Consider the following 55,469-nt stretch of genomic DNA (forward strand, 5'->3'; position numbering starts at 1 on the left):
TGATGAAACGTGCGGCTTCGGTGTCTGGCGTCAGGGACGGGTCGTTGAACAGGCCGTCGGCCAGTTCGCCGAGGCCGGCTTCCAGGGCGATCTGGCCCTTGGTGCGGCGCTTTTGCTTGTAGGGCAGGTACAAGTCTTCGAGGCGGGTCTTGGTGTCGGCGAGCTTGATGTCGCGCTCGAGTTGTGGGGTCAGCTTGCCTTGCTCTTCGATGCTGGCGAGGATGCTGATGCGCCGTTCGTCGAGTTCTCGCAGGTAGCGCAGACGCTCTTCCAGATGACGCAGCTGGATGTCATCGAGGCTGCCGGTCACTTCTTTCCGGTAACGGGCGATGAAGGGAACGGTAGAGCCTTCATCGAGTAGCGCGACGGCCGCTTCGACCTGTTGTGGGCGTACACCGAGTTCCTCGGCGATGCGGCTGTTGATGCTGTCCATAAAACCACCTGACAAATTGTGAAAGCAGGCTCGCAGGCGCAGAATTAAAGGCTCTGCGAGTCTGGTTGAGCGGCCTGGCCTGCGCCGCTGCCTGGATCAAAGGGCACCCCATTGACCCGTGAAATCGAACATTTACTGCGGGCGGCAGGGAAATAAATAGCGCCTGCCTGTAGTACCTGTCTGATGTTGCCTGACACAAAAGGCCGCGCATTATAACCAGCGTTCGGCCGTTCGGGGGCATCGCAGGCTGGAGTGGTAATGACCGGTTTGCTGGCGGTGGAGGAAAAATCTGCTAACAATGCACTCGGTGCGTATAACGACAGCTACGCCATAATGCGCGCCGAGATCAAAGGAGCATCTAATGAGCAGCACTGCAAACACTGCTGAAGGCGAAAAAATTCTTATTGTTGACGACGATCCGGGGCTCAGCAGCCTGCTGGAACGCTTTTTCGTCAGCAAGGGCTACCGCGCCCGCGCCGTTCCGAACACCGAGCAAATGGATCGCCTGCTGGCGCGCGAAGTGTTCAACCTGGTTGTCCTCGACCTGATGTTGCCCGGCGAAGACGGCTTGACCGCTTGTCGTCGCTTGCGCACGGCGAACAATCAGATTCCCATCATCATGCTGACTGCCAAGGGCGATGAGCTGAGCCGCATCAAGGGCCTGGAACTGGGCGCCGACGATTACCTGGCCAAGCCGTTCAACCCGGACGAACTGATGGCCCGCGTCAAAGCGGTCCTGCGTCGTCAGTCGACACCTGTACCGGGTGCGCCGGGTAGCGAAGACGAAAGCGTGACCTTTGGTGATTACGTACTGTCGCTGGCGACCCGCGAACTCAAGCGCGGTGACGAAGTGCACATGCTCACCACCGGTGAGTTTGCGGTCCTCAAGGCATTGGTCATGAACGCGCGTCAGCCTCTGACCCGTGACAAACTGATGAACCTGGCCCGTGGTCGCGAGTGGGATGCCCTGGAGCGTTCCATCGATGTACAGATATCCCGTCTGCGCCGGATGATTGAACCCGACCCGTCCAAGCCGCGTTACATCCAGACAGTCTGGGGCGTGGGCTATGTGTTCGTTCCGGATGGCGCCGCCACCAAGTGATCGGTGATTTGCAGGAGCGGGTCTTGCGGGCGATATTGTCCGCAGACTCGCGATCTGCAATATGCGAGCATCGCTCGTTCCTGCCAGTGTGTAGCGGCTATCCATGAAAACCCCCGTTTGGTTCCCCCAGAGCTTTTTCTCCCGCACCCTTTGGCTGGTGTTGATCGTCGTCCTGTTTTCCAAGGCGCTGACCCTGGTTTATCTGTTGATGAACGAAGACGTGCTGGTGGACCGTCAATACAGTCACGGCGTCGCCCTGACGCTGCGCGCCTATTGGGCCGCCGATGAAGAAAACCGCACGAAGATCGCCGATGCGGCCACGCTGATCCGGGTGGTGGGGGCTGGTGTGCCGGAAGGTGAACACCATTGGCCGTACAGCGAAATCTACCAGCGGCAGATGCAGGCCGAGCTGGGGGCCGACACCGAGGTCCGGTTACGCATGCACTCACCGCCAGCGCTGTGGGTCCGTGCGCCAAGCCTGGGTGATGGATGGCTGAAAGTGCCGCTGTACCCGCATCCCTTGCGTGGGCAGAAAATCTGGAACGTGCTCGGCTGGTTCCTCGCCATCGGCTTGCTGTCCACCGCGTCGGCATGGATCTTCGTCAGCCAGCTCAATCAACCGTTGAAACGTCTGGTGTATGCCGCAAGGCAACTCGGCCAGGGGCGCAGCGTGCGTCTACCTATCAGCGATACGCCCAGCGAAATGACCGAGGTGTATCGCGCCTTCAACCAGATGGCCGAGGACGTCGAGCAGGCCGGTCGCGAACGTGAGCTGATGCTGGCCGGTGTGTCCCACGACTTGCGGACTCCATTGACCCGATTGCGCCTGTCTTTGGAGTTGATGGGGGATCGCACCGATCTTACCGACGACATGGTGCGCGACATCGAAGACATGGACGCGATCCTCGATCAGTTCCTGGCGTTCATCCGCGATGGCCGTGACGAATCGGTGGAAGAGGTTGACCTCAGCGACTTGGTTCGCGAAGTTGCTGCACCGTATAACCAGAACGAAGAAAAGGTACGTCTGCGCCTGGAGCCGATCCAGCCGTTTCCGTTGCGTCGGGTGTCGATGAAACGCCTGTTGAACAACTTGATCGGCAATGCCTTGCATCACGCGGGCAGTGGCGTTGAGGTGGCGGCTTATGTCTCCGGCGATACCAGCGCACCGTATGTGGTGCTGAGTGTCATGGACCGTGGGGCGGGGATTGATCCTTCCGAGCTGGAAGCGATCTTCAATCCATTCACCCGCGGGGATCGTGCCCGGGGTGGCAAGGGGACTGGTTTAGGGCTGGCGATCGTGAAGCGGATTGCTTCGATGCATGGCGGGAATGTCGAGCTGCGCAATCGGTCCGGTGGCGGACTGGAAGCGCGGGTGCGGTTGCCACTGGGGTTGATGTTGCCTCGGGATGCGGTATAGAAGCAGCTTCAAGCTGCAAGCGAAAAGCAAGTCCTGCGTGGGACTGCCGGGTGCTTTTCACTTGCAGCTTGAAGCTTGCCGCTTAAAGCTGCTTTTCTACCCCTTCCCTTTGGTCCGCGTCATATTCGGCCCGCCATTCTTCTCCAGATGCTCGATGATGATCCCTGCCACGTTCTTCCCAGTGGTGGTTTCAATCCCTTCCAGACCCGGTGACGAGTTCACTTCCATCACCAGCGGCCCGTGATTGGAGCGCAGGATATCCACACCCGCCACCGCCAGCCCCATTACCTTCGCCGCACGCAATGCGGTCATGCGTTCTTCGGGGGTGATCTTGATCAGGCTGGCGCTGCCGCCCCGATGCAGGTTGGAGCGGAACTCTCCAGGTTTGGCCTGGCGCTTCATCGCGGCGATCACCTTGTCGCCGACCACGAAGCAGCGAATGTCGGCACCGCCAGCTTCCTTGATGTACTCCTGAACCATGATGTTTTGCTTCAAGCCCATGAACGCTTCGATCACCGACTCTGCCGCCGTTGCCGTTTCACACAGCACCACGCCAATGCCTTGGGTGCCTTCCAATACCTTGATCACCAGCGGAGCACCGTTGACCATGTCGATCAGGTCGGGGATGTCGTCCGGAGAGTGAGCAAACCCGGTCACCGGCAAACCGATCCCGCGGCGTGACAGCAATTGCAACGAGCGCAGTTTGTCCCGCGAACGGGCAATGGCCACGGATTCATTGAGCGGAAACACGCCCATCATTTCAAACTGACGCAATACCGCGCAGCCATAAAACGTTACCGATGCCCCGATCCGGGGGATTACCGCATCGAAACCTTCCAGCGGCTTGCCGCGGTAGTGGATCTGCGGCTTGTGGCTGGCAATGTTCATATAGGCGCGCAGTGTGTCGATCACCACCATTTCATGGCCACGCTCGGTACCGGCTTCAACCAGACGACGAGTGGAATACAGACGCGGGTTCCGCGACAGCACAGCGATCTTCATGCAACACCTGTTGAGGAGGTAGATACCGGGAACACCGGCTTGTCTTGTACGTACTTGATGCCCGGGTTGACCACCAATTGGCCGTGAATCAGGGCTTTTGAACCGAGTAACAGGCGATAACGCATGGATTTGCGGCAGGCGAGCGTGAACTCGACTCGCCAGACCCGATCACCGAGGGCCAGGGTGGTGCTGACCACGTATCGCTTCTGCGCGTGACCGTTGGAGCTTTTAATGGTTTTCATCGTCACCAGCGGTGCTTCACAGCGTCGATGACGTAATTGCACCACCGTGCCCAAGTGTGCGGTGAAGCGCACCCACTGCTCACCATCGCGCTCGAACGGCTCGATGTCGGTGGCATGCAGGCTGGAGGTGCTGGCACCGGTGTCGATTTTTGCCCGCAGGCCCGCGACTCCCAAATCAGGGAGCGCCACCCACTCGCGCAGACCGACAACGGTCAAATGGTCAAATGTCTTCAAAGTTGCTCAACCGGTAGAAACCGCTCGGCCCGCAAGCGACCGAGTTCGCGGTATTCACGCAGAATAATGGTTAAAAGGCGACAGATATCTACGGCCCGGATTTCCAGCCCCCAAGGGAGGTTCTGGAATGCGTGCATTGTAATCCGAGCCGGTGCAATTCTTGGTACGACTGAAACGGTAGTACAGTTCAGCAATATTTCAGAGCGAGGAAATTCCATGGCACAAAAAAATGAAGAGGACGACAAAGTCCGTCTCGATAAATGGTTATGGGCCGCGCGTTTTTACAAAACCCGTGCCTTGGCCAAGGCGGCGATTGAAAGCGGCAAGGTGCATTGCCGGGGCGAACGTTGTAAGCCAGGTAAGGAACCACGAGTAGGTGACGAATTCGTGATCCGCACCGGTTTCGAAGAACGTACGGTCGTGGTTCAAGCGTTGTCCATTGTTCGCCGTGGCGCGCCGGAGGCTCAGACGCTGTATGCCGAAACCGAGGCCAGCATCGCCAAGCGCGAAAACGCCGCTGCCCAGCGCAAGGCGGGTGCGCTGGGGATGACCACCGATGGCAAACCGAGCAAGAAACAGCGACGGGATTTGTTCAAGTTTCGCGGCAATAGTAGTGGCGACTAGCCTGATCAGGGCCTTTGACTGCGGCGGACTTGCAATTGGCTGGATGAGTAACCATATCGGGACATTCCCCGACGGTACAACGTGCTGATAAATAGCCACTCGTCGAAAATCACTACAACATCCGACTCCTTGGGCCATAAAGAGGGCCAATGGCGTCAGAGGCTTTGAACCCCAATTTTGATCAATTCAGATACCAGACCTATGACCGACCTACCGGATAACGACTTCACCCAACGCTTCATCTTCGATGACAGCGACACCCGTGGCGAGCTGGTCTCGTTGGAGCTCAGCTACGCCGAAGTCCTGGCCAAACACGCCTACCCGGAACCGGTCGCACAACTGCTCGGCGAACTGATGGCCGCCGCCTCGCTGCTGGTTGGCGCGCTGAAATTCGATGGTTTGCTGATTCTGCAGGCCCGTTCCGACGGCCCGATCCCGCTGCTGATGATCGAGTGCTCCAGCGAGCGCGACATCCGCGGCCTGGCCCGTTACGAGGCCGACCAGATCGCCCCCGACGCGACGCTCGCCGACCTGATGCCCAACGGCGTTCTGGCGCTGACGGTCGACCCGACCCATGGTCAGCGTTATCAGGGCATCGTCGACCTCGACGGCGAAACCCTGTCCGAGTGCTTCACTAATTACTTCGTCATGTCCCAACAGGTCGGCACCCGCTTCTGGCTGTACGCCGATGGCCGTCGCGCCCGTGGCCTGCTGCTTCAGCAACTGCCCGCCGACCGCTTGAAAGACGAAGAAGAACGCGCCGCCAGCTGGCAGCACATCACCGCGCTGGGCAGTACCCTGACCGCCGATGAACTGCTGAGCCTGGACAACGAAACCGTACTCCATCGCCTCTACCATGAAGAGCAGGTGCGTCTGTTCGATGTGCAGAAACTGCGTTTCCGTTGCAGCTGTTCGCGCGAACGTTCGGCCAATGCTCTGGTCAGTCTGGGTAAAGAAGATGCACAAAATCTGGTGGTCGAGCACGGTGGCAACATCGAGATCGATTGCCAGTTCTGCAACCAGCGTTACCTGTTCGATGCTGCCGATATCGCCCAATTATTCGCCGGTGCGGGCGTCGAGACGCCGTCAGATACCCGTCACTAAAACGGTTCAGCGCAGGTAAATTCACTGGTTAGTGCCGGAATTACGCCGTAACGACGGGAGGGCCCTACTTTTTTTGGGCGTTTCTGGCATAATCCGGCCCACTTTTTCTCGCGGTAGTAGTGCACGACTTTCTACTACAAAACGTTTGGAGCACTCGGCCACTGGCCGATGGGGAACCTCATGACGCAAGCCAATAACGCCGTGTACACCGATCTGAGTGTTGATGATCTGGTTAAAGAAGCCCTGAATCGCGGTGAAGGCGAGCTTGCCGATACCGGCGCGCTGGTTGTTCGTACCGGTCACCGTACCGGCCGTTCGCCAGTCGACCGTTTCATCGTTGAAGAGCCGACCACTCAGGCCGCTATCGCCTGGGGCCCGATCAACCGCAAGTTCCCGGCCGACAAGTTCGATGCCCTGTGGGACCGCGTTGAGGCGTTCAACAATGCGCAAGAGCATTTCGTTTCCCACGTTCATGTAGGTGCGTCCGCCGACCACTACCTGGCCGTAAAAATGACCACGCAGACTGCCTGGCAGAACCTGTTCGGTCGTTGCCTGTTCATCAACCCGGCCCAGTACAACCCGGCTGGCCGTGATGAGTGGCAGGTGCTCAACGTTGCCAACTTCGAATGCGTTCCAGAGCGTGACGGCACCAACTCCGATGGTTGCGTGATCCTCAACTTCGCACAGAAGAAAGTGCTGATCGCTGGCATGCGCTACGCCGGTGAAATGAAGAAAGCCATGTTCTCGGTGCAAAACTTCCTGCTGCCGGCCGCTGACGTGCTGCCAATGCACTGCGCTGCCAACATCGGTGAAGCGGGCGACGTGACCCTGTTCTTCGGTCTGTCCGGCACCGGTAAAACCACCCTGTCCGCCGACGAAAGCCGTTACCTGATCGGTGACGACGAGCACGGTTGGGGTGAGGGCGTGGTGTTCAACATCGAAGGAGGTTGCTATGCCAAGTGCATCGACTTGTCCGAGAAGAACGAGCCGGTTATCTGGAAAGCCATCAAGCACGGCGCAGTCCTGGAAAACGTCGTTATCGATGACGCCAAGCACGCCGACTACGACGACGTCAGCCTGACCCAGAACAGCCGCGCAGCCTATCCGCTTGAGCACGTTGCCAAGCGTTCCGAGAAGAACCTCGGTGGCGAGCCAAACGCTGTGATCTTCCTGACCTGCGACCTGACCGGCGTACTGCCGCCTGTGTCGATCCTCAGCGAAGAACAAGCGGCCTACCACTTCCTGTCCGGCTACACCGCACTGGTGGGTTCGACCGAAATGGGTTCCGGCAGCGGCATCAAGTCGACCTTCTCCACCTGCTTCGGCGCACCGTTCTTCCCGCGTCCGGCTGGCGAATACGCAGAGCTGCTGATCAAACGCATCCGCGGCTTCGGCTCCAAGGTCTACCTGGTCAACACCGGCTGGACCGGTGGTGGCTACGGCGTTGGCAAGCGCTTCAACATCCCGACTACCCGTGCGGTGATCGCAGCGATCCAGAGCGGCGCCTTGATCGGTGCTGAAACCGAACACCTCGACACCATCAACCTCGACGTGCCATTGGCTGTGCCGGGCGTTGAAACTGGCCTGTTGAACCCACGTAACACCTGGGCTGACAAGGCTGCTTATGATGAATCTGCCAAGGCGCTGGCCGGTTTGTTCGTTGAGAACTTCAAGAAGTTCGAAGTGAGCGACGCGATCAAGGCTGCTGGGCCGAAGTTGTAAGCGTTGGTTTGATGTAATGAAAAAGCCGCCCGAAGAGGCGGCTTTTTTGTGGGCGTTCGATTTACACACGCCACGTGCACAACTGCCAATATTCCAGCTGAAAACGCGCTAAACGACCAGAATAATGGCACTTATGGGGTTGGCTAGATGCCTTCCAGTTTCTGTGTGTCCCATCGTTGCATCTTGATCGCTTGGTAGAGCATGTCGATGGTCAGCGGGACTTTGTCGCCGCGACCTTTGGCACGGCGCTTGAGGGATACGTCAAAGCCCTCAGGATGAAAGTAGCGATAGGCGTCGTAGTCCACGAAGTCGATCCCGAACTGCTCTTCCAGTGCTTCCATCAAATGCTGTGCATCGGCACCGTCACAACCCAGGTCGAAGTTGATCGAGGTGGTGAGGCTGATGGTTTTGCGTTCGGGCAGGCCGAGCTCTTCATGCAGCAACTGCATGAGCAGGTGCATTGTGTGGTCGTCGGGGAAGTTGGGGGCGAGGTTCATTGCAGGGGTGTCAGTTTGGGCTTGGATGGATCTTATAATTCACCAAGCTTGGGGGGAAGAGCGGGAGCAGATTGTGGCGGAGTGTCTTGTCGGTATTTGGCGAGCGCTTCTTCTCGTGTCAGAAGCGGCCTATCGAGGTCAGCCGGTGAGGTGTCGAATCCTGAGAGATGCAGACTGGCCAAGTAATTTGAGCGACGGACCTTTTCGTAGTGAGCTTGTTTATGTTTGAACGTTAATTCAGTCATCATAATTACCTCGGGCTACGAATGCTTGAATGCTGGGACAGGGGGAATTCAACAGTGCTGCACTGTTCAGCCGGCTAACGCATTCAACACATGGACCGGGTCATTATGTATGGCTTTCAGCAGGGCTTTGGCTGGCCCTGTCGGTTCGCGGCGGCCCTGTTCCCAGTTGCGCAGAGTGCCGAGTTGGACGTCGATCAACGCTGCGAATTTTGCCTGAGTCAGTCCAGTAGCCTTGCGAATCTCTTTGACTTGCAACGCATCCACATGGAATTCGCGGGAAGGCAGACGCTCACCCCGTACGATCTCGTCCATCTGTTGCACGCTTTCCATTAGCTCATCAAAAAACTTGCTCACGGTTATCTCCAGTGTTCGATTACTGCTTTCAATGCTTTGCGTTCATCGGCGGTCAGGTCGTGTTGTTCATTTTTAGGGTAGATCATCAACAGCGCGATCTGCGACGCTGAGACGAAATGGTAGTAAATCACTCGGGCTCCGCCTCGTTTGCCATGGCCCTTGGCCGCGACCCGCATTTTGCGAATTCCGCCTGTTCCTTCGATGATGTCGCCAACCGAAGGGTTCACCACTAATACCTTCTGTAAGGCGCTATAGGCATCGTCATCCATCAGCTCTTTGGCTCGACGGGTGAAGATCGGGGTTTCAACGAAAATCATCGGTAATGTACGCCACTGGCTTACTTTAGGGCAACGCTGATCTGACTTGAAATGCCTTTCATGTGATCAGCCACGACTAGTGGTTGATCGTTCTCACGTTGAGCGGGAGAACGATCTGTTCACGCAGCGTCAGGCAGGCGCTTTCCAGCCCATCATGCGTTGTTGGGCGACTTGCATCAGGTCGAAGCCGTCCTGAGTCAGCAGGTAAAGTGCGTGGGTGATGTGGGGGATGTCTTCGACATCGCCGTGTTTGAAGCAGATGCAGTGCAGGGTTTTAAGGAGATCGCTGGAGGCTCGGATGCGCTGCATGGCAGCTTCGAGGATGGCCTGGGGGTTGGCCTCTGTGTCGATGATCAGGGGCGGGGAATCGGTGAGGTTGGTTTGCAGTGGGCGGTAGCGATCAAAAAGAGGATTTAACGTTGTCACTGAGGAACACCTGTATTAGTTGGAAATGTGAGCTCTCTTTGTCGGGTGACCAAGCCCGAGTCGCTGAATGTGTCAGCGACGATCACGACTATAGGTGTGAGCCGCCGAGCAGCGATAGACGACAAGGGATCTGAAGCTGTAGGACCGGGATGAAGCTTTGATAGGGCGTTGCCTACAGACTTATTCCCAGCCGAAATATCTATCGTTTGGTGGCATTCAGGCCTACCGCGTTATCGTTCATCGCGGGCAAGCCTGATCCCCACAGGGATTTTCATCCGGGCATTAGCCAGCGGTAATTTTCGGCAGTCGTTGCCGGGCTATTTCGAGCAGTTCGTTGCCGTCCTGGGTCAGTAGGTACAACGCATTGACGATGTTGGGGATGTCGCCTCTATCAGCCTGTTTGAAACACAGGCAATAGAGGGTTTCGAGCAGGTCACTGGCGGCGCGGATGCGTTGTTGCGCGGCATCGAGTATTTCGTGAGGATCTGCGTCAGTGTCGATGACCAGCACGGGTGTTTCGCTGTAACTGGTTTTGAGTGGGCGATAGCGGTCTTGCATGGGGTCCGTCCTGTTTTCAGCGGCGCGGCAAACTATAGGGGCGCGCATCCAGGCGTCGCAATACCGCGCAAATGGACGGGTTTTGTAGGGGGTTTACCGTCAATTTCGCCTTTTGCCTACATGTACCCCGAGTTTTTTCCAGCAATACCCTTGGGGGGCGAATTTCCTACGAGTTTGTCAGGCGCAACGCTTCAAACCTCAGTAACGTGCGCGCCAGAATTTGTAGGGCGTTTCGAAAACGGCGAAGCGCTGGATGAACCGAGTCTGGAACAACGCTTGGTTGTGCAGGATTTTCACCAGTGAAGTCAGCCCGGCTCATGCTGCATGGACGAGCAAGAGCCGGGTGTTTCAGGAGCGGTGGTTGAACGAGCAACTGCGGGGGGCCGTGTTGATGCCGTAGCCACTTGACCCGCAGTTGTCAGGACGTTCGCCAGGCCTGTTGGGCGGAACACTCCAGGGAGTCACACGTCGCGAGCAACGGTGGCTCCGCGGGTGGTCCATCGCAGGCACTCAGCAGCAGGGAAGTCAGGATAAGCGCAACGGCCAAAATTGATTTTTGAAGCATGGTCATTCCTTGTTCAAATGCCGCGCCCATCAGGCGTCCTGCCGTGATGTGAAATGCGCAGACGGTTGTTTGCGAGAAAGACCTTACCGTCAGATTGAGCGGTCCTGCGAGGAACAAAGTGTTTCGTTTGTTTCATCCTGTGGCAAAGCCCCATAGAGCGACGCGGTATCATCCCGTATCGTTTTGGTCCCCGACCTTTTCTCGACTCGCGGCGTTTGCCAGCTAGGCTTTGGGCTTCGCAGCGGTCAACGGAGTGACAGCTTATGCACAACACCTTGGAACAGGTTTTCGGTTACCCACAGTTTCGACCGGGTCAGGAGGCAGCGGTCAGTGCAGTGCTGGCCGGGCGCTCGGCGGCGGCGATTTTCCCCACCGGTTCCGGTAAGTCCCTTTGCTATCAATTACCGGCCTTGTTGCTGCCGCACCTGACGCTGGTGGTCTCGCCGTTGCTCGCGCTGATGCAGGATCAACTGGCGTTCCTGCAACGCCACGGCATCGCGGCGGGCAGTATCGATTCGGCGCAGAGCCGCGACGACGCCAGTGATGTGATGGCTCGGGCCAAGTCCGGTGAGTTGAAGATTTTGATGATCTCGGTGGAGCGTCTGAAAAACGAGCGTTTCCGTAATTTCCTGCAGCAAGTCCCCATCTCGCTACTGGTGGTGGACGAGGCGCACTGCATCTCGGAGTGGGGCCACAACTTCCGCCCCGATTACCTCAAGCTGCCTGACTACCAGCGCCAGTTCAATATTCCGCAGGCGCTGCTGCTGACCGCCACCGCGACGCCCAAGGTCATCGCGGACATGGAAGCCAAGTTCGCCATCGCCCCGGAAGATGTAGTGACCACCGGTTTCTACCGGCCAAATCTCAACCTGTTGGTCGAGCCGGTACGCGGTCAGGACAAACGCCTACGTCTGGTCGAGTGGATGAGCGAACGCTCCGGTCAGCCGAGCATCGTCTACGTTACCCTGCAAAAAACCGCTGAGCACATCGCTGAACACCTGGGGCACAACGGCATTCAAGCCGAGGCGTATCACGCCGGTTTGCCCCACGATCAACGCGAAGCCATCCAGAAACGATTCATGGGCGGACAGTCCAATTGCATCGTCGCCACCATCGCGTTTGGCATGGGTATCGACAAGAGCGACATCCGCAATGTGGTGCATTTCGACCTGCCCAAATCCATCGAAAACTACAGCCAGGAAATCGGCCGTGCCGGACGTGACGGGAAGCCATCCGACTGCCTGGTATTGGCTAACCGCGACGGCCTCAACGTGCTGGAAAATTTCGTTTACGGCGACACTCCTGAACTGGACGGTATCCGCTGCGTGCTTGATGAAATGCTCGCCGCCGCGCCTGAGGGGCAATGGGAGTTTCTATTGGGGCCGTTGGCCGATCAAAGCAACATTCGCCAATTGCCGCTCAAGACCTTGCTGGTGCAGCTGGAGCTGCGCGGTTTAATCGCCCCGCGTTACGCCTACTACGCCGAATACCGGTTCAAGTATTTGCAGGAGCCGGACGCCTTGCTCGCGCGCTTCGAGGGTGAGCGCAAGGACTTCGTGGCCGCGATCATCCAGACCTCCAGTCGTGCGCGAACCTGGGCCACGGTGAATTTCGATGCACTGTATGAGCAGCATCAGGCGGAGCGAAATCGGGTGGTCAAGGCTCTGGATTATTTCCAGGAAAAGGGTTGGGTCGAGCTTGAAAGCAAGCAGATGACCGAGGTCTACAGCCTGCTGCAAACGGGCTTTGACAGTCAGGCGTTGAGTGCCGAGCTGCACGCTTATTTCACCCAACACGAACGTACGGAAATTGCGCGGATTCACGCGATGCTGGATTTGTTCGCCACCGACCACTGCCTGGGCTTTCGCCTGGCCGAATACTTCGGTGACGAAAACGCACCTCGGCAATGCGGGCATTGTTCGGTATGCCACGGGCAGGTTGCGCGACTGCCGGCACCACCGGATTTGCCAGCGCTTGTGGATAAAAACTTTGAAGCGCTGTGCGGCGACTTTATCCACAGGCATGAACAGCACACCGGCAGCGTTCCTTCGGCTGAGCGTGTGACGCGTTTCCTGTGCGGGATTAGTGTGCCGTTGTTTACCAAGATGAAGGCGCGGACTATTTCCGGGTTTGCGGCGATGGAGGATTATCCGTACGGCGAGGTACGCGGTTGGGCCGAGGCACATCTGTGAAGTTGATGTACGACCGCTTCCTCAGCGGTCGTTCAAGCATCGTTATTAAGTTCGCCGTAGACATCGGCCAATAGCGACTGAGCTTGTTGCTCGAGAAAGTCGAAGACCTCCTCCTGAATCGATCCTTGGTATTGCTTGCGGCGGCCTTTGGAAACAATGCCGTTTTGATCCAGGCACTGCATGACTAACCTGGACAAAAGATTGCCTCGAACGTCGTAGTTTTCGTTCACAACCTTCACGAGTGTATCGAACCGCTGAAGAAAGTCGGTTTCCTCTCTCAGCTCTACCTCGAGGGCCCGTTTAGCCATTTCCATTGTGAAGGCTACGCAATCGGTGGCATCCCAGTAGCGATAGATGCTGGCGTCACCAATGAAGTTGAAGCTCATTGTTTCCGCATCAATCCAGCGAACATCCCAGAATTCACGAACGGGCTTTGAGAAAGATTGCAGCGCTTCCAGATAATGTTGTTCTTCGCGCTTCATAGCGACCGAAACAGGTAGCAAGAGACCGTTTTCGAGAGCGCCGCTTCGGCACAGAGCCAAGTGGATGAGGAAGCGTGAAAGACGGCCATTGCCGTCCATGAACGGGTGCAGAAAGACGAAGCCAAAAGAGGCGATGCCTGCGGCCACAAGAGGATCGAGTTGCTCTGGCGCTCTGTTGGCGAACGTCATCAACTCTTCCATCAATTCACGACAGAGCCCTGGGGCCGGCGGCACGTAGGTCACGCCAGCTGCGCCGCGAAACGAATTGCTCAGGTGATTCTGTTCGTGACGGAATGCGGCTGCACGATCAAAGGGATTAGAGATCGCACTATTTTGTAACGCGACAAGATAATCTTCGGTAAGCGGCTGACGCTCATGTGCCTGGCGGAGCAGTTGTACGAATCGCTGTGCTTTCTGCTCGCTGGGAGCTTCCTTCTCGATGGCAAACGAGTTTTCGGTTTCGCTCAGGTACGCCCAATTGATCGCCCGATCCATCATCTCTTTTGGAAGGGCGCCAATAAAGGCTCTTGATCGACCCAGAATGTCATAGTCGAGCAAGGTCTGAATCTCTGTTGTGCGTTCGACTGTCGCGCAATATCGAAGTGTGCCAAGTCCATTGAAGTCGACTCGCCAACGCGAGTTTCGTACCGATGGCCCGGTGACGTAGTTGTCCGGGGCAAATAGAAAAGTAGCGGTACCGCGAGGATTATCGGGATAGTCCAGGTGCTGACCGGTGAAAAACTCCCAGAGGAAACAGATTTTACGTAGGTAGGCGCTACTGGGAGCCTTGGTAATGGCTTCGACCAGTATTTGGCCATCAATATGAGGGAGTGCCTGAGCCAGAATGGCGAGATTGACGCCCTCATGTTTTAGGGCAAATATGATGTGAGCCAGATAGTCATCTTCCGCTGGCGCAACGCTCTGCGGTACTGACAATGCACCGCCGATTTTCTCCAGGCGGGTAACCGGCTGGATGATCGCTGGCCGCTTCACCTCGATAGCTTTCAGATCCAGCGCATCAATCAAATGGGTGTAGCCCACTCGGTTTCCCATCGGCAGTTCCCCCGTCCGGATAGATTTTTTTTACCACGCCAAGTTTTTTTTTAAAATCGGCGAAGCTGGCAAGAAAATTTTAACCTGATTCAAGCTGTTGGCTAGCGCTCATTTCACTCCTATTGAGTACTTCCAGAGTTCTGTATCCCAAAGGACTCGGACTTCTGCTGTGAGAATGGGGCTGCAATGGGTATCTCATCCATCCGCTGAATGTCGCTCATCACAGGAATAAATTTCAAAAACGCACGACGCCTGACTATGGTGGTGGCTGTCTTTGGATCGCCAACAAGAGAGCAAATCATGAGCCAGACGCCATTCAACATTCAGCGCGCCGCCGTCATCGGTGCAGGCACCATGGGCCGTGGCATTGTCATGTGTCTGGCGAACGCCGGGGTGCCGGTGCAGTGGGTGGATAACAATCCGCAGATGCTTGAACAGGCGTTGGCCACGGTAGCCGAAACCAACGCTCACAATGTGCGCCAAGGGCGCATTGATCAGGCCGAAGCTGACGCGCGCATTGCGCGAGTGACCGCAGCGGCGGACTACGCATCAATCCGTGAAGTCGATCTGGTCATCGAAGCGGTCTACGAAAACCTCGAGCTGAAACAGAAAATATTTCGCGAACTGGATGGGCTGCTCAAACCCGAAGCGATTCTGGCTAGCAACACGTCGGCGCTGGATATCGATGCTATCGCTGCGGCAACTCGCCGTCCGCAGCAAGTGCTGGGCCTGCATTTTTTCAGCCCTGCACACATCATGAAACTGCTGGAAGTCGTCCGTGGCGCCCAGACTGCACCGGCAGTCCTGGACGCAGCGCTGGCTCTGGGCAAGCGCATGGGCAAGGTCAGTGTGGTGGCGGGCAATTGCGACGGTTTCATCGGCAACCGCATGCTCAATACCTACGTGCTCGAAGCGCGCAAAATGCTGCTGGAGGGTGCTTATCCTTATCAAGTGGATGCGGCGCTGCAAGGTTTCGGTTTCGCCATGGGGCCGTTCCGCATGTACGACGTGGTGGGCGTCGACCTGGGCTGGCGGGCTCGGGAACTGGCGGGCACGGGGCAGGATGCGCCGGAAGTCCAGGTGGACAACCGATTGTGTGAACTCGGGCGTTTCGGTCAGAAGAGTGGCAATGGTTATTACCACTACGAGCCGGGCAGTCGTCAGGCCGAGCACGATGTGGAAGTGGATGCGCTGGTGTTGCAGGTCAGCGAAGGACTGGGCTTCCAGCGTCGCGAGATAAGCGCTGAGGAGATTCTTGAGCGTTGCCTGCTGGCACTGGTCAACGAAGGCGCGAAGATCCTTCAGGAAGGCATTGCGGCGTCTGCGCACGACATCGATCTGGTGTACCTCAATGGTTATGGGTTCCCGGCGGCGAAGGGTGGGCCTATGGCGTGGGCGGATCAACAAGGCTTGGCGGACATTCATCAGCGCTTGATGGCACTGGAAACCCGACAGGGTGATCACTGGCGTCCGGCACGCTTGATCGGGGAATTGGCAGAGGTGGGTAAAGGGTTTGCGGATCGATAAACTTCAGCCACTTCAAGACGAGAGCTGCGCATGAATCAACGCACCGACTACCCACACTTCCAGCCCATCACCACCCGCTGGCACGACAACGACGCCTACGGTCACGTCAACAATGTCACCTACTACAGCTTCTTCGACACGGCGGTGAACACTTACCTGATCGAAGTCGGTGGCCTGGATATCCATGACGGCGAGGTCGTGGGTTTTGTCGTGAGTTCGGCGTGCGATTACTTTGCCTCCATCGCCTTTCCGGACCGGATCGAGATCGGCTTGCGGGTTGGCAAGCTGGGCAACAGCTCGGTGCAATACGAATTGGCTGTGTTCAAGCAAGGGGAAAACGAAGCTTGTGCGGCCGGGCGCTTCGTGCATGTCTTTGTAGATCGTGCTTCAAATCAGCCGGTATCGATTCCGGCCGGATTACGTGGAGCGCTGGAACGCCTGGTGGTTTAGACGGGGCAAAAAAAATCGCAGCCCCAGGGCTGCGATTTTTTTAACTACCGATTAACGAGGCGATGGAAGCCTCAGTGGCGATAGTATTTGTGTTTGTGCTTGCGATGGCCATAGGCATGGCCACGACCTGGATGGCCGTCACGGTAGTAACGACGATCACCATGGCCACGATAGGAGCGACGATCATTGTCACCGTCATCATCATCGTATTTATTGCCCATGTAGTTACCCAGCGCGCCACCGGCGCCACCGCCTGCTGCCGCGCCGATCAGGCTGCCTGTGGTGCCGCCCATGTTGCGACCGACCACGTTACCGCCTGCCGCGCCCAGCGCACCACCGATGGCGGCTTCGCCACGGCTGTGTTTGTCTGCGCCGACTGCGCTACCACCCGCGCCGCCCAGGGCCGCGCCGATTGTGGAACCTGTACTGCCGCCTAACGACTGACCGACGACCGAGCCAAGAACCCCGCCCAATGCGCCGCCCACACCGGCTTCGGTGTTGCCGCCAGCAGAAGCAATGCCACTGAACAAGCCAAGGGACAACAAGAGAATCGAGGAGAACTTCATGTAGGAACCTCAAGGGGATGACGACGCGATCCTGAGGCCGTGTCAGAGGCGTGACAATCGAAATCCGACGAGTAACACGACTTGTGCACAATTCTATAAGTTACTGTTTTTTAGACGGAACTTAACTGTTTTTCGCCGGTCTTAGTTACTTCGCAAAGGCCGTTTCTATACAGGAACGGCCTTTTTTGTGGGCGATTGGAAAGTGTCCGGAATATGATCATTCCCACGCTCAGAGTGGGAACGAACACGCCGCGTTAAGCCGACCTTGCCAAAATCAGCCCGGTCTCACTCGCCATTTCCAAGCGTATCGACACGAATTTCGACGTTGGTGTATGGCTGCCATCCCCGATGCTTTCCAGCGGCACCAGCGGATTCACTTCCGGGTAGTAAGCCGCCGCTTGCCCCGCGGGAATATCAAACGCCAGCAGTGTGAAGCCTTTCACCCGACGCTCACGCCCGTCATCCCAGATCGAAACAATGTCGGCTTTCTGTCCCGGTTTGAAACCCAGGCGAATGATGTCGGCTTCGTTCACAAACAACACGTCGCGCTGGCCTTTTACTCCTCGGTAACGGTCGTCGAGACCATAAATCGTGGTGTTGTACTGATCGTGGGAACGCATCGATTGCATGATCAAATCCGGCAGTACGCCAGTAGCGCGGGTGCGCTCGTGAACCAAGTCTTGAGGCAGGGCATTGGGACGGAAATTGGCCCGGCCTGACGGTGTGTTCCATTTACGCGCACCGGCACTGTTGCCGAGATAAAAACCGCCCGGATTTTTGATCTTTTCGTTGAAGTCCCGAAAGCCTGGAATTGTGTCGGCGATCAGATCGCGGATACGGCCGTAATCGGCCACCAGCCAGTTCCAGTCCACCGGTTTACTGCCCAGGGTCGCGGCGGCGATACCGGCAATGATCGACGGCTCCGAGCGCATCCGGTTCGACAATGGCTGCAATTGGCCGTTGGAGGCATGGACCATGCTGAACGAGTCTTCCACGGTCACCGCTTGCGGGCCTTCGGTTTGTATATCGATGTCAGTGCGGCCCAGGCACGGCAGGATCAATGCATCTTTACCATGTGCCAAATGGCTGCGGTTGAGCTTGGTGCTGATCTGCACCGTCAGGTCGCAATTGCTCAACGCCTGGAAGGTGCGCGAACTGTCTGGAGTGGCTTGGGCGAAGTTGCCGCCCAGACCGATAAAGACTTTGGCGCGACCTTCGGCCATGGCATGGATCGCCTCGATCACGTTGTGGCCATTGTCACGCGGTACCTTGAACTGGAAGCGACGCTCCAGCGAATCGAGGAACGCTACCGGTGGACGCTCGTTGATGCCCATGGTCCGGTCGCCCTGCACGTTACTGTGGCCACGCACCGGACACAGACCGGCGCCCGGCCGGCCGATGTTGCCGCGCAGCAGCATCAGGTTGGCGATTTCCTGGATGGTCGCAACCGAGTGGCGATGCTGGGTGATGCCCATGGCCCAGCACATGATCACGCTCCTGCTCTTGGCATACATGCGCGCTGCTTGCTCGACCTCCACCAGGGGCAGGCCAGACTGTGCGACGATTTGCTCCCACGGCGTATCGTCGACGGCGGCCAGGTATTCCAGCACGTTGGCGCTGTGTTCGTTGAGGAAGTCGTGGTCGAACACGGCAGCCTCACCGGCCTTCTGTGCGTCGCGCTCCCATTGCAGCAGGAATTTCGCCATACCGCGCACAATCGCCATGTCGCCACCGAGGGCTGGACGGAAGAACGCGGTGTTGGTGGGCTTGTCACCGTTGGTGAGCATTTCTATCGCGTGCTGCGGGTGCTGAAAGCGCTCCAGGCCCCGCTCTTTGAGCGGGTTGATGCAGATAACCTGGGCGCCGCGCTTCACCGCTTCACGCAACGGTTCGAGCATCCGGGGATGATTGGTGCCGGGGTTCTGGCCCCAGACGAAAATCGCATCGGCGTGTTCAAAATCATCGAACGTCACGGTGCCTTTGCCGACGCCGACACTTTGCGCCAACGCCACACCACTGGCCTCGTGGCACATGTTCGAGCAGTCGGGGAAGTTGTTGGTGCCGTAAGTACGCACGAACAGTTGATAGAGGTATGCCGCTTCGTTGCTGGCGCGGCCCGAGGTGTAGAACTCAGCCTGGTTCGGGTTCGACAGGCCCCGCAGATGCCTGGCGATCAAGGCGAACGCCGCTTCCCAGCTGATCGGCTTGTAGCGATCGGTTTCGATGTCGTAGCACATTGGCTCGGTCAAACGACCCTGGTACTCGAGCCAGTAATCGCTTTGTTCCAGCAACGAACTGACGCTGTGTTTGGCGAAAAACGCGCCATCGACACGGCGTTTGGTCGCTTCCCAGTTCACCGCTTTGGCACCATTCTCGCAGAACGCCACCATGCCGGCTTCCTTGGAATCGCCCCAGGCGCAACCAGGGCAGTCGAACCCGCCGTTCTTGTTGGTCTTGAGCATCATGCGCAGGTTTTTCAGCGCGTTGTCGCTGGTCAACCAGGCCCGGGCAACGCTGGCCAGTGCGCCCCAACCACCGGCCGCGCCTTTATAGGGCTTGTAGCGGGGGACGGGTGTCTGGTCGGCTTGTTGATGTTGGCTCACGCTTGAGTCTCCAACGCTGGGCTGTAGACCCGCGGCGCATTCTTCTGGGGTAGATGGATGAGATTGAGGTTGTGGCGACGGGCCCATTGCACGGCAAGGCCCGTGGGCGACGACAGGCTGACCAGGGTCTGGATGCCGGCACGCAAGACTTTCTGAATCAATTCGAGGCTGCAACGGCTGGTGACAATCGCCAGGCCGCCAGTCGTCGGGATCTTCTGGCGGATCAGCCCGCCAATCAGCTTGTCGAGGGCGTTGTGCCGGCCGATGTCTTCACGGCCCAGCAGCAATTCACCCTGACCGTTCATGAATACCGCTGCGTGCACCGCGCCGCAATGTTGACCCAGCGGTTGGAATGCGCCGATGCGTTCGCGCAGGCCATCGAGCCATTCGGCGGGCGGCAGCGGCGCGCCGGGCAACACCTTGAGGTCGGGCAATGCCTGCTCAACCGCTTCCACGCCACAGAGCCCGCAACCGCTCGTGCCGGCCAGTTGCCGCCGCTGCAGCTTGAGGTTCCAGAAGGCGCGATTGGCGATGGTCACTTGCGCGTACTGTGCCGATCCTTCACCGGTCAATTGCAGGTCATAGATGTCAGTCACGTCTTCGATAATGCCGCTGCCGAGACTGAAGCCGACGATGAAGTCTTCAAGGTCCGTCGGCGTCACTAGCATGACGGCCTGGCTGATGCCGTTGAAGGCGATCGCCAACGCCACTTCTTCGGCCAGCGCGGTGCTGGCCGATTCGGTGTATTGAAGGTCACAGAAACTGTAGGTCTGGCTTGCGTCTGGCGCGGGCGTTTCGAGTGCGGGCGCCGCGCAGCCGGGGCGCTTGGTGTTCATGAGGCATCACCGACGGGATTAGTCAGGTTTAAGCCTAGGCGCGTCAATTGGTCGCGTCTAATCGCTATTACTGATCTACCGATAGATGACGTCGATCAAGAGGCTGTCAACGATTTCTGATAGATCGCAAAACAGGCTTCCGCCAAGGCCGAGCGTGGGGCGCTGCGACGCATGATCAACCCCAGCCGTGCGAGGGTTTGCGCGTTTTCGATGGGGTGCAGGCGCAAGTGATCGGTGAGGTTTTCCAGACCGCCGTCCAGCGGCATCACCGCGCAGCACATGCCGCCATGAACCGCTTGTAACAATTGGTGCACCGCGTCGGTTTGCAGCAGTGGTTGGGGTGACAGGCCGCGGCTGTGGAAGTTGTGGTCGATGGACTGGCGAAAGTGCATGCCACTGGTGAGCATTCCCAGCGGCATTGCGATCAGCGACTCCCAGCTCAAAGGCGCTTCGCCGAAACTGAAAAAGCGCTGATCGTAGAGCAGGCCCATGTGGGTTTCACTGAACGCCAGCGAATCGAAGCGCTCGTTGTCCAGGCGCTCCAAATAAGACACGCCGAGGTCCAGACGATTGTTCGACAGCTGCTCGAGAATTTGCTCGGAACTCAGTGCCGAGAGTTCGAAGCGCAAGTTCGGGTGTTCAGCGTGCAAGCGTTGCATCAGCGGCAACGGATCGAAACTCGACAGCGGCACCACACCCAGGCGCAACGTACCGACCAGGTTGCCGCGACAGGCCGCGGCTTCAGCCTGCAAGCCGTCATAAGCCGCCAGCACGGTGCGCGCCCAGGCCAGCACACGCTCACCCGGTGCGGTAAACCCTTCAAAGCGTTGACCACGATTGACCAGCGGCAACTCGAGTTCTTCTTCGAGGCTGCGCAAGCGCATGGACAGGGTCGGCTGGGTGATGTGGCAGCGGGCGGCGGCCTGGCCAAAGTGCCGGGTTTCGTCGAGGGCGATGAGGAATTTCAGTTGCTTGATGTCCATCTTCGCTCCAGGGCGCGGTGAAGGAGTGGATTCTAGCGCTTGCACCCGATCAACGTCATTGGTCGGGTTGGAGCCGGGGGTTACCCGCTTGGTCTACGCTTTTGCGTCTGGAAACCTAAACCCAAGGAGAGTGCACCATGAGTATTTTTAGCTTTGTGAAGGAAGCCGGCGAAAAACTGCTCGATCTGCTGACCCCCGGCAACGCCAATGCCAGCGAGCAGTTGAAGGAACACATCAGCAAGGTCGGCTTGGGTAACCCGAATGTACAGGCCACGGTGGATGGCGACACAGTGACCGTGACCGGGGAAGTCGGCAGTCAGGAAGAGAAGGAAAAAATTCTGCTGGCGGTGGGCAATATTGCCGGTGTGGGCAATGTTGATGACCAGATCACCGTGACCGGGCCGGTGGCGAAGGCTGCGGTGTTTGTCACGGTGGTGAAGGGTGACACCCTCAGCGCGATTTCCTTGCGCGTGTATGGTGATGCCAACAAGTATCAAAAGATTTTCGATGCCAACAAGCCGATGCTCAAGGACGTGAACAAGATCTATCCAGGGCAGTCGTTGCGGATTCCCGAGTAACCCTCAAGACCGTGTGATGGCCTTCGCGGGCAAGTCACGCTCCTACAGACGACATAAAACCTGTGGGAGCGTGGCTTGCCCGCGATGCAGACGACTCGGTCTAAAGCCCTGCAATCAAATCCCGATAATCCCCCACCGCCGCAAACTCCGCCGTGTCCTTGGGCCCTTTGCGACTGTCCGGCTCGCTCACCGCCAACAGATGCGCCACGCCAAAACGGCGGGCACTGCGCAGGATCGGCAACGTGTCATCGATAAACAGGCTACGCGCCGGATCAAAGCCGATGTCCGCCTGCAACGCCTCCCAGAACTGCGCATTCTCTTTGGGGAAACCGTAATCATGCGAGCTGATCAAACGCTCGAAGTAGGGCGCCAGTTCAATCCTTTCCAGCTTCAATGACAGCGAATCCCGGTGCGCATTGGTAATCATCACCACACGCTTGCCCGCCTGTCTGACTGCCGCCAGAAAGGTATCAGCATCCGGGCGCAAGGCGATCAGGTGCGCGGTTTCCAGTTTCAGTTCGCGCACCGGCAGTTTCAATTCGGCGCTCCAGAAATCCAGGCAGTACCACTGCAACTGGCCGGCATTACGTTCGAACAGCGGCTGCAATTCCAGCTCGGCCATGGTCCGGCTCACCCCATGCAGCTCGGCGTAACGCTGAGGCAAGTGCTCCATCCAGAAATGATTGTCGTAATGCAGGTCCAGCAGCGTGCCGTCCATGTCCAGCAGAACGGTGTCGATGTCGCGCCAGGGCAGCAGGGACATAAAAAACTTCTCCAGCGGTAAAAGAGATATCCAGAGTCAACAAACAGGATAGGCCGGGTATAGTAGCGCGTTCACGCCAAGGAGCTTTTCATGCGCCAGAAACCCACCGTACTTGCCCGCGAGATCGTCGCCACCAGCCGTTTGTTTTGTGTCGAAGAGCTGAAACTGCGCTTTTCCAATGGCGTGGAGCGCACGTACGAGCGTCTGGTCGGCAAAGGCGCGGGGTATGGCGCGGTGATGATCGTGGCCATGCTCGATTCGGATCATGCGGTGTTGGTCGAGGAATACTGCGGCGGCACGGATGAATATGAGCTGTCTTTGCCCAAAGGCCTGATCGAGCCGGGTGAAGACGTGCTGGCGGCTGCTGTGCGTGAGCTCAAGGAAGAAGCCGGGTATGGCGCACGACAGCTGGAGCATCTGACCGAGTTGTCGTTGTCGCCCGGTTACATGAGCCAGAAGATCCAGGTGGTGCTGGCCACCGATCTGTATGAAGAAAGCCTTGAAGGCGACGAGCCCGAGCCGATGGGCGTAGACAAGATCAATCTGCGTGAGTTATCCGCCCTGGCGCAGAACCCGCGCTTCACCGAGGGCCGTGCCTTGGCGGCACTGTATCTGGCCCGTGACCTACTGACCCAGCGTGGGGTGTTTTTGCCATGAAGTTGAATTTTCCCCATCCGTTGATGGCGCCGGTGATCGAACTGGCATTGACGGCTGGCGAAGCGATTCTGCCGTTCTGGCGCATCGATACTGCCGTGACGTCCAAGTCTGATGATTCTCCGGTCACCGCCGCAGACCTGGCGGCTCACCATTTGATTCTGGCCGGCCTGACCGCGCTGGACCCAAGCATCCCGGTGCTGTCTGAAGAAGACGCCAACATCCCACAAAGCGTGCGTGCCGGATGGCAGCGGTGGTGGCTGGTGGACCCGTTGGACGGGACCAAGGAATTCATTACCGGCAGCGAAGAGTTCACCGTCAACATCGCGCTGATCGAGCAGGGGCGAGTGGTGTTTGGTGTGGTGTCGATGCCGACCAACGGGCGTTTCTATGTCGGTGGTGCGGGTTTGGGCGCCTGGCGCGGCGACAAGGGCAGCCAGCCATTGCCGATCCAGGTTCGCGAAGTGCCTGCAGTGGGAGAGGCGTTTACCGTGGTCGCCAGTCGTCGACATTCGAGCCCGGAACAAGAGCGCTTGCTGGCTGGGTTGAGCGACAGTCTGGGTGAGTTGCAACTGGCCAATATCGGCAGTTCGCTGAAGTTCTGCCTGTTGGCGGAAGGGGCGGCGGATTGTTATCCGCGCCTGGCACCGACTTCGCAGTGGGACACGGCAGCGGCGCAAGGCGTGCTGGAAGGAGCGGGCGGCGAGGTGCTGGACTTGAGCGGTGCGCCGTTTTGCTATCCTGCACGGGAATCGCTGTTGAATGAGTTCTTTTTGGCGCTGCCGGCGAAGGCTGCGTGGCGCGAAAAATTGTTGGCGTTGGCACGGGCGTAAAGATCAAGGATCGCAGCCTCGTTTCACTCGACAGCTCCTACAGGAGGGATGCGATTTTCTGTAGGAGCTGTCGAGTGAAACGAGGCTGCGAATAAGATCGTTCCCACGCTCTGCGTGGTAACGCCTCTAGGGACGCTCCGCGTCCAGTGACGCGGAGCGTCACGGGCTGTATTCCCACGCGGAGCGTGGGAACGATCAGTTACCGGTGAAGGACGTACTGCCCGGTAAACCTCACTGCATCCTCATCACTGCCGACATTCACAATCCGTGAATGCAGCGTCAACCGCGCTCGCCCATAGCGCTGATACATCGCCAAAAACTTCTTCCACACTGCCGCACTCGGCGCCTGGCAAATCGCCGTCGCGTCCTGGGTCACCGGTAGCGGATAGCTGATCTGCCCTTCCTGAATCACGATATGCCCGTCTTCGATCCCTTCCTCACGCAAGCGCAAATGCAGCCAGCCCCAACCCGCCAGCACCGCGCCGCAATACAAACTGCCACCGAACATGGTGCTTTTGTGATTGACGTTGGCCTCCAGTGGCAAGTACAGGCGCAGTTGCTGGTCGTGCCAGTCGAGCACTTTGATGCCCATGGCCTGCGTCAGGGGGATGTCGCGATGGAGAATGGATTCCAGGTGACGACTGTCGCGGTTCATGCGCGGGCCTCTTGGTTGAAAATGATGATTTAACGGTCGCTCAATCGAGATCGTCAGCAGGGCTGCTGGCGCCGCCGGCGAAATTCAGCCCGTGTTTGCGCAGCTTGTCGTGCAAGGTCTTGCGCGGGATGCCCAGCGCTTCAGCGAGGCTGCGCACGGAGGTGTGAGGGCGTGCCAGTTCGGCGGCAATCAGGTTTTTTTCGAAGTTTTCCACTTGTTCGCTCAAGCCGCCGTTGAACCCCTGAACCGGCATACTGGTACCGCCCTCCGGCATAGTATTGTCCAGCGCCAGTTCCAGGCCCAGGGCGAAGCGTTCGGCGGCGTTTTGCAGTTCTCGTACGTTGCCGGGCCAGGTGTGGCGCAGCAGCAGGGCGCGTTGTCCCGGTTGCAGCTCATGGGGCGGCAAACCGTGGCGTGCGCTGGCTTCATCGGCGAAGTGCTGGAACATCACCAACGCATCTTCGCCGCGCTCGCGCAGTGGCGGAATACGCAGCGGCGCGACGTTCAGGCGGTAATACAAGTCAGCACGGAAACGCCCTTGATCGGCGGACTGGCGCAAGTCTTCCTTGGTCGCGGCGATGATGCGGATGTCCAGGGGGATCAACTGATTGCCGCCCAAACGCTCGACGACGCGCTCCTGCAACAAGCGCAGCAATTTCACCTGCACGTCCAGGCTCATGCTCTCGATTTCGTCGAGGAACAGTGTGCCGCCGTTGGCGAATTCGAACTTGCCGATGCGGCGCTTTTGCGCCCCGGTGAAGGCCCCGGGCTCGTGACCGAACAGCTCGCTTTCCACCACAGACTCGGCCAGTGCGCCGGCATTGATCGCCACGAACGGACCATTACGACGGTTCGACAAATCGTGCAACGCCCGGGCCACGACTTCTTTGCCCGCGCCGGTTTCACCCAAAATCAACACATCGGCCTTGGTCGCGGCCAGTGCGCCAATCTGCTCGCGCAGACGCAGCATCGGCGCCGATTGCCCGACCAGTCGAGTGCTCAATTCATTGCGATCACTCAGGGCCAGACGCAGGCTGCGGTTATCCAGCACCAACCGGCGCAAGTCCAGCGCGCGGCGCACGCTGTCGAGCAGGGCGTCGCTGGCGAAGGGTTTTTCCAGGAAGTCATAGGCCCCGGCGCGCATGGCTTGTACCGCCAGCGGTACATCGCCGTGACCGGTGATCAACAGCACCGGCAGCTCCGGGTCCTGGGCATGCAGTTCGGTCAGCAGTTCGAGGCCGTCCATGCCCGGCATGCGAATGTCGCTGACCACCACGCCCGGCCAGTCACGCTCCAGTTGCGCGGCCAGGCCTTTGGCTTGCGCCAGCGGCAGGATTTTCAGGCCGGCGAGGTCCAGGGTCTGGCTCAGGGCCTGACGCAGATGGGGATCATCGTCGATCAACACGACCTGAATGCGGCTGTCGATGGTCATGCACTTCGGTCCTCGGACGGTTGCAGGCTCACGCCCGGTGCGCCTGCGCGCAATTTCAGGGTAATCAGGGCGCCGCCTTCCTTGTGGTTGGCGAACGACAGTTCACCACCGAAGGCACGCATCAGGGTTTCGCAAATCGCCAACCCCAGCCCGAGCCCTTGAGTGCGGGTCTTGGTGGTGTAGAAAGGTTCGCTGGCGCGCCCCAGGGCTTCCATGCAAAAGCCGGGGCCGTTATCGCGAATGTACAGATTGACGCCGTCGGCGGTGGATTGGGCACTCAACCAGAGTTTACGCGGCGGGCCTTTTTCAGTCAGCGCATCGAGGGCGTTGGCCAACAGATTGCCGAGTACCTGACGCAGCCGCGTTTCCCCGGCCTCGACCCACAGCGTCGCGGCGGGCAAGTCGCGGATCAGCTCGACTTCCATGCTGCGTCGGCGCTTGGCCAGCAATGCCAGCGCGTCATCCAGCGCCGGTTGCAGCGCAACGCTTTCCGGCGCGTGACGATCACGCCGGGCGAAGGCGCGCAGGTGAGCGATGATCGAGGCCATGCGCCCGGTCAGTTCGCTGATCAGTTTGAGGTTGCCGCGAGCATCGTCGGTGCGTTGATGATCGAGCAGCACTTCAGCGTTTTCCGCGTAGCTGCGAATCGCCGCCAGGGGCTGGTTGAGCTCATGGCTGATGCTCGCCGACATGGTTCCCAACGCTGATAATTTACCGGCCTGGACCAGATCATCCTGCGCGCGAACCAACTCCTGCTGGGCGTGTTCGCGCTCCAGCACTTCCTGTTTCAGGCGCCGGTTCAGGCCTTCGAGGTCGCTGGTGCGCTCGGCGACCCGGCCTTCCAGTTCGCGCCTGGCCTTGGCTTCGAAGGCGATGCGCTCGAGGTAATGACGGCGGCGCTGCATCATCAGCCCGAGCAACAGCATCAACACCAATAGCGTTGCGCCACCGATGGCGACCACCGTGCGGACAGGGCGGTTGATCAAGGTGCGCGGGGCGAGGATGCTGACGTTCCAGCCGGTTTCGGCGATCTGCCGCGTTTGTGTCAGCCAGGCATTGGGATTGAGCTTCAACGGTTTTGGATCGCGGGTCGGGTACGGTTGAATCGCGGTAATGGCTTTGTTTTCTTCTTCGGTCAACGGGCGGGTTGAGCGAAAGCGCCACTCCGGCCGCGACGTGAGAATGACCACACCGTTTTGGTCGGTCAGCAGCAGCTGCTCCGGGGTTTTTCCCCACAGGCTTTCGGTGTGGTCCAAGTCGACTTTGACCACCAGCACGCCGATGACCTTTTCGCCATTGCGAACTGCGGCGGCAAAGAAATAGCCGCGTTTGGCCGAGGTTGTGCCCAAGCCGAAAAACCGTCCGAGTCGCCCGGCCATGGCTTCGCTGAAATAGGGCCGGAAAGAAAAATTACGCCCGACGAAACTGTCGTGCTTGTCCCAGTTGGATGCCGCCAGCGTCTTGCCGCTTGTGTCCATCAAGTACATGACTTCGGCACCGGTTTGGGTGCTGATGTTTTTCAGTAAGCGATTGGCATTGCCTTGGGTGACGCCATCATCGGGCGCGCCGAGTACCGCACGCAGGGCCGGCAGGTCGCCGAGGATTTGCGGCAAGACCTCATAACGGTGCAGCGTGCCCAACAGGTTGGCGACGTACAGGTCGAGGGTCTGACGGTTCTGCCCGGCCAGTTCGCTGCGATAGTAACGCTCGGCCAAATGCTCCAGCGGCCACAGTAACGGCGCCAGGCACAGCGCCAGCAGGGCGAGGCTGCGCCAGCGGGGTCTGCGAGGGAGGGTTGGAGTCATGAGCATCGGGCGCCTGGGGGTACAGGCGCATTATGCCTAGGCTTGCCCGGCAAGACACTCGCGCAGCGCAGTTTGCCAGTCAGGCTGACAGACGCCCCATTCGCGCTGCAGACGACTGCAATCGAGGCGAGAGTTCAGTGGCCGGGCTGCGGGTGTCGGGTAGTCGCTGGACGGAATCGGCAGCAGGTTGGCGCACGGCTTACCCTGTTCCCGAAGCGCATCGCCAATGGCCTGGGCGAAGCCGAACCATGACGTTTCACCCTGAGCTGTGAGGTGATACGTGCCCCAGGCACCGGCCTGTCCCGCTTGCCAGCGTTCAATCAGGGCGAGGGTGCTTTCGGCAATCGTGCCAGCCCAGGTGGGCGCGCCGATCTGGTCAGCGACAATGCGCAATTCCGGTTTTTCTTGCAGCAGACGTTGCATGGTCAGCAGGAAGTTGCGGCCGTGGGTCGAGTAAACCCAGCTGGTGCGCAAGATCAGGTGCAGGCCTTGAACCGCCGTGATCGCCTGTTCGCCGGCCCGTTTGCTCTTGCCATACACGCCGAGCGGATTGGGCACATCGTCTTCGTTGTAAGGCGCGGTCTTGCTGCCGTCGAACACGTAATCGGTCGAGTAATGAATCAACGGGATGCCCAGCGCCAGCGCCTCTTCAGCCAATACACCCGGGCCGGTCGCATTGATGGCAAATGCCTGCGCAGGTTCGCTCTCCGCCTGATCGACAGCCGTGTGAGCCGCCGCGTTGATGATCAGGTCGGGACGAACACGCTGGACCTGCCGACGAATCTGTTCCGGTTGAGCCAGATCAAGCTGATCGCGCCCCAGCACGATCAATTCACCGACATCACCCAGGCGACGCTGCAACTCACGGGAGACCTGACCGTTTTGACCACTGATGAGTATTCTCATGGAAACAGATCAGCCTCTAAAAAGAGCTGACTGTTCTGATCCTTGGCCGACAACTGTGGGGCTTCTTCCAGTTGCCAATCAATGGCGAGGGTCGGATCGTCCCAACGAATGCTGCGTTCGGCAGACGGTGTGTAGTAATCCGTGGTCTTGTAGAGGAACTCGGCGAAGTCGCTGAGTACTACAAACCCATGGGCAAAGCCTTCGGGCACCCAGAGTTGCCGATGATTTTCGGCGGACAACCTCACCGCCACCCACTGGCCGAAATGCGCCGAGCTGCGACGGATGTCTACCGCCACATCGAGCACTTCACCGACGGTCACGCGCACCAGTTTCCCTTGGGTGTTTTGCAGTTGGTAGTGCAGACCACGCAACACGCCCTTCTGGGATCGGGAGTGGTTGTCCTGAACGAACTGGGTGTTCAGCCCCGTTGCATCTTCGAACGCCTTGGCATTGAAGCTTTCGTAGAAAAAGCCGCGCTCGTCACCGAAGACTTTGGGCTCGATGATCAATACACCGGGCAAGGCGGTTTCAGTCACCTTCATTGTTCTTCCCCCACCAACTTGAAGAGGTATTGGCCGTAACCGGTCTTGCCGAAATAACTGGCGCGCTCGAGCAGAAGCTCGCGGCTGATCCAGCCATTCTCGTAGGCAATCTCTTCCAGGCATGCAACTTTCAGGCCTTGGCGATGCTCGATGGTCTGCACGTACTGAGAGGCTTCGAGCAGGCTGTCGTGGGTGCCGGTATCCAGCCAGGCGAAACCGCGACCAAAACGCTCGACCTGCAAATCGCCGCGTTGGAGGTAGGCGTTATTGACGTCGGTGATTTCCAGTTCACCGCGAGGCGAGGGTTTCACGGCCTTGGCGATGTCGATCACGTCGTTGTCGTAGAAATACAGCCCAGTGACGGCGTAGCTGGATTTCGGTTTTTTCGGCTTCTCTTCGATCGACAAGGCACGGCCTTCGCCGTCGAAATCAATCACGCCAAAGCGTTCGGGGTCGTTGACCCAGTAGCCGAACACGGTCGCGCCAGAAGGGCGTTTTGCCGCGTTTTTCAACTGATCACCGAAGTGCTGACCATGGAAGATGTTGTCGCCGAGGATCAGGCACACCGGATCGTCGCCAATAAATTCTTCGCCTATCAAAAAAGCCTGGGCCAGACCGTCCGGCGACGGTTGTTCGGCGTAGCTGAAATTGACCCCGAACTGACTGCCGTCGCCCAACAGGTTGCGGTACTGCGGCAGATCCTGAGGTGTGGAAATCAGCAGGATGTCCTTGATGCCGGCCAGCATCAGTACCGAGATCGGGTAGTAGATCATCGGCTTGTCATAGACCGGCAACAGCTGTTTCGATACGCCAAGCGTGATCGGGTGCAAACGCGTACCCGAACCGCCTGCCAATACTATGCCTTTCATCATGCGAGCAGTTCCTTGGTAGTGATGGCGCCCAGTCGTTCGCCCTGATAGCTGCCGTCCTGAACACGGTGGCACCACTCCAGGTTATCCAGATACCACTGAACGGTTTTGCGCAGGCCGGTTTCGAAGGTTTCTTCGGGTACCCATCCGAGTTCGCGTTGGATCTTGCTGGCGTCGATGGCGTAGCGCTGGTCGTGACCGGGGCGGTCCTGGACGAAGGTGATCAAATCGGCGAAATGCGCCACGCCTTCCGGTTTTTGCGGCGCCAGTTCTTCGAGCAGGGTGCAGATGCCACGCACCACGTCGATGTTTTTCTGTTCGTTGTGACCGCCGATGTTGTACGTCTCGCCGACCACCCCTTCGGTGACCACTTTGAGCAGCGCGCGGGCGTGATCCTCGACGAACAACCAGTCACGCACTTGCAGGCCGTTGCCGTATACCGGCAGCGGTTTGCCTGCCAGGGCGTTGAGGATCACCAGCGGGATCAGTTTCTCGGGGAAGTGGAACGGCCCGTAGTTGTTCGAGCAATTGGTCAGCAATACCGGCAAGCCGTAGGTGCGTTGCCAGGCGCGGACCAGGTGGTCGGACGCCGCTTTGCTGGCGGAATACGGCGAGCTTGGCGCGTAGGGCGTGGTTTCGGTGAACAGATCGTCGACGCCGTGCAGGTCGCCATAGACCTCATCGGTGGAGATGTGATGGAAACGGAAGGCGCTTTTTTCAGGTTCGGCCAGGGTCTGCCAGTAGGCGCGGGTTGCTTCCAGCAGGCTGTAGGTGCCGACGATGTTGGTTTGAATGAAATCCGAAGGACCGTCGATGGAACGATCTACATGGGATTCGGCCGCCAGGTGCATGATCGCGTGCGGCTGGAAACGCGCCAGGATTGCGCTCACGGCCGCCTGATCGACGATATCGGCTTGCACGAATTCATAGCGGGTGTCGGAGGCAATGCTGGTCAACGATTCGAGATTGCCGGCGTAGGTCAGTTTGTCCAGGTTGAGCACTTCGTGCCCCGTGTTCCGGATCAGGTGACGAATCAGGGCAGAGCCAATGAAACCGGCACCGCCGGTGATGAGAATACGCATGTTGGCCAGCCTTTTTTCGTAAGACAAGTGGATGAGCATAGCTTGTCGGCAGGAGCGGGGTGGTGCAAGAGGGTTGTTGGTCGTATTTGAGATTCACAGCGTCAACGGGGGGTTGATTATCGATCGATGCAGTGGCGATATAAGCGCCTAATAACATTTCAGAGGTCGTTGTATGCCGCTCGCCACGTTGATTCACCGCGCCAGTTTGCCCAGCCCGATAGTGTCTGCGCAGCAAGCGCTTGAGCTGCTGGAAGGGCATTACGGGCTGAGCGGGAAGTTGCAGGCTCTTGGCAGCCAGCAGGATCTCAACTTTCGCGTCGACAGCGACCGGGGGCGATTCGTCCTGAAAATCTGCCGTGGCGATTATGCGGCGCTGGAACTGCACGCCCAGCATGCGGGGCTTAAGCATCTGGGCGAGCAGTCCGGGGTGAAGGTGCCGCGAGTGATCCCGGCCAAAAACGGTGCTGATCTGCTCACGCTGGACGTCGCGGGCCAATCGGTGCACGTGCGCCTGCTTGACTACATCGAAGGCCAATCGCTCACCCACCTGGATCATCTGCCGGGAGCCGTAGTAGCCGGTTTCGGCCAGCTATGCGGTGAAATGGACCTGGCGCTGGCCGTTTTTGAACATCCGGGCCTTGAGCGCACGTTGCAGTGGGATGCCCGCCACGCCAATGCTTTGATCGGCCATTTGCTGCCGGTCATCAAGGACGACGCGCAACGCCGGGTGATCGCCGATGCCGCCGAACGCGCCGAGCGTCATCTGCAACCGTTGGTGGACAAGTTGCCGGTGCAGGCCATTCACATGGACATCACCGACGACAACGTGGTCTGGCAGCGGGATTCGCAACGCCAATGGCAATTGCAGGGCGTGATCGATTTCGGCGACCTGGTCCGCACCTGGCGCATCACTGATCTTTCGGTGACGTGCGCGGCGTTACTGCATCACGCCAACAGCGATCCGTTCTACATTTTGCCGGCGATTGAGGCCTATCACGCGGTCAATCCGTTGCAGCCTGCAGAACTACAGGCGCTCTGGCCGTTGATCGTCGCGCGTGCGGCGGTGTTGGTGCTCAGCGGCGAGCAGCAGGTCAGCATTGATCCGGGCAACCAGTACAGCCGTGACAACCTGACCCATGAGTGGGAAATTTTCCGCGTGGCCACGTCGGTACCGCTGGAATTGATGGAGGCGGCCATTCTGACGTCGGTTGGCCAGAGCCTGCCGAGTATTGGCAGTGAAGGTTTCGCACCGTTGCTGCCGAGCCTGGTGGGACGAGAGTTTGCCTTGATTGATCTGGGTGTCCTCAGCCCGCATTTCGAGGCGGGTAACTGGGAGCAGGAGGGGATTGATCAGCAGTTGCTGACGCAAGCTGCGCAGACTCACGGTCTGGCAGCCAGTCGATATGGGCAGTATCGATTGTCGCGGACTCAGCCAGACAGTGCGGCCGAACCCGACACGTGCCCGTTGCACGTCGAGTTGCGAGTGCCCCACGGTACGGCGGTCGAATCACCGTTTGCCGGTGTGGTTCATCAACCGTCGGCGGGCGTGCTGCAACTGGACGGCCCGCAATTGAGCGTGCGGTTGTGGGGTGTGACACCGTCGCTGCACACTGGCGCGGCGCTGGTCAAAGGTCAGGTGTTGGGCTCGGTCAGCGGACCGCTGATCGTGCAGATGTGCCGAGGCACTGCTTTCAATGCACCGTTGTTTTGCACACCTTCTCACGCCTTGGCCTGGCAAGCCTTGTGCCCGTCGCCGGCCGCGTTGCTGGGACTGGCTTGTGATGCGCAAGAGGAACTCGATTCGCAGACGTTGCTGGCGCGTCGCAGCGCCAGTTTTGCCCGTACCCAGAAGCACTACTACGTCGACCCGCCGCGCATCGAACGCGGCTGGCGCAACCACCTCATCGACATGCAGGGCCGTTCCTACCTCGACATGCTCAATAACGTCGCGGTACTCGGCCATGGCCATCCGCGCATGTCGGCAGTCGCCAGTCGTCAATGGTCGTTGCTCAACACCAATTCGCGCTTCAACTATGCAGCGGTCGCCGAGTTTTCCGAGCGTTTGCTGAAGTTGGCGCCGGACTCCATGGACCGCGTATTCCTGGTAAACAGCGGCAGCGAGGCCAACGATCTGGCGATTCGTCTGGCATGGGCTTACAGCGGCGGGCGCGACATGCTCAGCGTGCTGGAGGCCTATCACGGCTGGACGGTGGGCGCCGATGCGGTGTCGACGTCGATTGCCGACAACCCCAAGGCCTTGAGCAGCCGTCCCGATTGGGTGCATCCGGTCATTGCGCCGAATACGTATCGCGGCGAATTCCGTGGCCCGGACAGCGCGCCGGATTACGTGCGCAGCGTCGAACACAATCTCGCAAAAATCGCCGAGCAAAAGCGTCAGTTGGCCGGTTTTATCTGCGAACCGGTGTACGGCAATGCTGGCGGGATCTCTTTGCCACCGGGCTATTTGCAGCAGGTCTACGCAATGGTTCGCGCGCAGGGTGGCGTATGCATCGCCGACGAAGTGCAGGTCGGTTACGGGCGCATGGGCCATTTCTTCTGGGGTTTTGAAGAGCAGGGCGTGGTGCCGGACATCATTACCATGGCCAAAGGCATGGGCAACGGTCAGCCGTTGGGCGCAGTGATCACGCGTCGGGAAATTGCCGAAGCGCTGGAGGCCGAAGGTTATTTCTTCTCGTCAGCGGGCGGCAGTCCGGTGAGTTGCCAGATCGGCATGGCAGTGCTGGATGTGATGGAAGAAGAAAAGCTCTGGGAAAACGCTCAGGTGGTGGGCGGCTATTTCAAGGAGCGCCTCGAAGCGCTGATCGATATTCATCCGCTAGTGGGTGCGGTGCATGGCTCCGGTTTCTATCTGGGTGTCGAACTGATCCGCAACCGCGACACACTGGAGCCGGCGACCGAAGAAACCACGGCGCTGTGTGATCGCTTGCGTGAACTGGGGATCTTCATGCAACCGACCGGCGACTTTCTCAACGTCCTCAAGATCAAACCGCCGATGGTGACCTCGCGCCGGAGCGTGGATTTCTTTGTCGACATGCTCTCGAAGGTGCTCGCAGAAGGCCTGTAAACACATCTCTCCTGTGGGAGCGAGCCTGCTCGCGATGGGGCAAGATCAGTCGACAACAATGTTGAATGTTCGACCGCTATCGCGAGCAGGCTCGCTCCCACATTGGTACGGTGATAACTCGATAGATATCGGCGTTTGCGCAAAAAAATATGACAGATGGCATGTTTCTGGCTTCTAAAGTCGATATTTATCGGCTATAAAGTCGTCACTGCCTCGCTATGGTCGATCCACAGTCAGTGCTTCCCATTTCTGTCATGGGTCGATGCCACACTCGACCCCAAGCCTTTGCTCAGGAGCCGATTCATGAGCCGTATCGTTACCGTCGCCGCTACCCAGATGGCCTGTTCCTGGGACCTTGAAGCCAATATCGAAACCGCTGAGAAGCTGGTCCGTGAAGCGGCGGCCAAGGGGGCGCAGATCATTTTGATTCAGGAGCTTTTCGAGGCCCCGTACTTCTGCCAGAAGCCGAATCCGGATTACCTGCAACTGGCCACGACCGTTGAAGACAACGTTGCCATCAAGCACTTCCAGAAAGTCGCCAAAGAGCTGCAAGTGGTGCTACCGATCAGCTTCTATGAATTGGCCGGTCGCGCGCGTTTTAACAGCATCGCGATAATCGATGCCGACGGCTCCAATCTCGGGATTTATCGTAAAAGCCATATCCCGGATGGCCCTGGTTACCACGAGAAGTATTACTTCAACCCGGGCGATACCGGTTTCAAAGTGTGGAACACCCGTTATGCGAAAATCGGCGTGGGTATCTGCTGGGACCAGTGGTTTCCCGAATGCGCACGCAGCATGGCGTTACAAGGCGCGGAAATTCTGTTCTACCCGACCGCCATCGGCAGCGAGCCACACGACAAGACCATCTCCTCCCGTGAACATTGGCAGCGCGTACAACAGGGCCATGCCGGTGCGAACCTGATGCCGCTGATCGCCAGCAACCGCATCGGCAACGAAGAGCAAGATGGCTACGACATTACTTTCTATGGCTCGTCGTTCATCGCCAACCAGTTCGGCGAAAAAGTTCAGGAGCTCAACAAAACCGAAGAAGGTATTCTGGTGCACACTTTTGACCTCGACGAGCTGGAGCACATTCGCAGCGCGTGGGGTTCGTTCCGTGATCGCCGCCCGAACCTTTACGGCACACTGAAAACTCTCGACGGTTCCCTGGAGTCCTGATTGTCATGACCACTTTGCACACCACGCCTCGCGCCGACGGCTTCCATATGCCGGCCGAATGGGCACCACAGACCCAGACCTGGATGATTTGGCCCGAGCGCCCGGACAACTGGCGCCTGGGTGGCAAACCGGCACAAGCCGCACACGTGGCGGTGGCGAAAGCCATCGCGCGTTTCGAGCCGGTGACCGTCGCGGTATCGGCGGGCCAATACGAAAACGCTCGCGCCCGTCTCGATGTGCCGAATATTCGTGTGGTGGAAATGTCCAGCGATGACGCTTGGGTTCGCGACACCGGCCCGACCTTTGTCATCAATAACCGTGGCGAAGTCCGGGGTGTGAACTGGGATTTCAACTCGTGGGGCGGTTTTGACGGCGGTCTGTATTCGCCATGGAACCGAGATTCGCAGGTCGGCGGCAAAATCCTTGAGATTGAGCGCAGCCAGCGTTATCGCACCGAAGGCTTCGTGCTCGAAGGCGGTTCGATTCACGTCGATGGCGAAGGCACCCTGATCACGACCGAAGAATGCCTGCTCAACCGCAATCGCAATCCGCACCTTGATCGTGCGGAGATCGAAGCAGTACTCAGCGCCAATCTGGCTGTGGATAAAATCATCTGGCTGCCGGACGGCCTGTTCAACGACGAAACCGACGGCCATGTGGATAACTTCTGCTGTTACGTGCGCCCGGGTGAAGTATTGCTGGCCTGGACCGATGACCCGCAAGACCCGAACTACCCGCGTTGCCAGGCGGCAATGAACGTGCTGCAAAACAGCACCGACGCCAAGGGTCGCCCGTTCACGGTGCACAAGATGCCCATTCCGGGGCCGCTGTATGCGACCGAAGAAGAGTGCGCCGGTGTGGATCCGGTGGACGGCACTCAGGAGCGCAATCCGACTGTTCGTCTGGCCGGTTCTTACGTGAACTTCCTGATCGTCAACGGCGGGATTATCGCACCGAGCTTCGATGACCCGCTGGACGGCCCGGCAAAAGAAATTTTGCAGACGCTATTCCCGCAACATGAAGTGGTGATGGTGCCAGGCCGGGAACTGTTACTGGGAGGCGGTAACATCCACTGCCTTACCCAACAACAACCGGCGCCGCACAAAGAGTGAGTGCAGTTGTAACATCTTGAGATGGTTGCAAAAATTGCTGTGCAGAGGTTAACCCTCCTGCGCTACATGAAAAGCCCGCAGTCCTGAAGGACTGTGGGCTTTTTTGTTTGCGCTTTTCGACAGCACGGAAACATTGGCACAGCTCTTGTATCAGTAAGCGCGTGAAACAGGGAGGGGGGGAGAACTGCGATGTTCTGTCATAAACCTTGGATAAGTTAGCCGCTCACGAACCAGGAGAGAGCGCTGAAATGAACGCCGAAGTAAATGTAGTGAGCGAGCGGGCGTTGCATCCCCTGGCAATTAATGGTGAATCGCTCCAGGATCTTGGGCACTGGTTGAAGTCCAATGGAATGCGTCAGATCAGTGCACCTGATCCGCGCCGGACGATGATCGAGCGTTACCCCGCTGGTTTATTCAGCGAAGCGGAACTGGAAGCGTTGTGGGATGTGATGGAAGGATAAGAAGAAAAAACAAAGGATTGATAAAGCGCTGCCGGGATGGCGGCGCTTTTTTATGGGCGATGACTTTGCGAGCTACAAAAAATCCCCGGACGGGTTCGTTGATTTTTACTTCGACACAGTAAAAAAGCACTGAAAACGGCTGTTTTCAGTCGTAAAAGTCGACTCAAAGCCGCTTCAAACGCCGTTTCAAGCCGTGCTTGAGATGCCTGAAATTCTTTCTCATGGACGCAAATTCTGTGCTCTCTAGATTAGGTAGCTAAATGCACGGAGATTTTAAAAATGCTCGTTTTGAATAAAGAAGTGGGCGAATCGCTACGGCGCGATAAATACGTCAACGTCAAAAGTAGTGATTTCAATTTATTCGGACACTTCTCCGACTTCGTCAGATTGACGCGAAGTTGGGAAAACATGGAGCCCGACAGTTACTACGGTCAGGCCGAAGCGGGCAATCGGTATCGCCGCTACAGCGACTTCGAATACAACCCTGTTACGCGCGAACTGACCCAGCTGGAACACCGCGCTTACGTTCAGTCCAAGGCCAACAACAGCTATGTGGGCGGAATGGTGCGGCACTTCCAGGACTTCTCCGATGAAATCATCCATTCACCGGTGATGCGCAGCCTGATCGACACCGATTTCGACGTGTACAAAAACGTCCTGCCACCGGAACTGCACGACGAAATCTGGCAGTGCCAGATTCACCAGATCCGTATCGAGATCAAGCCAGGTAAACAATTGGAAATCACCCCGGAAGGTATTCACTGCGACGGCTACCCGTTCAGCGGCGTACATTTTTGGGGGCGTAATAATGTGGAGGGGGCGGAGAGCCGCTTGTACAGCGCCCATGAACAAGAGCATTTGGCGTCGACAACGTACACGGACATTCTCGATACCACTTACTTCCTTGATCGGGACATGCGCCACTACGTCACACCGGCGCGCAATACCCACTCCCACAACATGGCCTATCGACAAATTCTGGCGATCTCCTTCTCGCGGCCCGGGACCGCTTTTGACATTGTTCGCTGAACAGCTCGACCCCATGAACCTCACCGAGTGCCCTGCACCGGTGATGTTGCGACGCACGACGGCCAAAGATGCACCGCGTCTGGAACGCTTTTTTCGGCAATTTGAAGAGGTGTCTTTCTGCGAATGGCAGGACGCCAGATGCCTGCGCGGGGTGTTGGTGCAAAAGACCACCACCTCGTTCATCGCGCTGGACCTCAGTGGCGAAATCGTCGGCGCGGTACTAGGCGGCATGCTGGGCAGTCGCGGCACCATCAACCACCTGGCGGTGAGCCCGATGTACCGCAGCCAGGGTGTCGGTCAACGGTTGGTTGAAGCGGCATCGGCGGACATGAAACGTGTGGGCGTGCTGCGCATGTTCCTGTTTGTCGACGATGCGAACCTCGCCGGCCAACGCTTTTGGAGTGCCCAGGGTTTTTGCGAACCGCGCGGCGAAAGAACATTAGAGAGGGATCTATGAATGAGACGTCCAGCAGCCAGCCGCTGATGGTCCGGCCACCGCGTTCGCGCACTTTTGCGGAGGCCAGCCCGGTGGTGGCAGGTTATTTCACGGTGGCGTTTGTGTTCGGCCTGATGGCGGTCAATGCCGGGATGCCTTTATGGTTGCCGGTCGCCATGTGCCTGTTCGTTTACGCGGGCGCTTCGCAGTTTGCCGCCCTGGCGCTGATTTCCAGCGGTGCGTCGCTGACCACCATTGTCCTCACTACGTTTCTGATCAACGCGCGGCACATGCTGATGTCGGTCTACATGGCCAAGGCGTTGCAGGCGATGGGGCTCAGTCGTTTTGAGCGTTGGTGTTATGCGGGTGGCTTGACCGATGAATCGTTCGCTTTCCACAGCGTCAAACTGGGCAAAGGTACGCCGGTCAATGTGCGATACCTGATCGGCTTCAATCTGTATTGCCACACCTCATGGGTGCTCGGCGGTTTGCTCGGGGCGATTTGCGCGCAGTACGCGGCGCATTTGATCAAGTATCAGCTCGACTACGCGCTGACGGCGATGATGCTCTATGTGCTGGTTTCTTTGTGCAATACGCGTAACAAACTCATCGCCGCACTGGCCGCCGTCGCTTGCATGGGCGCGCTGAGCCTGGTCGGCAGCTCGCCGTTCAACGTATTTATCGCCACTTTTGTGGGCTGTGGGGTGGGTGTATGCCTGACCAAACGTTCCTGATTCTGGTCGTTGTGCTCATGATGGCCGTGACGTTCCTGCCGCGAGCGCTGCCGCTGCAAGTGAACACTGACCATTGGCCGCCCTTCATCGCTCGGGCGCTGGAATTTTTGCCCGTGGCGATCGTTGCTGCCATAAGCCTCACGCCGTTGTTGATCAAGGATCAACACCTGCAGCTCGATCGCCCGGAATTTTATGCCGCAATTCCGACGTTGTTATGTGCGTACTTCAGCAAAAACCTCTTTCTCTCCGTTGCGGTGGGAACGGCTGCGTATATTGCGCTCGGCTCGTTCCTGTAGCGGCAGGTCGACTACGTCTTGCAAGGCCTGGCCCGACAACTCAGGGTTATTGACCGCCAACCGGACTTCGAGGGCATCTTCGAAGCCAGGGAAAATGGTCAAGCCGTTACGTTGGGCCGCGTCACGAGACACCATGCCGAGGCCATCCATCTGCGTGATCAGCGACAGCGTCAGCGTCTCGCTGCAGGAATAGACCATCCGCTTGTTCGACTCGTAATTGCCAAGGCCGGCGTCGAGAAAACGCAAAAAACTGTGGGAATACGGGCAATCGCCGGCCGGACGCACCTGAAACTTGTTGCCCAGCATCACCAGCGGATCATGTTCCTGACCGCAATGGGCACCGACTACCTGCACCTGAACCTCGGGCAGGATAATGCTTGGCAATCCCGGCTGCTGCGGGCCGATCAACACGGCCAGATCGAAATCTTCATTCTTGAGCTTGCTGAGGTTTTCCATCGACTCGGCGTAGCTGAATTCCAGCTGATAGTCGGGAAATACCTCAATCAGGCGTCCGATCATTCGCCGATTGAAGTCAGACGAAAGCGTGGTGTTCAGCGCCACCTTGAGCGTGCGTTGCCCAGGCACCTTCAGCGAAGCCACTTTTTCTTCCAGCTGCCGCGTGGCCAGCAACACCTTGTCCATGTAAGGGGTGAGCTCCGAGCCCTGGGTGGTCAGGGTCAATCCCTTGTTGGAGCGACGAAACAACCGAAAACCAAATTGCTCTTCGACCTTGTTCAACTGCGCAGCCAATGCCTGCACCGTTAAACAGGAATGCTCTGCCGCCGCCGACAAAGAGCCGGTCTGCACAATGCGCATGAGGTTGCGTAGGGTTCTGCTATCCATGGGGTAATGCCCTCTGAAGTGGGCTGGTTATTGTTGAGTACCTGGCCGTCGGTTGAGCGATACGTGCTGGCTATAATCCTGCACCTGAACCTGCTTGTCCCGAGTTTAGTAGCGAAATGATGCTGGCGTCCGATGGTTGGAGATTACTGCGCGTCGGGGTTTTTGGGGAAGGGTAAGTGATCGGGAAAAAAAGAATGCTCGGGCCGGGAGGTTTGGGCATTTTTTTGGAGTGAGAATGGGGTTGTCGGTGCGGGTTTCGTCCTGCGAACTTCGTAAGGCTGGCCGCCCTCGAAACGTTTTTATGCAAAAGTCAGGATTTATGATCATTTTTGAGCGCGGAAACTCGTTTTTATGCGTTCAGGGATCAGGCCGGATCAATCTGACGCGTCTGAAATATTCGTTTTTATGCAAATCCATCAAAAAATAATCGTTTTTATGCGGCAAAACCTGATTTTGATCGTTACTCTCCATTTGTAGGCATTTTTGATTTCAGCCGAGTTGTTCAAAGGAGTGTGACCGTGAGCGAGTTTCCCGTAGACCCCATCGGTGCTGCCTGGCTAGCGACGACATTCGACGTGCTGCCGATTGCACGGCTACCCGTGTTAAGTCAGGTCGGTAGCCGACGGTCAACTCAAGTCGAAGATGGGTTTCGTGTTGAGACCTATACGGAGAATATGCGCCCCGCTCCGGACCTCTCATCCCATCTGCAATTTCACCTACGGCATGAAGTCCCGAACCTTGAGTTCTTGAGCCGCTTGTTTACCAAGGAGGGTCCCGCACCGGTACAAGACTGGTTAAATGTTGAGCCCACCGGTCAATATGCACGCAGGGCAGCGTTTCTGTTTGAGTGGCTCACAGGCGAGCAATTGCAAGCGCCCGAGCCTATAGGCGGTAAGTATGTCAACGCCATCAACGCCGACCTTATGGTGGCGGCGTCACCCGAAGAGGCGGTGAAGGTGCCGCGTTGGCGAGTGAATGACAACCTGCCGGGCACGAGTTACTTCTGCCCAATCGTCGTCAAGACAGCCGCAGTCAAGTCAGCAGCGGACCTCGATGTGCCTCACCTTTTTGGTCAACTGACCGCTGAATTTGGCGAAGCCCTTCTGCTGCGCGCCGCCGCATGGATGACACTTCGGGAAAGCAAAGCCAGTTTCGCGATTGAAGGGGAGGCGGATCGTTCTACCCGTATCCAGCGTTTCGCAGATGTGTTGGCGCGACGAACCGGTCAGGGCGACTTGCCGCTCACCGATGTTGCACTGGCTGAGATGCAGGAAGAAATCCTTGGCGCAGTGACCACACTGACACGCCTGGGGATTCGGCAATCTCCCGTGTTTGTTGGCGAAACGGTTCGCTATCAGGAGATTGTCCATTATGTCGCTCCCCCGGAGAGTGATTTGGAACGGATGTTAGAAGGCATTCGCGTTTTTCTGAATCGCACCCAAGGGCAATCCCCGGTCATGCGTAGCGCTGTGGCCGCGTTTGCTTTCGTCTATATCCATCCGCTGGCTGATGGCAACGGCCGGGTCCATCGCTTCCTGATCAACGACATTTTGCGTCGTGATGGGGCTATTCCAGACCCGGTGATTCTTCCGATTTCAGCGGTTATCACCGACGACTCGGCTGAGCGGCGCCTGTATGACAGCGTGCTGGATCATGTTTCAAAACCACTCATGCAGGGCATACGAGACCAGGTAACGTTCGCCAGTACTCGTACGCAGTACCCTGACGGCGTGGTCTCGAACATTGAATTCACAGGCCAGGATCAGGCACGTCCGGTGTGGCGGTATCCAAACCTTGGGCCACACGTAGTGTTCATCTCGAACGTCATTCGCCGCACGATCACTGAACAAATGCGTGAAGAGTCGCGGTATTTACGTAGCCACATAAGGGCCAGACAGGCGATCAAGGAGGTCGTTGAAATGCCGGATCAACAGGCTGATCGGCTCCTGCAATCCATGGAGCAAAACGAAGGGAAGCTGAGCAACGTCCTGGCAAAGGAAATGCCTGTGCTGACAAGGCCTGACATTTGGGACGCCATTACCGAAGCTGTGGCTCAGTCGATGGGGGGGGAAGAGCCGATAGACAGTAGCGTGAGTGATCGATACCACCCGAATCAGCCTGTAGGCAGATGATGGACTCAAGCTGGGCTCGCTCAGGCAAAGAAAAAAGCCCCGATTGATTCGGGGCTTTTTTTATAGTCTGCATCATCAAGCGGGCGGCGCAGATTGTTGTATTGGCCGATACCGCTGGGGCGCGCACGTCAGCAGCATTGGACGCCGATTGAGCGGGAGTGGCGCTTGATTAGCGGCTCCACTGCGGATGAAGCAGCGTTTGCGCTGGGCTGCGTAGCAGCCCCAAAAGTCTCACAAACAACGCCTTTTTTGCACTCAAGCGGTAGCAACCTTCCTCGCGATAACACTCATGTCGCAAAAATCCGATTTCGGCGACACGTGTCGCCAACATGTCGTCCGCGGCGACACGTTCCCATAACGTGTCGCAAAAAGTGAAAAATTGCGACACGTTATGGCCTGATGTCTACACTGGCGACATGAGTGAAGGCTATTTCTGCTTAAAAAACATACAAAATGACCAGGATTGCATCCATGACCGAACCGTTACTGCCATGGCAGGCTGACAGGCCATACAACCAACTACCTTTGTTACCGCCAGGAATAGAGATAGAAACACGTGCCGTCCTAAAAAAGTGTATTGAGGCACGCACCGCTTTGGCCGAGTTGAAGCAAGCGGCAGAGTTGATCCCGAATCAGACGGTCCTGATCAATACAATTCCCCTGCTGGAAGCGAAAGACAGCTCGGAAATAGAAAGTATCGTCACCACCACGGATTTGCTGTTTCAGCATGCTCAAGACACTGAAAACCATGCAGACCCGGCGACCAAGGAAGCGTTGCGTTATCGGACAGCGCTGAATCAAGGCTTCCACTCCTTGGCCGAACGACCGCTGTCCACCAATACCGCTGTAGAAATCTGTCGCACCCTGAAGGGGGTGAACCTGGATATCCGCCGGACACCAGGCACCCAACTCGCGAATGACCGCACCGGTGAAGTTATCTACACCCCGCCCGAAGGGGAGGAGCATTTGCGTAACCTTCTGGCCAACTGGGAACGCTTTCTACACAACGAAACCGACCTTGATCCCCTCGTTCGAATGGCGGTCGGGCATTATCAATTCGAGGCTATCCATCCTTTTATCGACGGTAACGGCCGCACCGGACGGGTCATCAATACCTTGTTTTTGATCCAGGAAGGGCTGTTGAACTTGCCTATCCTTTACCTCAGTCGCTACATCATTGCCTACCGAGCCGATTACTACCGGCTCTTGCTGGAGGTCACGACAAAACAGGCTTGGGAACCGTGGTTGTTGTTCATGCTGAGCGCCGTGGAGGAGACCGCTCGGTGGACGACGGCCAAGATTGCGGCCATTAGGGCATTGTCCGAACACACCACACAGTTTGTGCGTGAGCAACTGCCAAAAACCTACACGCGTGAACTGGTCGATGTCATTTTCGAGCAACCTTACTGTCGTATCAGCAACGTCGTCGAGAAGAAAATTGCTCAGCGCCAGGCGGCCTCTCGTCACCTCAAAGAACTGGTGACTATAGGTGTTTTGGAAGAGGTTCAGGTCGGAAAGGAGAAGCTTTTTATCCATCCGAAATTGATGCAATTACTCGTCCGCGACAGCAACGAATTCAGAAATTACGCTGGCTAGAGTGAGCGGAAACTAAAAGCCCCGATTGATTCGGGGCCAAGCGTTGGCAATGCGCTAGATGATGTGCGTAGAAGTTTTCCTGGTAAGGCGTTTGATGTGGATAAGGCAAAATTTACAGTTCAAGGAGCTGCAGATAAAACTTTCTTTGAGGCAAAATCAAGTGGGCAGTTTTCAATTTCAGGTCCGAAAGAGGAGGTGGTGTATGCAATAATAAAAGAATTTATTGGGGGCGGAGGTTGATATGCTGTTAACCTCAAAATGAATTTTTCTCACAGGATTGTTCGAGTAAACAGGATTGCGACTTATCTTTTATCGCCTTCTATAATGCTGAAGGCGTGAAGGTGGTGTTGACATAAAATATTATATGGTGGCTCTTGGGAGTTGTTTTTTTTTGCTCTCAATGCAAGCCGAACAACGGACGTTTTTTCATTGTTTTGTATTCCGATTGTGCAATTTTAGATTTAACTAGCTTCAATCAACGCTCGTTCTTCCAGCCAAGTCTCCTGAACAAACTGGTCAGTAATCGCGTATATCCCATGCCCGCGTCGCATGATGATGTTCTCGGCAACCAGCGCAATCACCACCGGCTGAATCTCTTCGACTCGCACCTCACGGCCCACAGTCTTCGAATACTCAGCCGCAGCATCGATGGAAAAAATCCCCCGAGCATCGCCTTCCGTAGACGCGATTTTGTTGAAAATAGCCTGAGCCAGGCTGCCTAACAGCTCCACTTTTTCTAGTTCGATGCTGGCCGCTGCCGAGCGCAAAGTGCTGGCAATAACAGGCAGGAACAGATCGGGATCACCTTCTTGCTGCATGAGTTGTCGCAACGCTTTGAGCATTTCCTCGGGCCGGTTTCCCAAGGTATTGAATGCTTCGATGGCGACTTCGAGTGAAGGTAGCTTTTCTTTCTTCACCGTCGCAGCGAGCCGGTTAAGCAAATATTCAACGTAATCCCCTTTCAGCACCGGATACGCTGTCGATGTCGCCCCAGAAAATGCCTCCTCTTCGCCGTCAGTTCGCTGACTTGCGCCCTGTGCGATCCCGTTCCAATAAACAGAAAGTACCCCGGTGTATCTGGTCGAGGATTGATCGCATCGCGAGCTGCTTTGAGTGCCAGAAGCAGCCGATTACTATCGTCGGATGAAATGGCGTGCTGCACTTCGTCGATGATCAGCACCAAGTCGGTTTTCGCTTGATCGACAACCTCTGTCAGCGCCTGCGCCAGCGTTGGCCCACCTGAGTTCCCAATGCTGTCGAGTTTGAAACCAAATTTGAATCCTTCAGCGCCCACATCAGCACCACTGACACGCTTGAGCACTTCGAGCAAACCGGAGCCTGGTGTTTGGAGCTCCTGCAGGGTTTTACGGATGGCGTCATGCACCAGTGTCGCTGGATTGGCTAGCGTGTCACTCCATAGGTCGACGTAAATGACCAGAGCACCCGCTTCTTCCAGAGCAGGGATGAGATCGCTCCTCAGGAATGTTGTTTTACCGGTCCTGCGCAGGCCGGATAAAAACAGACCTGAGCGCAAACCTTCATCGAGAACGCCCGGATTGAGAAGCTGGTTCGCCATTTCTTCGGCCAATTCAGGGCGCTGAAAAATGCTGCTCATGCAATTACCTCTTTTTATGGATACGCCATAATTATTGGCCAGCCATAATTTAGCATAAAGTCCGGAGTCCGACCTGGAGGCGGGTTGATTGCTGTTTCCGGGTTATTTTGAGCGCAGAAGGGACGCTTTCTGATAGTCGTTTGGGCGATTGATGGTTTTGGATGCAAAATCATTTGTCTACTGTCTGCGCGATAAAACTCATTACACCAAGTAACTAATGATGTTCCCGCCCCCACCTTTATCCCCAACAGCTAACTCCCTACATTGAGCTCCAACGCCTACCCATTCATTCCGAAGGGCAGGTCACTTGGAGATTCCTCATGCCTTTTGTCAGCGTTCGCATCACCCGCGATGGCGTTACCCCAGAGCAGAAAGCTCAGGTGATCGCCGAAATCACTGAAACCCTGGAACGCGTTCTCAAAAAGGATCCGCACCTGACCCACATCGTGATCGAAGAAGTCGATACCGATAACTGGGGCTACGCCGGCATCACCACCACCCAGTACCGCAAGCAACTGGCTGAGGCGGAGGGCAAGTCATGACCGCGTCCGTCTCCATCGATTTTGTCTCCGACGTGGTGTGCCCGTGGTGCGCGTTGGGTGCGACGGCACTGGAGCAGGCGATCAGGAACGTGGCCGGTGAAATCTCGGTCCAGCTGACCTACAAGCCGTTTGAGTTGAACCCGGACATGCCGGCGGCCGGCGAGAAAGCCGTCGAGCACTTGATGCGCAAATATGGACGCACCGCCCAGGACGTCGCCGCTGGCAAAGCGATGCAGATCGCTCGTGGCGAGGCCATCGGTTTCACGTTCGATTTGGAGAAGCGCACCCACTTCTACAACACGTTTGATGCGCACAGATTGCTGTTATGGGCGTTGCAGGAAGGGCGGCAGGTCGACCTGAAGAAGATCCTGCTGCGTGCTTACTTCACCGACGGCCAGAACCCGAGCAATCGCGAAACGCTGGTTCGTCTGGCCACTGAAGCAGGACTGAACGCTGCGGCTGCACAAGAAGTGTTGGCGTCCGGAGCGTATGCGAAAGAAGTGCGTGAGCTTGAAGCGTTCTACCGCCAGCACGGGATCAACTCGGTCCCGGCCATGATCCTCAATGGTCGTCACCTGGTGTCCGGATCGCAGTCGGTCGAGTACTACGAGCAAATGCTGAGACAAATGGCGAAGGCCCCCGCCGAAGCCTGATTACTTACTTTTTAAATCATCTTTTATTAGTCGAGGTTCATCATGAGCAATTCGGAAAAAGTCATCGTAATTACCGGCGCATCCCAAGGCCTCGGCGCAGGCATGGTCAAGGCTTTTCGTGATCTTGATTACAAGGTTGTTGCCACGTCGCGTTCGATCAAGCCGTCTACCGATCCGGACATCCTCACCGTGGCGGGCGACATCGGCGATCCGGAGGTCGCGCAGCATGTCATCCGTGAAACCATCGCACGTTTTGGCCGTATCGATACTTTGGTTAACAACGCCGGGATCTTCATCGCCAAACCGTTCACCGCCTACACCGCTGAAGACTACGCCGCAGTGCTGTCGGTGAACCTGAATGGCTTCTTCTACATCACCCAACTCGCGATCACCGAGATGGAAAAGCAAGGCAAAGGCCACGTCGTCAACATCACCACCAGTCTGGTGGACCACGCGATTGATGGTGTGCCGTCGGTACTGGCTTCGCTGACCAAAGGTGGATTGAACGCGGCGACCAAATCCCTGGCGATTGAGTACGCCAAGCGCGGGATCCGGGTGAATGCGGTTTCCCCAGGCATCATCAAGACGCCGATGCATGGTGAGGAAACGCATGAAGCGCTGGGGAATCTGCACCCGGTTGGACACATGGGGGAGATCAGCGACATTGCGCAGGCGGTTGTTTATCTGGATAACGCCAACTTTGTCACCGGGGAAATCCTGCATGTGGATGGTGGGCAGAGCGCTGGTCACTAAGGCGTGTTTTACACGCCATACACAACAAAGCCCTCGTATTTCTACGAGGGCTTTGTTGTGTATGGCGCCGGCACCAGTTGGAAAACTAAATCCGTGCCCTTTTTTCTACAGACCAAAAAGCTCCATATCTTCCTCGTCGGGGACGTCGTCCGTAACAATCACTCGTGCGTGCGCGCTGTGTTCGTCCTCCATGCGCAACCCGAAGTAGCGAGTATCGTTGGCGTCCCAAAATGCCTCTAACTGCGCCATGGAGGCATGCTCAAGCAGCACCTCGGCGCTGTGCTCCAGGATGATCGAGTAATGTCGTTCGGTGTTCATTACAAAAGGGGCTCGCAACGGCGGAGTGAAGTGGCAGATTGTGCATAAGCACTGCTGCCATTATGCCGCCTCGTTGATTTGCGACAGTGACCGCTTATCGTTTCGGTGAGGTTTGTAGATGCGCGGTGCCGGAGTTGGATGAATCGATACGCACTCATGATGACTCTCGGCGGGAGGGGCGCAAGTGACCGAAATAGGCGGGCGAACACGAATCGGGGAACATTCAGGAGCGAAAGCCCCATAAACGAAAAAGGCCCACCGCAAGGTGAGCCTTTTTCGTTGTTCTATATGGTGCCGGCACCAGGAGTCGAACCCGGGAACTACTGATTACAAGCGGCTTGTCTCGGCGTTTTTCCATGGTTCATCAAGTAACGAAATCGAGACAAATCGTTCATATACAAGGTATTAGTCTTGTTTCGTTGTTTCGTCTTGTTGCACGTTGTAGTCTAAAGTCACCCAAGAAGCTGTGACCAAAGCTGTGACCAAAGATGAGGCGACCAATGGCGAGCAACGCATCGAAGACTGTGAATGATCAGAAGGTGAAGGGCATGACTCCCGGCTGCTCACCTCTGGTCGAAAGCCTGCCAGGACGTGGCACGGGGGCACTGGTGTTCAAGCGGGCGAACGAGGGCTCGCCCGTTTGCTACTACCGCTATCACCTGGCTGGCAAGCAAGTGCTGATCAAGCTAGGCGTGTATCGGCGCAACGCTCGTGAAGTCGGCCTTACCCTGCCGGAACTGCGCGACCAAGCCGCCGCAATGGCGCAGATAGCTAAAGCGCACGGCGACGTGAAGGCGTACCTGGCAAAACAGGAAGCCGACGCCGAAGCGGCACGTACCGAAAACGAGCGCGCTGTCGAAGCTGCACGCCTGAAAGCGGAGGGGGAAGCCCGAGAGCGCCAGCACCTCGCCGAAATCGAAGCGTCATGCGGCACCTTCGGAGAGCTGTTTCTCGACTACATCGACTCACGCAGGGGGAGAGCCACTGCCGGCGTCATCAAGGAACTGGAGCGGTTGTATCAGACCAATATGTTGGCCCCTCACCCCAGCATCATGGCGATGAAGGCGCGCGACATTCGCCCCGACCACATTCTCGCCATTCTCAATCCGATCTGGGATCGCGGTGCAAAAGTACAGGCCGAACGGATGCGTTCATTCCTGTCAGCGGCATTCAATCATGGCCTGCGCGCCGAGAATGCGGTCGGCAGGTCGAGCGCCAAGAGCTACAACCTAGTGAGCAACCCGGCCACCGTAGTTGTAGTCGAGAAGGTATCGGCACCCGCTACCCGGGCGCTTTCGGATGCGGAGCTGAGCAAGTTCTGGGGAACAGTCGAAACCACCGAAGGCATCGGGCCGGTCATGGCTTTGCTGTTTAAGTTCGTCATTGCCACAGGCGGGCAGCGCATTCTCAACATCTGCCAGACCACCTGGGATGACTACGATCTGGAAGCCGGTACCGTGCGCTTGGTCCATCGCAAGGGTCGCGGAGGTCAAACGATGAGCAGGCCGCATTTAGTCCCGTTGACAGAGCGAGCGGTCGCCATTTTGGAACGTGTGAAGGAGATCAATGGCTGTCACCCCTGGCCGTGGACCACCACTGGAAAGCAGCACATCGTCGTCAGCAGCCCGCGCCATGCCCTTGCCGACTGGTTGAAGTCAGAGCACGCGGTTATTGAGGGGAAGCAGACCCCCAGCTTCTCGCCGCGCGACTTGCGCCGAACCTGCACCCAACTGATGCAGCGATACGGCATCAGCGATCAACTGTCCGACCTGCTGCAAGCGCACGGCCAGACTGGTGTGGCGAATCTGCACTACAGAAATAACCCCGAGGCGGCGTTACCGGAGAAGCAACGCGCGATTGAACTGTTCGAGCACGCGCTCGCCAAGGTGTTGGGGAAAAAGCAGACCGCCAAAGTGGTGATGCTGTCGAAGAGGAGGTCGTGAAATTGTAAAAAAACAAAAAATAATTTCTAGTGCATTTGAAACAATATGGCGCTGTATGGTCACGTATGGTGCGTAGAGACAACGTTACAAATGAGTATCGTTCGTTAATGTGCAGTTGAACTGTCTGCACGCCCCGCTACTATGCGGTTACTGGCTAGACGTACAGACCCAGGTGAAACGCCCTGCAGGCTGGGGTTGGGGATTGCTGGGAACGTAGTCGCCGCTGGAATGCAGACAAAGAAAAGCCCCCGGCACGCGAATGCCGAGGGCTGATCTGGGGGGAACGCGCGAACGTTCCTGTGCATACCGGCAAAGCCAGTACACACCCCATGGGGAGAAGCTTTTGACTGCGCTTCACTATCTACAAGCAATGCTTGTAGACGCTGGGAGTTTAAGCCACCTGGATTTTGCGTCAATGCAAATTCGTATCACCCGACCGATGTCGATCCTATGACCCGTCGTGCGGTACTAGTGGCTTTCTACCCCATCCCTGAGGGGCATCCAATTCAGTTCGAAATGGAAGCTCAATATGCATCAACACAACACTAGCGCTACTCCTGCCAATACAACACCTAATCTGCCAATTCCCGGCACCTACGGCACCTCTGCACAACTCTGCACTCTCTATCAAGTCAGCCGCACGACCTGGTGGCGCTGGTCGCAAATGCCGGGTTTTCCGCGTGCCGTTCGCTTCGGTCGCTCTGTTCGCTGGCCCGTCGAGGCCGTCGAAGCCTTCCTGACTCCGCAGGAGGCTTAACCCATGCGTACCCACCAACCCGCGAACCAACGCGGGCCGGCAGCGTTCGGCCTGAAGAAAGGCGCCGCCGACCTGAACCGCATTGAGTACACCCTCGGCATCCTGCTGCCGCTGCCCACGCATGATGCGGCTGAGGTGTTGCAGTGATGCCCGCCGACAAGCTGTTGCCGCGCCTCGACAAAGTTCGCCAAGTGAAACCGGGCAAGTGGATAGCCCGCTGCCCAGCACATGACGACAAGACTCCCAGCGCGCATATCACAGAGGCCGAGGACGGCAAGCTGTTGGTGAAGTGCTGGGCCGGCTGTTCGGTAGTCAAGATCGTTACTGCCGTCGGGCTGGAGTTGCGCGATCTGTTCCCTGATAGCGGTAGCAAGCCACGCCGGCCAGGCCCGACCCGTGCCGCCGTCGAGCGTGAGCGCATGGTCTACCACATCGGCAAATCCCTAATTGCTCAGGGCGCGGAACTGGATGAAGAGGATCGCCGTCGCTTCGAGCTGGCGCGTGATCGCTTGGCTAGCATGGAGTTGAAAGCATGAGTGCGAAAACAAAAGATCCCTACCGAGACCAGTGGGCGGAGCTAACACAGTGCCAGCAGCAGACCAGCACCCCCGACTTCCGTTTTGTAGCGGCCTGCAATATGCCAATCAAACCTGTTGCCTGGTTGGTTGACAATTATATCGAGGAAGACGCACTGACGGTGATGTACGGCCCGCCCGGCAAGGGGAAATCGTTCGTAGCCCTGGACTTGGCATGCTGTATTGCCAGCGGCATCCCGTTCCACGGCCATGACGTGAAACCGGGAGTTGTGATTTACGTCGCCGGCGAAGGTCATAACGGCATTGCCCGCCGACTGCACGCCTGGGCACAGCACAACCAAACTGCCGTGCCGGAACTGCTGTTTGTATCAGAAGCCCCCACGGATCTATCCAGCGCTACAAATGCTGCAAAAGTGGCAGAAGCGGTTAAGCAGATTGCAGAAGCTACTGGCGAAGCCCCGGTGCTGGTTGTGATCGACACCATGGCCCGTAACTTCGGAGGTGACGAAAACAGCGCAACGGATGTGGGGAAGTTCATCCGCAATGTTGACGCGCTGCGTCGGCCCTGGAAGGCCACCGTCTTGATCGTCCACCACAGCGGCAAGGATGGCGAGCGAGGCGCACGCGGATCGTCGGCGCTGAAAGGTGCCGCGGACGCCGAATACGAAGTGAGCCGCAGCGGTGAAGACAAGTTGGTCCGGCTGATCCCGCGCAAGATGAAGGATGCTGAAGAACCGTCATCGCTTGCCTTCGAAATGGTCGGTGTACCAGTACGCGACGACAGCGGCAGCCTGGTCGGCGGTGCCGCGCTGCGTTTGACTGAGTACACCGCACCAGCAGCAACAGTGTTGGCAAATCTGGGTAAACACCAAAAGGCTGCGCTGGAAACGCTAGAGCAGATGCACGCGGAGATTGCCGAACACCTGAATAGCCAGGGCCGGGAAGATCACCCGGTATACATCCCAATTGACGCATGGAAAGCGAAGTGTGTCGAAGCCAAGATTCCTCGCCAGCGTTTTTACGACGTCAAGAACACCCTGACTGATCGTCAGCAAATCCGAATCGACGGTCCATATGTATTTCTTGTCCGTCCTGTCCTACCGCTCTTAGGGGAACCGGACCGGACGGACAGTCGAATGATCGTTAATACCGAACAGACCGGACGGGAACCGGACGAAAATCGGACACAGAGCGGACAGCATGCCCAGTCACCTGCAGTCGACTTTGAGGATATTTGACCGTGGCCGCCCTGGACTACCTGCACCGGGCCGGCCTCACTGCCGAGCTCAACGGAAATAAACTGCGGCTGCGCCCCGCTGACCGCATCACAGATGCCGACCGACTCTATGTGCGCAACCACCGTGTCGAGCTCATGGCCGAACTGAATGCGGCCAATGATCCGACGTGTTGCTGGCTGCACATGCTGGTGTTGGCCGACGGGCAGGTGGTGCAAGCATGCGGCGATATCGACACTGCTATCGCAAAACAGAAGGCTCATCAGCAGCACGGCGATGCCGTGTTGGCGGTAGTGGCAGCGCCAAACTTCAAACGTCCACTCTCCGAAACGGAGATCGTCAAGGCCCTAATCGGCACGCTCGCCGCGCCAGTGCCAACACCTGCTCTGTCGAGCCTCTGGCTACCTCGTGTCGCGCGCCTACTCGGCACCCGTCCTGCCGTACTGCTGGAAGAGGGGCATTTGGAGCCGCACGACCTTCTCGAGCTGGCCGGTACGGACGCGGCATTGGTGGCCGACACGATCCGCGCCAGCCAGACATGGATCAACCGGCCGCAGCGAGTTGAGCAACCGGCCGAGGACCACGCCGCGGAGCAGCTTGAGCCGCAGCACACCGTCCACACCGCCGCTACGGCGTCACGGGCATGGCGAGAGGCAGATGCGGCATACACCAACCACCTGATGAGCTGCCGCGCTTGCCATGCGGCAACCGGCCGTTACTGCGCGGCTGGCGCTGATCTGCGCCAGCGTTACATCAACACCCCGATGGAGACGAGCGAATGAGCGACGCCCCGACAGTGAAGTTATAACCCCCCAGCGCATCGGCGCAAGCATTGGGATGCTTGCGCCAGTGCGCCAAACATGAACGGCGCGGCGCCGAACACCATTGGCGCATCGGCGCAATGTAAAGCCCACCCCAAGTGCCGCCCAATCTTCGAATTATGCGGCCGTGGGAGTATGTAATTAGTTGAGACCGAGGAGTAAGCGATGAGCAAGAACCGCCTGTTCAAGAATCAGCCGAAAATCCGCCTGATCGTGTCCGTTGAAACTGAAACCGTGGCCGAGATTGATCGGCTGATCCGTTATCCCAGCGCCAACCGTTCAGAGTTCGTGCGTCTGGCTATCGAAGAGAAGCTGGAGCGTGACGTGGTTCTGTTCCAGAACCGTGTTTCATCAGTTCCCTAAGCGTACTGAAACAGGTGGATTTTCGTCGTCCCTAAAGCGTGCGAATTTTGATGATTTTCAGAGCTGTACGCGCACGCGCGCGTGCGCGCGTATATAAAGCAGAACACTCATAAAATTCGTCGTTTTATGGACGTTGGATGGTGGTTTCTTGTCGATTTCCACCGATTGAGATAGTCAGCAATCGGCCGATTGTGTTGAAAAAGTCGGCCATGGTTTGCGCATCAGAAAAGCACGCGTCTGAGATTGGAGTATTTACTTTCGGCAGAGGCTTCCGAACTCAGATTTCGCGTAGCGGCGCGCAAAAAAGGCGTTTTCAGCGGTCAGTATGCGGGAAGTCAGGAAGAACCGACTTTTTCAACAGAATCGGCCAGGAGCAGTCATTCGAGATAGGTCCTCTAAGCAGACGCCCCTACCCGCCCCGAGTTAATTGGTACGTATCACTTTGAGTTATCCCGACAAAGTGCAACGAAAAACACATCTCCTAAGCCCTGAAATCAAGGCTCGTCCGTCCCATTTTGTCTTGTTATGTGTTGCACCTGAGGTGCACCTAAAAAACAACACTGCGATGGGGATATGACAACGCCCCCGATAGGGTCGCCCAAAGAGCGAACCACCTAAAATTTCCCAGCGAGACAATAAAAAACATCGCAATCGGGAGCCCACATAAAACTACCCCCCCCAGAGCCGAATACTCCCGTGCTGATCGCTTTCAAAAAAGAAACTGGAGCAGACGTGGTCCCAATCCAGAACCATTGAGCTGTTTCAGCAATCGTCACAAAGCGATTGGTGATTTCTCGCGCACCAAAGGGACGTGAAAATTCATACTTTCTTAACCAGTACGAGCGTGGACCTTCGCCAGGCGGCCAAGTGAACAGGCCAGTCTATTAGCAAAAATTGGCTTGGTACTGACCATCGTTTACACCTGGCTTGACCAATACGGGGCAGTTTGTGCGAAACGTACAACCACGCTCCCCTTAAGCATCCTGTATGACTTCTCGCTTCCTTCGAGGAGAAACTGGACTTGAAGTGGTTCGATTTCAGAACCAATGAAGTGATTCAGCAGTCGCGCCAAAAAGGAAATTGATGACCTCTGAAAGCCTCAGGCAAGAGTTTTGATGATTTTCGGAGCAGTACGCGCGCGGCCCGCGCGTAGATCACCATCTAGTTTGTCCACTGAAAATCCAACCGTGGCCGCCCTATTTGGGTCGAATAAGCACTGCCGATATAACCCTTCGTGAGAGGCAGCAACCAAAAGCAGACAGTCGACGCGGTTCTGGTTTCGCCCGATAGTGAATGCTTGCAGCATGCGACTGCATACCTAAAGCCATTCTGGCTTATTGCTTACACTGTATATCCCCATATGCCCCCCCTCTC

The 55,469-nt window shown here is 57.4% G+C and carries 56 protein-coding genes and 2 pseudogenes (1 of these 58 only partly in view); 33 read left to right on the forward strand and 25 right to left on the reverse strand.

Annotated features, from left to right (window positions below; all coding sequences use genetic code 11):
* On the reverse strand, window positions 1–433 hold the 5' end (the start) of the coding sequence (locus J2Y56_RS03780; protein WP_310348697.1) for a Tex family protein. 1,892 nt of this gene lie to the left of the window's left edge; the window shows 433 of its 2,325 coding nt (coding positions 1–433); the start codon lies at window positions 431–433; its stop codon lies off the left edge, out of view.
* Window positions 434–691: 258 nt separating this feature from the next.
* Here J2Y56_RS03780 and J2Y56_RS03785 point away from each other — a divergent pair, with 258 nt between their 5' ends.
* The 3 genes from J2Y56_RS03785 (at window position 692) to J2Y56_RS03795 (ending at window position 2,952) form a co-directional block, all read left to right on the forward strand.
* Entirely contained in the window at window positions 692–820 is a 129-nt protein-coding gene (locus J2Y56_RS03785) for a hypothetical protein (protein WP_310348699.1), read from the forward strand.
* Entirely contained in the window at window positions 795–1,535 is a 741-nt protein-coding gene (gene ompR, locus J2Y56_RS03790; protein ID WP_007949203.1) for a two-component system response regulator OmpR, read from the forward strand. The genes J2Y56_RS03785 and ompR overlap by 26 nt, the downstream gene beginning before the upstream one ends.
* 103 nt (window positions 1,536–1,638) lie before the next feature.
* A complete protein-coding gene (locus J2Y56_RS03795; RefSeq protein WP_310348702.1) occupies window positions 1,639–2,952 on the forward strand; it encodes an ATP-binding protein in 1,314 nt (437 codons plus the stop codon).
* 96 nt (window positions 2,953–3,048) lie between these two features.
* Here J2Y56_RS03795 and rimK read toward each other — a convergent pair whose 3' ends face one another.
* Window positions 3,049–3,954, reverse strand: a complete 906-nt coding sequence (gene rimK, locus J2Y56_RS03800; RefSeq protein ID WP_007949201.1) for a 30S ribosomal protein S6--L-glutamate ligase — start codon at window positions 3,952–3,954, stop codon at window positions 3,049–3,051.
* Window positions 3,951–4,412 (reverse strand): ATP-dependent zinc protease, encoded by a 462-nt coding sequence (locus J2Y56_RS03805; RefSeq protein ID WP_175649051.1) that lies wholly within the window; start codon window positions 4,410–4,412, stop codon window positions 3,951–3,953. The genes rimK and J2Y56_RS03805 overlap by 4 nt, the downstream gene beginning before the upstream one ends.
* 234 nt (window positions 4,413–4,646) lie before the next feature.
* Here J2Y56_RS03805 and J2Y56_RS03810 point away from each other — a divergent pair, with 234 nt between their 5' ends.
* From J2Y56_RS03810 to J2Y56_RS03820, 3 genes are all read left to right on the forward strand, one after another.
* On the forward strand, window positions 4,647–5,054 hold the full coding sequence (locus J2Y56_RS03810) for an RNA-binding S4 domain-containing protein (RefSeq protein WP_007949198.1): 408 nt from the start codon (window positions 4,647–4,649) through the stop codon (window positions 5,052–5,054).
* A gap of 201 nt (window positions 5,055–5,255) precedes the next feature.
* Window positions 5,256–6,158, forward strand: a complete 903-nt coding sequence (hslO, locus tag J2Y56_RS03815) for an Hsp33 family molecular chaperone HslO (protein WP_007949197.1) — start codon at window positions 5,256–5,258, stop codon at window positions 6,156–6,158.
* Between the two features lie 180 nt (window positions 6,159–6,338).
* On the forward strand, window positions 6,339–7,880 hold the full coding sequence (locus J2Y56_RS03820; protein ID WP_007949196.1) for a phosphoenolpyruvate carboxykinase: 1,542 nt from the start codon (window positions 6,339–6,341) through the stop codon (window positions 7,878–7,880).
* 143 nt (window positions 7,881–8,023) lie between these two features.
* Here J2Y56_RS03820 and J2Y56_RS03825 read toward each other — a convergent pair whose 3' ends face one another.
* The 6 genes and pseudogenes from J2Y56_RS03825 to J2Y56_RS03850 form a co-directional block, all read right to left on the reverse strand.
* On the reverse strand, window positions 8,024–8,377 hold the full coding sequence (locus tag J2Y56_RS03825) for a DUF1493 family protein (protein ID WP_310348704.1): 354 nt from the start codon (window positions 8,375–8,377) through the stop codon (window positions 8,024–8,026).
* Window positions 8,378–8,454: 77 nt separating this feature from the next.
* Window positions 8,455–8,622 (reverse strand): annotated as a pseudogene (locus J2Y56_RS03830) (YhfG family protein); the annotation flags it as partial.
* 66 nt (window positions 8,623–8,688) lie between these two features.
* Window positions 8,689–8,976, reverse strand: a complete 288-nt coding sequence (locus tag J2Y56_RS03835; protein WP_007949192.1) for a DNA-binding transcriptional regulator — start codon at window positions 8,974–8,976, stop codon at window positions 8,689–8,691.
* Window positions 8,977–8,978: 2 nt separating this feature from the next.
* Entirely contained in the window at window positions 8,979–9,293 is a 315-nt protein-coding gene (locus J2Y56_RS03840) for a type II toxin-antitoxin system RelE/ParE family toxin (protein WP_007949191.1), read from the reverse strand.
* A 129-nt stretch (window positions 9,294–9,422) separates the two neighbouring features.
* Entirely contained in the window at window positions 9,423–9,719 is a 297-nt protein-coding gene (locus tag J2Y56_RS03845; protein WP_007949190.1) for a hypothetical protein, read from the reverse strand.
* 282 nt (window positions 9,720–10,001) lie between these two features.
* Window positions 10,002–10,277 (reverse strand): hypothetical protein, encoded by a 276-nt coding sequence (locus J2Y56_RS03850; protein WP_310348707.1) that lies wholly within the window; start codon window positions 10,275–10,277, stop codon window positions 10,002–10,004.
* 828 nt (window positions 10,278–11,105) lie between these two features.
* Here J2Y56_RS03850 and J2Y56_RS03860 point away from each other — a divergent pair.
* Complete coding sequence (locus tag J2Y56_RS03860) at window positions 11,106–13,034, forward strand: ATP-dependent DNA helicase RecQ (RefSeq protein ID WP_310348708.1); 1,929 nt, start codon at window positions 11,106–11,108, stop codon at window positions 13,032–13,034.
* A 32-nt stretch (window positions 13,035–13,066) separates the two neighbouring features.
* Here J2Y56_RS03860 and J2Y56_RS03865 read toward each other — a convergent pair whose 3' ends face one another.
* Window positions 13,067–14,569 (reverse strand): Fic family protein, encoded by a 1,503-nt coding sequence (locus J2Y56_RS03865; RefSeq protein WP_310348710.1) that lies wholly within the window; start codon window positions 14,567–14,569, stop codon window positions 13,067–13,069.
* A 300-nt stretch (window positions 14,570–14,869) separates the two neighbouring features.
* On the opposite strand from J2Y56_RS03865, the gene J2Y56_RS03870 reads away from it, so the two are divergent.
* Complete coding sequence (locus J2Y56_RS03870; RefSeq protein ID WP_310348712.1) at window positions 14,870–16,096, forward strand: 3-hydroxyacyl-CoA dehydrogenase NAD-binding domain-containing protein; 1,227 nt, start codon at window positions 14,870–14,872, stop codon at window positions 16,094–16,096.
* A 30-nt stretch (window positions 16,097–16,126) separates the two neighbouring features.
* Window positions 16,127–16,546 (forward strand): thioesterase family protein, encoded by a 420-nt coding sequence (locus J2Y56_RS03875; RefSeq protein ID WP_007949183.1) that lies wholly within the window; start codon window positions 16,127–16,129, stop codon window positions 16,544–16,546.
* Window positions 16,547–16,617: 71 nt separating this feature from the next.
* Here the strand turns inward: J2Y56_RS03875 and J2Y56_RS03880 are convergent, their stop codons facing one another.
* The 4 genes from J2Y56_RS03880 to J2Y56_RS03895 all read right to left on the reverse strand — a co-directional run bounded on the left by J2Y56_RS03880 (window position 16,618) and on the right by J2Y56_RS03895 (window position 21,534).
* On the reverse strand, window positions 16,618–17,112 hold the full coding sequence (locus J2Y56_RS03880) for a glycine zipper domain-containing protein (RefSeq protein WP_007949182.1): 495 nt from the start codon (window positions 17,110–17,112) through the stop codon (window positions 16,618–16,620).
* A gap of 254 nt (window positions 17,113–17,366) precedes the next feature.
* Window positions 17,367–19,715 carry an FdhF/YdeP family oxidoreductase gene (locus tag J2Y56_RS03885; protein WP_310348715.1) on the reverse strand — a complete coding sequence of 783 codons (2,349 nt, stop codon included), beginning with the start codon at window positions 19,713–19,715 and terminating at the stop codon, window positions 17,367–17,369.
* Entirely contained in the window at window positions 19,712–20,551 is an 840-nt protein-coding gene (fdhD, locus tag J2Y56_RS03890) for a formate dehydrogenase accessory sulfurtransferase FdhD (RefSeq protein WP_310348717.1), read from the reverse strand. The genes J2Y56_RS03885 and fdhD overlap by 4 nt, the downstream gene beginning before the upstream one ends.
* 95 nt (window positions 20,552–20,646) lie before the next feature.
* Window positions 20,647–21,534, reverse strand: a complete 888-nt coding sequence (locus J2Y56_RS03895) for a LysR family transcriptional regulator (RefSeq protein ID WP_007949178.1) — start codon at window positions 21,532–21,534, stop codon at window positions 20,647–20,649.
* Window positions 21,535–21,671: 137 nt separating this feature from the next.
* Between J2Y56_RS03895 and lysM the strand changes: the two genes are divergently transcribed.
* Window positions 21,672–22,112: a peptidoglycan-binding protein LysM gene (gene lysM / locus J2Y56_RS03900; RefSeq protein ID WP_007949177.1), complete on the forward strand. Its 441-nt coding sequence runs from the start codon at window positions 21,672–21,674 to the stop codon at window positions 22,110–22,112.
* A 100-nt stretch (window positions 22,113–22,212) separates the two neighbouring features.
* Here the strand turns inward: lysM and yrfG are convergent, their stop codons facing one another.
* Window positions 22,213–22,875: a GMP/IMP nucleotidase gene (yrfG, locus tag J2Y56_RS03905; protein WP_007949176.1), complete on the reverse strand. Its 663-nt coding sequence runs from the start codon at window positions 22,873–22,875 to the stop codon at window positions 22,213–22,215.
* A 90-nt stretch (window positions 22,876–22,965) separates the two neighbouring features.
* Between yrfG and nudE the strand changes: the two genes are divergently transcribed.
* Together nudE and cysQ are read left to right on the forward strand one after the other, a co-directional pair.
* On the forward strand, window positions 22,966–23,532 hold the full coding sequence (gene nudE, locus J2Y56_RS03910) for an ADP compounds hydrolase NudE (protein WP_007949175.1): 567 nt from the start codon (window positions 22,966–22,968) through the stop codon (window positions 23,530–23,532).
* Window positions 23,529–24,362, forward strand: a complete 834-nt coding sequence (gene cysQ, locus J2Y56_RS03915; protein ID WP_310348720.1) for a 3'(2'),5'-bisphosphate nucleotidase CysQ — start codon at window positions 23,529–23,531, stop codon at window positions 24,360–24,362. The genes nudE and cysQ overlap by 4 nt, the downstream gene beginning before the upstream one ends.
* A gap of 199 nt (window positions 24,363–24,561) precedes the next feature.
* Here the strand turns inward: cysQ and J2Y56_RS03920 are convergent, their stop codons facing one another.
* The 7 genes from J2Y56_RS03920 to rfbB are packed head-to-tail and all read right to left on the reverse strand — an operon-like array spanning window position 24,562 to window position 31,653.
* The gene (locus tag J2Y56_RS03920; protein WP_310348722.1) at window positions 24,562–25,017 is read right to left on the reverse strand and encodes a thioesterase domain-containing protein; all 456 of its coding nucleotides are present in this window, start codon (window positions 25,015–25,017) and stop codon (window positions 24,562–24,564) included.
* 40 nt (window positions 25,018–25,057) lie between these two features.
* Entirely contained in the window at window positions 25,058–26,449 is a 1,392-nt protein-coding gene (locus tag J2Y56_RS03925) for a sigma-54 dependent transcriptional regulator (RefSeq protein WP_310348724.1), read from the reverse strand.
* Window positions 26,446–28,254 carry an ATP-binding protein gene (locus tag J2Y56_RS03930; RefSeq protein WP_310335797.1) on the reverse strand — a complete coding sequence of 603 codons (1,809 nt, stop codon included), beginning with the start codon at window positions 28,252–28,254 and terminating at the stop codon, window positions 26,446–26,448. The genes J2Y56_RS03925 and J2Y56_RS03930 overlap by 4 nt, the downstream gene beginning before the upstream one ends.
* A gap of 36 nt (window positions 28,255–28,290) precedes the next feature.
* Complete coding sequence (rfbD, locus tag J2Y56_RS03935; RefSeq protein ID WP_007949168.1) at window positions 28,291–29,160, reverse strand: dTDP-4-dehydrorhamnose reductase; 870 nt, start codon at window positions 29,158–29,160, stop codon at window positions 28,291–28,293.
* Window positions 29,157–29,702: a dTDP-4-dehydrorhamnose 3,5-epimerase gene (rfbC, locus tag J2Y56_RS03940; protein WP_310335801.1), complete on the reverse strand. Its 546-nt coding sequence runs from the start codon at window positions 29,700–29,702 to the stop codon at window positions 29,157–29,159. The genes rfbD and rfbC overlap by 4 nt, the downstream gene beginning before the upstream one ends.
* Window positions 29,699–30,574: a glucose-1-phosphate thymidylyltransferase RfbA gene (gene rfbA / locus J2Y56_RS03945; RefSeq protein WP_007949164.1), complete on the reverse strand. Its 876-nt coding sequence runs from the start codon at window positions 30,572–30,574 to the stop codon at window positions 29,699–29,701. The genes rfbC and rfbA overlap by 4 nt, the downstream gene beginning before the upstream one ends.
* Window positions 30,571–31,653, reverse strand: coding sequence for a dTDP-glucose 4,6-dehydratase (rfbB, locus tag J2Y56_RS03950; protein WP_033049780.1), 1,083 nt, complete (start codon window positions 31,651–31,653; stop codon window positions 30,571–30,573). The genes rfbA and rfbB overlap by 4 nt, the downstream gene beginning before the upstream one ends.
* Before the next feature lie 172 nt (window positions 31,654–31,825).
* On the opposite strand from rfbB, the gene J2Y56_RS03955 reads away from it, so the two are divergent.
* The 8 genes from J2Y56_RS03955 (at window position 31,826) to J2Y56_RS03990 (ending at window position 39,988) form a co-directional block, all read left to right on the forward strand.
* Window positions 31,826–34,738, forward strand: coding sequence for an aminotransferase (locus J2Y56_RS03955; RefSeq protein WP_310348726.1), 2,913 nt, complete (start codon window positions 31,826–31,828; stop codon window positions 34,736–34,738).
* A 303-nt stretch (window positions 34,739–35,041) separates the two neighbouring features.
* A complete protein-coding gene (gene aguB, locus J2Y56_RS03960; RefSeq protein WP_007949161.1) occupies window positions 35,042–35,920 on the forward strand; it encodes an N-carbamoylputrescine amidase in 879 nt (292 codons plus the stop codon).
* A 5-nt stretch (window positions 35,921–35,925) separates the two neighbouring features.
* On the forward strand, window positions 35,926–37,032 hold the full coding sequence (gene aguA, locus J2Y56_RS03965; protein WP_310348728.1) for an agmatine deiminase: 1,107 nt from the start codon (window positions 35,926–35,928) through the stop codon (window positions 37,030–37,032).
* 248 nt (window positions 37,033–37,280) lie between these two features.
* Window positions 37,281–37,493 (forward strand): hypothetical protein, encoded by a 213-nt coding sequence (locus tag J2Y56_RS03970; RefSeq protein ID WP_007949159.1) that lies wholly within the window; start codon window positions 37,281–37,283, stop codon window positions 37,491–37,493.
* A gap of 279 nt (window positions 37,494–37,772) precedes the next feature.
* Window positions 37,773–38,522, forward strand: a complete 750-nt coding sequence (locus J2Y56_RS03975; protein WP_007949158.1) for a 2OG-Fe dioxygenase family protein — start codon at window positions 37,773–37,775, stop codon at window positions 38,520–38,522.
* 43 nt (window positions 38,523–38,565) lie between these two features.
* Window positions 38,566–38,979, forward strand: coding sequence for a GNAT family N-acetyltransferase (locus J2Y56_RS03980; protein ID WP_177323452.1), 414 nt, complete (start codon window positions 38,566–38,568; stop codon window positions 38,977–38,979).
* Window positions 38,976–39,692, forward strand: a complete 717-nt coding sequence (locus J2Y56_RS03985) for an AzlC family ABC transporter permease (RefSeq protein ID WP_310335810.1) — start codon at window positions 38,976–38,978, stop codon at window positions 39,690–39,692. Before J2Y56_RS03980 ends, J2Y56_RS03985 begins: the two co-directional genes overlap by 4 nt.
* Complete coding sequence (locus J2Y56_RS03990; protein ID WP_310348729.1) at window positions 39,671–39,988, forward strand: AzlD domain-containing protein; 318 nt, start codon at window positions 39,671–39,673, stop codon at window positions 39,986–39,988. The genes J2Y56_RS03985 and J2Y56_RS03990 overlap by 22 nt, the downstream gene beginning before the upstream one ends.
* Here the strand turns inward: J2Y56_RS03990 and J2Y56_RS03995 are convergent.
* The gene (locus J2Y56_RS03995; RefSeq protein ID WP_310348732.1) at window positions 39,905–40,831 is read right to left on the reverse strand and encodes a LysR family transcriptional regulator; all 927 of its coding nucleotides are present in this window, start codon (window positions 40,829–40,831) and stop codon (window positions 39,905–39,907) included. The two genes, J2Y56_RS03990 and J2Y56_RS03995, sit on opposite strands and share 84 nt — an antisense overlap.
* A gap of 518 nt (window positions 40,832–41,349) precedes the next feature.
* Here J2Y56_RS03995 and J2Y56_RS04000 point away from each other — a divergent pair.
* From J2Y56_RS04000 to J2Y56_RS04015, 3 genes are all read left to right on the forward strand, one after another.
* The gene (locus J2Y56_RS04000) at window positions 41,350–42,963 is read left to right on the forward strand and encodes a Fic family protein (protein WP_310348734.1); all 1,614 of its coding nucleotides are present in this window, start codon (window positions 41,350–41,352) and stop codon (window positions 42,961–42,963) included.
* Window positions 42,964–43,434: 471 nt separating this feature from the next.
* Window positions 43,435–44,559: a protein adenylyltransferase Fic gene (fic, locus tag J2Y56_RS04010; protein WP_310348737.1), complete on the forward strand. Its 1,125-nt coding sequence runs from the start codon at window positions 43,435–43,437 to the stop codon at window positions 44,557–44,559.
* A 96-nt stretch (window positions 44,560–44,655) separates the two neighbouring features.
* The gene (locus tag J2Y56_RS04015) at window positions 44,656–44,799 is read left to right on the forward strand and encodes a hypothetical protein (protein WP_310348740.1); all 144 of its coding nucleotides are present in this window, start codon (window positions 44,656–44,658) and stop codon (window positions 44,797–44,799) included.
* A 221-nt stretch (window positions 44,800–45,020) separates the two neighbouring features.
* On the opposite strand, the pseudogene J2Y56_RS04020 reads toward J2Y56_RS04015, so the two are convergent.
* Window positions 45,021–46,174, reverse strand: a pseudogene (locus tag J2Y56_RS04020) (AAA family ATPase).
* Window positions 46,175–46,494: 320 nt separating this feature from the next.
* On the opposite strand from J2Y56_RS04020, the gene J2Y56_RS04025 reads away from it, so the two are divergent.
* Genes J2Y56_RS04025 through J2Y56_RS04035 form a run of 3 tightly spaced genes read left to right on the forward strand, consistent with a single transcriptional unit; the run spans window position 46,495 to window position 48,122 of the window.
* Entirely contained in the window at window positions 46,495–46,716 is a 222-nt protein-coding gene (locus J2Y56_RS04025) for a 4-oxalocrotonate tautomerase family protein (RefSeq protein WP_310348743.1), read from the forward strand.
* On the forward strand, window positions 46,713–47,369 hold the full coding sequence (locus J2Y56_RS04030) for a DsbA family oxidoreductase (RefSeq protein ID WP_310348746.1): 657 nt from the start codon (window positions 46,713–46,715) through the stop codon (window positions 47,367–47,369). The genes J2Y56_RS04025 and J2Y56_RS04030 overlap by 4 nt, the downstream gene beginning before the upstream one ends.
* Before the next feature lie 42 nt (window positions 47,370–47,411).
* A complete protein-coding gene (locus J2Y56_RS04035) occupies window positions 47,412–48,122 on the forward strand; it encodes an SDR family NAD(P)-dependent oxidoreductase (RefSeq protein ID WP_007948734.1) in 711 nt (236 codons plus the stop codon).
* A gap of 105 nt (window positions 48,123–48,227) precedes the next feature.
* Here the strand turns inward: J2Y56_RS04035 and J2Y56_RS04040 are convergent, their stop codons facing one another.
* Window positions 48,228–48,440 (reverse strand): hypothetical protein, encoded by a 213-nt coding sequence (locus J2Y56_RS04040; RefSeq protein WP_007948735.1) that lies wholly within the window; start codon window positions 48,438–48,440, stop codon window positions 48,228–48,230.
* A 500-nt stretch (window positions 48,441–48,940) separates the two neighbouring features.
* On the opposite strand from J2Y56_RS04040, the gene J2Y56_RS04045 reads away from it, so the two are divergent.
* From J2Y56_RS04045 to J2Y56_RS04075, 7 genes are all read left to right on the forward strand, one after another.
* Entirely contained in the window at window positions 48,941–50,383 is a 1,443-nt protein-coding gene (locus J2Y56_RS04045) for a tyrosine-type recombinase/integrase (protein WP_310348748.1), read from the forward strand.
* Between the two features lie 529 nt (window positions 50,384–50,912).
* Entirely contained in the window at window positions 50,913–51,140 is a 228-nt protein-coding gene (locus J2Y56_RS04050; RefSeq protein WP_310348753.1) for a helix-turn-helix domain-containing protein, read from the forward strand.
* A gap of 3 nt (window positions 51,141–51,143) precedes the next feature.
* Entirely contained in the window at window positions 51,144–51,287 is a 144-nt protein-coding gene (locus J2Y56_RS04055) for a hypothetical protein (RefSeq protein WP_310348755.1), read from the forward strand.
* Entirely contained in the window at window positions 51,287–51,676 is a 390-nt protein-coding gene (locus J2Y56_RS04060) for a virulence-associated protein E (protein WP_310348757.1), read from the forward strand. Before J2Y56_RS04055 ends, J2Y56_RS04060 begins: the two co-directional genes overlap by 1 nt.
* Window positions 51,673–52,914 (forward strand): helicase RepA family protein, encoded by a 1,242-nt coding sequence (locus J2Y56_RS04065; RefSeq protein WP_310348759.1) that lies wholly within the window; start codon window positions 51,673–51,675, stop codon window positions 52,912–52,914. The genes J2Y56_RS04060 and J2Y56_RS04065 overlap by 4 nt, the downstream gene beginning before the upstream one ends.
* A 2-nt stretch (window positions 52,915–52,916) precedes the next feature.
* Window positions 52,917–53,693: a hypothetical protein gene (locus J2Y56_RS04070; protein WP_310348760.1), complete on the forward strand. Its 777-nt coding sequence runs from the start codon at window positions 52,917–52,919 to the stop codon at window positions 53,691–53,693.
* A gap of 204 nt (window positions 53,694–53,897) precedes the next feature.
* A complete protein-coding gene (locus J2Y56_RS04075) occupies window positions 53,898–54,095 on the forward strand; it encodes a ribbon-helix-helix protein, CopG family (RefSeq protein ID WP_310348764.1) in 198 nt (65 codons plus the stop codon).
* Window positions 54,096–55,469 lie beyond the last annotated feature (1,374 nt).

This window comes from Pseudomonas sp. BE134, from assembly GCF_031456105.1.
Lineage (GTDB): Bacteria > Pseudomonadota > Gammaproteobacteria > Pseudomonadales > Pseudomonadaceae > Aquipseudomonas.

Coding starts and splice junctions, on each gene's coding strand:
- J2Y56_RS03795 (WP_310348702.1), top strand. CDS start 1,639: ATGAAAACCCCCGTTTGGTTCCCCCAGAGCTTTTTCTCCCGCACCCTT.
- J2Y56_RS03810 (WP_007949198.1), top strand. CDS start 4,647: ATGGCACAAAAAAATGAAGAGGACGACAAAGTCCGTCTCGATAAATGG.
- J2Y56_RS03860 (WP_310348708.1), top strand. CDS start 11,106: ATGCACAACACCTTGGAACAGGTTTTCGGTTACCCACAGTTTCGACCG.
- J2Y56_RS04040 (WP_007948735.1), bottom strand. CDS start 48,440: ATGAACACCGAACGACATTACTCGATCATCCTGGAGCACAGCGCCGAG.
- J2Y56_RS04025 (WP_310348743.1), top strand. CDS start 46,495: ATGCCTTTTGTCAGCGTTCGCATCACCCGCGATGGCGTTACCCCAGAG.
- rfbC (WP_310335801.1), bottom strand. CDS start 29,702: ATGAAGGTGACTGAAACCGCCTTGCCCGGTGTATTGATCATCGAGCCC.
- J2Y56_RS03875 (WP_007949183.1), top strand. CDS start 16,127: ATGAATCAACGCACCGACTACCCACACTTCCAGCCCATCACCACCCGC.
- fdhD (WP_310348717.1), bottom strand. CDS start 20,551: ATGAACACCAAGCGCCCCGGCTGCGCGGCGCCCGCACTCGAAACGCCC.
- J2Y56_RS04030 (WP_310348746.1), top strand. CDS start 46,713: ATGACCGCGTCCGTCTCCATCGATTTTGTCTCCGACGTGGTGTGCCCG.
- rfbB (WP_033049780.1), bottom strand. CDS start 31,653: ATGCGTATTCTCATCACCGGCGGTGCCGGTTTCATTGGCTCTGCCCTG.
- aguB (WP_007949161.1), top strand. CDS start 35,042: ATGAGCCGTATCGTTACCGTCGCCGCTACCCAGATGGCCTGTTCCTGG.
- J2Y56_RS03955 (WP_310348726.1), top strand. CDS start 31,826: ATGCCGCTCGCCACGTTGATTCACCGCGCCAGTTTGCCCAGCCCGATA.
- cysQ (WP_310348720.1), top strand. CDS start 23,529: ATGAAGTTGAATTTTCCCCATCCGTTGATGGCGCCGGTGATCGAACTG.
- J2Y56_RS03980 (WP_177323452.1), top strand. CDS start 38,566: ATGTTGCGACGCACGACGGCCAAAGATGCACCGCGTCTGGAACGCTTT.
- J2Y56_RS04060 (WP_310348757.1), top strand. CDS start 51,287: ATGCCCGCCGACAAGCTGTTGCCGCGCCTCGACAAAGTTCGCCAAGTG.
- J2Y56_RS03995 (WP_310348732.1), bottom strand. CDS start 40,831: ATGGATAGCAGAACCCTACGCAACCTCATGCGCATTGTGCAGACCGGC.
- J2Y56_RS03970 (WP_007949159.1), top strand. CDS start 37,281: ATGAACGCCGAAGTAAATGTAGTGAGCGAGCGGGCGTTGCATCCCCTG.
- hslO (WP_007949197.1), top strand. CDS start 5,256: ATGACCGACCTACCGGATAACGACTTCACCCAACGCTTCATCTTCGAT.
- rimK (WP_007949201.1), bottom strand. CDS start 3,954: ATGAAGATCGCTGTGCTGTCGCGGAACCCGCGTCTGTATTCCACTCGT.
- J2Y56_RS04075 (WP_310348764.1), top strand. CDS start 53,898: ATGAGCAAGAACCGCCTGTTCAAGAATCAGCCGAAAATCCGCCTGATC.
- rfbA (WP_007949164.1), bottom strand. CDS start 30,574: ATGATGAAAGGCATAGTATTGGCAGGCGGTTCGGGTACGCGTTTGCAC.
- lysM (WP_007949177.1), top strand. CDS start 21,672: ATGAGTATTTTTAGCTTTGTGAAGGAAGCCGGCGAAAAACTGCTCGAT.
- J2Y56_RS03985 (WP_310335810.1), top strand. CDS start 38,976: ATGAATGAGACGTCCAGCAGCCAGCCGCTGATGGTCCGGCCACCGCGT.
- J2Y56_RS04065 (WP_310348759.1), top strand. CDS start 51,673: ATGAGTGCGAAAACAAAAGATCCCTACCGAGACCAGTGGGCGGAGCTA.
- nudE (WP_007949175.1), top strand. CDS start 22,966: ATGCGCCAGAAACCCACCGTACTTGCCCGCGAGATCGTCGCCACCAGC.
- J2Y56_RS03975 (WP_007949158.1), top strand. CDS start 37,773: ATGCTCGTTTTGAATAAAGAAGTGGGCGAATCGCTACGGCGCGATAAA.
- J2Y56_RS03785 (WP_310348699.1), top strand. CDS start 692: ATGACCGGTTTGCTGGCGGTGGAGGAAAAATCTGCTAACAATGCACTC.
- J2Y56_RS03895 (WP_007949178.1), bottom strand. CDS start 21,534: ATGGACATCAAGCAACTGAAATTCCTCATCGCCCTCGACGAAACCCGG.
- J2Y56_RS04045 (WP_310348748.1), top strand. CDS start 48,941: ATGGCGAGCAACGCATCGAAGACTGTGAATGATCAGAAGGTGAAGGGC.
- J2Y56_RS03820 (WP_007949196.1), top strand. CDS start 6,339: ATGACGCAAGCCAATAACGCCGTGTACACCGATCTGAGTGTTGATGAT.
- aguA (WP_310348728.1), top strand. CDS start 35,926: ATGACCACTTTGCACACCACGCCTCGCGCCGACGGCTTCCATATGCCG.
- J2Y56_RS03920 (WP_310348722.1), bottom strand. CDS start 25,017: ATGAACCGCGACAGTCGTCACCTGGAATCCATTCTCCATCGCGACATC.
- ompR (WP_007949203.1), top strand. CDS start 795: ATGAGCAGCACTGCAAACACTGCTGAAGGCGAAAAAATTCTTATTGTT.
- J2Y56_RS03880 (WP_007949182.1), bottom strand. CDS start 17,112: ATGAAGTTCTCCTCGATTCTCTTGTTGTCCCTTGGCTTGTTCAGTGGC.
- fic (WP_310348737.1), top strand. CDS start 43,435: ATGACCGAACCGTTACTGCCATGGCAGGCTGACAGGCCATACAACCAA.
- J2Y56_RS03990 (WP_310348729.1), top strand. CDS start 39,671: ATGCCTGACCAAACGTTCCTGATTCTGGTCGTTGTGCTCATGATGGCC.
- J2Y56_RS04055 (WP_310348755.1), top strand. CDS start 51,144: ATGCGTACCCACCAACCCGCGAACCAACGCGGGCCGGCAGCGTTCGGC.
- yrfG (WP_007949176.1), bottom strand. CDS start 22,875: ATGTCCCTGCTGCCCTGGCGCGACATCGACACCGTTCTGCTGGACATG.
- J2Y56_RS03825 (WP_310348704.1), bottom strand. CDS start 8,377: ATGAACCTCGCCCCCAACTTCCCCGACGACCACACAATGCACCTGCTC.
- J2Y56_RS04035 (WP_007948734.1), top strand. CDS start 47,412: ATGAGCAATTCGGAAAAAGTCATCGTAATTACCGGCGCATCCCAAGGC.
- J2Y56_RS03850 (WP_310348707.1), bottom strand. CDS start 10,277: ATGCAAGACCGCTATCGCCCACTCAAAACCAGTTACAGCGAAACACCC.
- J2Y56_RS03930 (WP_310335797.1), bottom strand. CDS start 28,254: ATGACTCCAACCCTCCCTCGCAGACCCCGCTGGCGCAGCCTCGCCCTG.
- J2Y56_RS03870 (WP_310348712.1), top strand. CDS start 14,870: ATGAGCCAGACGCCATTCAACATTCAGCGCGCCGCCGTCATCGGTGCA.
- J2Y56_RS04050 (WP_310348753.1), top strand. CDS start 50,913: ATGCATCAACACAACACTAGCGCTACTCCTGCCAATACAACACCTAAT.
- rfbD (WP_007949168.1), bottom strand. CDS start 29,160: ATGAGAATACTCATCAGTGGTCAAAACGGTCAGGTCTCCCGTGAGTTG.
- J2Y56_RS03925 (WP_310348724.1), bottom strand. CDS start 26,449: ATGACCATCGACAGCCGCATTCAGGTCGTGTTGATCGACGATGATCCC.
- J2Y56_RS03865 (WP_310348710.1), bottom strand. CDS start 14,569: ATGGGAAACCGAGTGGGCTACACCCATTTGATTGATGCGCTGGATCTG.
- J2Y56_RS03840 (WP_007949191.1), bottom strand. CDS start 9,293: ATGATTTTCGTTGAAACCCCGATCTTCACCCGTCGAGCCAAAGAGCTG.